Annotated in this window: 41 protein-coding genes (1 of these 41 running past the window's edge); 16 read left to right on the forward strand and 25 right to left on the reverse strand. The window is 74.2% G+C overall.

The features are described 5' to 3' along the window. Positions 1–132 (forward strand): transposase (locus GGD88_RS07495; protein ID WP_184433627.1); only part of this gene is annotated, 132 nt, incomplete at its 5' end. Between the two features lie 64 nt (positions 133–196). On the opposite strand, the gene scpA is transcribed toward GGD88_RS07495, so the two are convergent. The 9 genes from scpA to fabD form a co-directional block, all read right to left on the reverse strand. Continuing rightward, positions 197–2392 (reverse strand): methylmalonyl-CoA mutase, encoded by a 2196-nt coding sequence (scpA, locus tag GGD88_RS07500; RefSeq protein WP_184433630.1) that lies wholly within the window; start codon positions 2390–2392, stop codon positions 197–199. Then, positions 2389–4512: a methylmalonyl-CoA mutase family protein gene (locus GGD88_RS07505; RefSeq protein WP_184433633.1), complete on the reverse strand. Its 2124-nt coding sequence runs from the start codon at positions 4510–4512 to the stop codon at positions 2389–2391. Before GGD88_RS07505 ends, scpA begins: the two co-directional genes overlap by 4 nt. 188 nt (positions 4513–4700) lie before the next feature. Then, complete coding sequence (locus GGD88_RS07510) at positions 4701–5057, reverse strand: TraR/DksA family transcriptional regulator (protein WP_246423642.1); 357 nt, start codon at positions 5055–5057, stop codon at positions 4701–4703. A gap of 170 nt (positions 5058–5227) precedes the next feature. Next, entirely contained in the window at positions 5228–6394 is a 1167-nt protein-coding gene (locus tag GGD88_RS07515; protein ID WP_184433640.1) for a glycosyltransferase, read from the reverse strand. A gap of 28 nt (positions 6395–6422) precedes the next feature. Continuing rightward, positions 6423–7415, reverse strand: a complete 993-nt coding sequence (gene mltG / locus GGD88_RS07520) for an endolytic transglycosylase MltG (RefSeq protein WP_184433643.1) — start codon at positions 7413–7415, stop codon at positions 6423–6425. Positions 7416–7506: 91 nt separating this feature from the next. Next, complete coding sequence (fabF, locus tag GGD88_RS07525) at positions 7507–8766, reverse strand: beta-ketoacyl-ACP synthase II (protein WP_184433645.1); 1260 nt, start codon at positions 8764–8766, stop codon at positions 7507–7509. 230 nt (positions 8767–8996) lie between these two features. After that, positions 8997–9233: an acyl carrier protein gene (locus GGD88_RS07530; RefSeq protein ID WP_184433648.1), complete on the reverse strand. Its 237-nt coding sequence runs from the start codon at positions 9231–9233 to the stop codon at positions 8997–8999. A 277-nt stretch (positions 9234–9510) separates the two neighbouring features. Beyond that, on the reverse strand, positions 9511–10251 hold the full coding sequence (gene fabG / locus GGD88_RS07535; RefSeq protein WP_184433651.1) for a 3-oxoacyl-[acyl-carrier-protein] reductase: 741 nt from the start codon (positions 10249–10251) through the stop codon (positions 9511–9513). Between the two features lie 77 nt (positions 10252–10328). Beyond that, positions 10329–11285 (reverse strand): ACP S-malonyltransferase, encoded by a 957-nt coding sequence (gene fabD / locus GGD88_RS07540; protein ID WP_184433653.1) that lies wholly within the window; start codon positions 11283–11285, stop codon positions 10329–10331. 502 nt (positions 11286–11787) lie between these two features. On the opposite strand from fabD, the gene rpsF reads away from it, so the two are divergent. The 4 genes from rpsF (at position 11788) to rplI (ending at position 14213) form a co-directional block, all read left to right on the forward strand. Beyond that, positions 11788–12279, forward strand: a complete 492-nt coding sequence (rpsF, locus tag GGD88_RS07545; RefSeq protein ID WP_184433656.1) for a 30S ribosomal protein S6 — start codon at positions 11788–11790, stop codon at positions 12277–12279. A 3-nt stretch (positions 12280–12282) separates the two neighbouring features. Beyond that, complete coding sequence (rpsR, locus tag GGD88_RS07550; RefSeq protein ID WP_092784960.1) at positions 12283–12513, forward strand: 30S ribosomal protein S18; 231 nt, start codon at positions 12283–12285, stop codon at positions 12511–12513. A gap of 102 nt (positions 12514–12615) precedes the next feature. After that, on the forward strand, positions 12616–13599 hold the full coding sequence (locus GGD88_RS07555; protein WP_184433658.1) for a DUF2232 domain-containing protein: 984 nt from the start codon (positions 12616–12618) through the stop codon (positions 13597–13599). After that, positions 13599–14213: a 50S ribosomal protein L9 gene (gene rplI, locus GGD88_RS07560; protein WP_184433962.1), complete on the forward strand. Its 615-nt coding sequence runs from the start codon at positions 13599–13601 to the stop codon at positions 14211–14213. Before GGD88_RS07555 ends, rplI begins: the two co-directional genes overlap by 1 nt. A 157-nt stretch (positions 14214–14370) precedes the next feature. Here the strand turns inward: rplI and ygfZ are convergent, their stop codons facing one another. Continuing rightward, a complete protein-coding gene (gene ygfZ / locus GGD88_RS07565; RefSeq protein ID WP_184433661.1) occupies positions 14371–15333 on the reverse strand; it encodes a CAF17-like 4Fe-4S cluster assembly/insertion protein YgfZ in 963 nt (320 codons plus the stop codon). A gap of 96 nt (positions 15334–15429) precedes the next feature. Between ygfZ and GGD88_RS07570 the strand changes: the two genes are divergently transcribed. The 5 genes from GGD88_RS07570 (at position 15430) to cimA (ending at position 21932) form a co-directional block, all read left to right on the forward strand. Continuing rightward, positions 15430–16488, forward strand: a complete 1059-nt coding sequence (locus tag GGD88_RS07570; RefSeq protein ID WP_184433664.1) for a glycosyltransferase — start codon at positions 15430–15432, stop codon at positions 16486–16488. Between the two features lie 59 nt (positions 16489–16547). Beyond that, the gene (locus tag GGD88_RS07575) at positions 16548–17519 is read left to right on the forward strand and encodes a glycosyltransferase family 9 protein (RefSeq protein ID WP_184433667.1); all 972 of its coding nucleotides are present in this window, start codon (positions 16548–16550) and stop codon (positions 17517–17519) included. 220 nt (positions 17520–17739) lie between these two features. Further along, positions 17740–18771, forward strand: coding sequence for a glycosyltransferase (locus tag GGD88_RS07580; protein ID WP_184433669.1), 1032 nt, complete (start codon positions 17740–17742; stop codon positions 18769–18771). A gap of 86 nt (positions 18772–18857) precedes the next feature. Beyond that, on the forward strand, positions 18858–20192 hold the full coding sequence (locus tag GGD88_RS07585) for a dihydroorotase (RefSeq protein ID WP_343056306.1): 1335 nt from the start codon (positions 18858–18860) through the stop codon (positions 20190–20192). A 111-nt stretch (positions 20193–20303) separates the two neighbouring features. Continuing rightward, positions 20304–21932, forward strand: a complete 1629-nt coding sequence (cimA, locus tag GGD88_RS07590; protein ID WP_184433675.1) for a citramalate synthase — start codon at positions 20304–20306, stop codon at positions 21930–21932. Between the two features lie 56 nt (positions 21933–21988). Here the strand turns inward: cimA and GGD88_RS07595 are convergent, their stop codons facing one another. The 6 genes from GGD88_RS07595 to GGD88_RS07620 all read right to left on the reverse strand — a co-directional run bounded on the left by GGD88_RS07595 (position 21989) and on the right by GGD88_RS07620 (position 34393). After that, positions 21989–22396, reverse strand: coding sequence for a hypothetical protein (locus GGD88_RS07595; protein ID WP_184433678.1), 408 nt, complete (start codon positions 22394–22396; stop codon positions 21989–21991). Beyond that, complete coding sequence (locus GGD88_RS07600; protein ID WP_184433681.1) at positions 22393–23841, reverse strand: efflux transporter outer membrane subunit; 1449 nt, start codon at positions 23839–23841, stop codon at positions 22393–22395. Before GGD88_RS07600 ends, GGD88_RS07595 begins: the two co-directional genes overlap by 4 nt. After that, the gene (locus tag GGD88_RS07605; RefSeq protein ID WP_184433684.1) at positions 23838–26966 is read right to left on the reverse strand and encodes an efflux RND transporter permease subunit; all 3129 of its coding nucleotides are present in this window, start codon (positions 26964–26966) and stop codon (positions 23838–23840) included. Before GGD88_RS07605 ends, GGD88_RS07600 begins: the two co-directional genes overlap by 4 nt. Positions 26967–26982: 16 nt before the next feature. Then, positions 26983–28080 carry an efflux RND transporter periplasmic adaptor subunit gene (locus tag GGD88_RS07610; protein WP_184433687.1) on the reverse strand — a complete coding sequence of 366 codons (1098 nt, stop codon included), beginning with the start codon at positions 28078–28080 and terminating at the stop codon, positions 26983–26985. A gap of 178 nt (positions 28081–28258) precedes the next feature. Further along, positions 28259–32572, reverse strand: a complete 4314-nt coding sequence (locus GGD88_RS07615; RefSeq protein ID WP_184433690.1) for a translocation/assembly module TamB domain-containing protein — start codon at positions 32570–32572, stop codon at positions 28259–28261. Between the two features lie 3 nt (positions 32573–32575). Next, a complete protein-coding gene (locus GGD88_RS07620) occupies positions 32576–34393 on the reverse strand; it encodes a BamA/TamA family outer membrane protein (protein ID WP_184433693.1) in 1818 nt (605 codons plus the stop codon). Positions 34394–34735: 342 nt separating this feature from the next. On the opposite strand from GGD88_RS07620, the gene GGD88_RS07625 reads away from it, so the two are divergent. Then, positions 34736–35551 carry an RNA methyltransferase gene (locus GGD88_RS07625; protein WP_184433696.1) on the forward strand — a complete coding sequence of 272 codons (816 nt, stop codon included), beginning with the start codon at positions 34736–34738 and terminating at the stop codon, positions 35549–35551. Positions 35552–35703: 152 nt separating this feature from the next. After that, positions 35704–37452 (forward strand): SulP family inorganic anion transporter, encoded by a 1749-nt coding sequence (locus GGD88_RS07630; RefSeq protein WP_246423643.1) that lies wholly within the window; start codon positions 35704–35706, stop codon positions 37450–37452. 84 nt (positions 37453–37536) lie between these two features. On the opposite strand, the gene GGD88_RS07635 is transcribed toward GGD88_RS07630, so the two are convergent. Further along, complete coding sequence (locus GGD88_RS07635) at positions 37537–38331, reverse strand: hypothetical protein (RefSeq protein ID WP_184433699.1); 795 nt, start codon at positions 38329–38331, stop codon at positions 37537–37539. Further along, the gene (locus GGD88_RS07640; RefSeq protein WP_184433701.1) at positions 38331–39572 is read right to left on the reverse strand and encodes a hypothetical protein; all 1242 of its coding nucleotides are present in this window, start codon (positions 39570–39572) and stop codon (positions 38331–38333) included. Before GGD88_RS07640 ends, GGD88_RS07635 begins: the two co-directional genes overlap by 1 nt. Before the next feature lie 90 nt (positions 39573–39662). Between GGD88_RS07640 and GGD88_RS07645 the strand changes: the two genes are divergently transcribed. Together GGD88_RS07645 and GGD88_RS07650 are read left to right on the forward strand one after the other, a co-directional pair. Further along, the gene (locus GGD88_RS07645; RefSeq protein WP_184433704.1) at positions 39663–39893 is read left to right on the forward strand and encodes a hypothetical protein; all 231 of its coding nucleotides are present in this window, start codon (positions 39663–39665) and stop codon (positions 39891–39893) included. Positions 39894–40655: 762 nt separating this feature from the next. Then, positions 40656–41093, forward strand: coding sequence for a helix-turn-helix domain-containing protein (locus tag GGD88_RS07650; protein ID WP_343056307.1), 438 nt, complete (start codon positions 40656–40658; stop codon positions 41091–41093). A 224-nt stretch (positions 41094–41317) separates the two neighbouring features. On the opposite strand, the gene GGD88_RS07655 is transcribed toward GGD88_RS07650, so the two are convergent. Beyond that, positions 41318–43009 carry an NAD+ synthase gene (locus GGD88_RS07655; RefSeq protein ID WP_184433707.1) on the reverse strand — a complete coding sequence of 564 codons (1692 nt, stop codon included), beginning with the start codon at positions 43007–43009 and terminating at the stop codon, positions 41318–41320. A gap of 118 nt (positions 43010–43127) precedes the next feature. Further along, the gene (locus tag GGD88_RS07660; protein WP_184433710.1) at positions 43128–44141 is read right to left on the reverse strand and encodes a hypothetical protein; all 1014 of its coding nucleotides are present in this window, start codon (positions 44139–44141) and stop codon (positions 43128–43130) included. 115 nt (positions 44142–44256) lie between these two features. On the opposite strand from GGD88_RS07660, the gene GGD88_RS07665 reads away from it, so the two are divergent. Continuing rightward, positions 44257–45615 carry an O-antigen ligase family protein gene (locus GGD88_RS07665; protein ID WP_184433713.1) on the forward strand — a complete coding sequence of 453 codons (1359 nt, stop codon included), beginning with the start codon at positions 44257–44259 and terminating at the stop codon, positions 45613–45615. Here the strand turns inward: GGD88_RS07665 and GGD88_RS07670 are convergent. The 5 genes from GGD88_RS07670 to GGD88_RS07690 are packed head-to-tail and all read right to left on the reverse strand — an operon-like array spanning position 45512 to position 55416. Next, on the reverse strand, positions 45512–45886 hold the full coding sequence (locus GGD88_RS07670) for a hypothetical protein (protein WP_184433716.1): 375 nt from the start codon (positions 45884–45886) through the stop codon (positions 45512–45514). The genes GGD88_RS07665 and GGD88_RS07670 overlap by 104 nt on opposite strands. Further along, entirely contained in the window at positions 45883–48696 is a 2814-nt protein-coding gene (locus GGD88_RS07675) for a glycosyltransferase (RefSeq protein WP_184433719.1), read from the reverse strand. Before GGD88_RS07675 ends, GGD88_RS07670 begins: the two co-directional genes overlap by 4 nt. Then, entirely contained in the window at positions 48693–49709 is a 1017-nt protein-coding gene (locus tag GGD88_RS07680) for a glycosyltransferase family 2 protein (protein ID WP_184433722.1), read from the reverse strand. The genes GGD88_RS07675 and GGD88_RS07680 overlap by 4 nt, the downstream gene beginning before the upstream one ends. Continuing rightward, on the reverse strand, positions 49706–50599 hold the full coding sequence (locus GGD88_RS07685; RefSeq protein ID WP_184433725.1) for a radical SAM family protein: 894 nt from the start codon (positions 50597–50599) through the stop codon (positions 49706–49708). The genes GGD88_RS07680 and GGD88_RS07685 overlap by 4 nt, the downstream gene beginning before the upstream one ends. After that, entirely contained in the window at positions 50596–55416 is a 4821-nt protein-coding gene (locus tag GGD88_RS07690) for an FkbM family methyltransferase (RefSeq protein ID WP_184433728.1), read from the reverse strand. The genes GGD88_RS07685 and GGD88_RS07690 overlap by 4 nt, the downstream gene beginning before the upstream one ends. A 174-nt stretch (positions 55417–55590) precedes the next feature. On the opposite strand from GGD88_RS07690, the gene GGD88_RS07695 reads away from it, so the two are divergent. Beyond that, positions 55591–57671, forward strand: partial view of an SEL1-like repeat protein gene (locus GGD88_RS07695; protein WP_184433731.1) — the 5' portion only. 46 nt of this gene lie beyond the right edge of the window; the window shows 2081 of its 2127 coding nt (coding positions 1–2081); the start codon lies at positions 55591–55593; its stop codon lies off the right edge, out of view.

Raw genomic sequence — 57671 nt, forward strand, 5'->3', positions numbered from 1 at the left:
TGGCGCCTCAACACCAGCGTCCTCGAAGGCATCAACAACCGCATCAAGGTCATCAAGCGGATGGCCTACGGCTTCCGCGATGACGCCTACTTCTTTCTCAAGATCCGCGCCGCCTTCCCCGGAATTCCGTGATGAACCAAAAAACGGGGGGCGCCGGTCGCAACCCCCCGATCAGGTGATGGATAGCGTATCGGGCTCACGCGGCCTTGGAGGTGTACCCCAGGGCCTCGTTCAGCTTGGCAAGCAGGTCGATCGCCGCCTCGGGGATCGAGGTGCCGGGCGGGAAGATCGCCTTGGCGCCGGCGGCATGCAGCGCGTCGAAGTCCTGCGGCGGGATCACGCCACCGACCACGATCAGGATGTCGTCGCGCCCTTCCTTGTCCAGCGCCGCGCGCAGTTCCGGGACCAGCGTCAGGTGACCGGCGGCCAGCGACGAGGCGCCGACGATGTGCACGTCGTTCTCGACCGCTTGGCGGGCGGCCTCCGCCGGGGTCTGGAACAGCGGGCCGATGTCGACGTCGAAGCCCAGGTCGGCGAAGGCGGTGGCGATCACCTTCTGGCCCCGGTCGTGGCCGTCCTGGCCCATCTTGGCGATGAGAATGCGCGGCCGGCGGCCGTCGTTGGCCTCGAAGTCCTCGACCATGCCCTTGACCCGGGTCACCACGTCCGACACGGCGGCCACCTCCCGTCCGTAGACGCCCGAGATGGCGCGGATGTCCGCCTTGTGGCGCCCCCACACCTTCTCCAGGGCGTCCGAAATCTCGCCCACGCTGGCCTGGGCCCGGGCGGCGTTCACGGCCAGCTCCAGCAGGTTGCCCTCGCCGGTCTCGGCCGCCTTGGTCAGGGCCTCCAGGTGCGGCCGCAGCGCCTCGGGATCGCGCTCGGCGCGCAGGCGCTCCAGCTTCTCGATCTGCTCGCGGCGCACGGCCGCGTTCTCGACCTTCAGGACCTCGATGTTGTCCTTGCCGGTGGCGCGGTACTTGTTCACCCCCACGACGGTTTGCAGGCCGCTGTCGATGCGGGCCTGAGTGCGGGCGGAGGCCTCCTCGATGCGCATCTTGGGGATGCCGGCCTCGATCGCCTTGGCCATGCCGCCCTCGGCCTCGACCTCCTGGATATGGCTCCAGGCGCGGCGGGCCAGGTCGTGGGTCAGGCGTTCGACGTAGTAGCTGCCGCCCCAGGGGTCGATGACGCGGTTGGTGCCCGCCTCCTCCTGGAGGAAGAGCTGGGTCTGGCGCGCGATCCGGGCCGAGAAGTCGGTGGGCAGGGCCAGCGCCTCGTCCAGCGCATTGGTGTGCAGCGACTGGGTGTGGCCCTGGGTGGCGGCCATGGCCTCGACGCAGGTGCGCACCACGTTGTTGAACACGTCCTGGGCGGTCAGGGACCAACCCGAGGTCTGGCAGTGGGTGCGCAGCGACAGCGACTTGTCGCTCTTGGGCTCGAATTGCTTGATGAGCTTGGCCCACAGCAGCCGGGCCGCGCGCATCTTGGCCACTTCCATGTAGAAGTTCATGCCGATGGCCCAGAAGAACGACAGCCGGGGCGCGAAGGCGTCGATCGTGAGCCCGGCGGCCATGCCGGCGCGGGCGTACTCGATGCCGTCGGCCAGGGTGTAGGCCATCTCCAGGTCGGCGGTCGCCCCCGCCTCCTGCATGTGGTAGCCGGAAATGGAGATCGAATTGTATTTCGGCATGTTCCGGGAGGTGTACCCGAAGATGTCCGAGATGATCCGCATCGACGGCATGGGCGGATAGATGTAGGTGTTGCGGACCATGAACTCCTTCAGAATGTCATTCTGAATGGTTCCGGCCAGTTGCTCCGGCTTCACCCCCTGTTCTTCCGCGGCCACGATGTACAGCGCCAGCACCGGCAGCACCGCGCCGTTCATGGTCATCGACACGCTCATCTTGTCGAGCGGGATACCGTCGAACAACTGGCGCATGTCGAGGATGGAATCGATCGCCACGCCGGCCATGCCGACGTCGCCGGCCACGCGCGGATGATCGCTGTCGTAGCCCCGGTGGGTCGCCAGATCGAAGGCCACCGACAGGCCCTTCTGTCCGGCCGCCAGATTGCGGCGGTAGAAGGCATTGGAGTCCTTGGCCGTCGAGAAGCCGGCGTACTGGCGGATGGTCCAGGGCCGCTGCACGTACATGGTCGGATAGGGGCCACGCAGGTACGGCGGCTTGCCCGGCACGGTGTCGAGGAAGTCCAGCCCCTCCAGGTCCGCGCTGGTGTACAGCGGCTTGACCGCGATCTTCTCGGGCGTCTCCCACAGCAGGTGGTCGAGATGCATGTCGGCGGCGGCATCGGCCGCGGCGCGCCAGGCGGCGGCGTCGCCGTGACCCCGGGGGTCCAGGGCAACGCCGGTGAAGTCGGGGATCGCACTCATCGGCTGGTCACTCCCAGATCGGCGTGCAGGCCGCGCAACGTGCCCAGCACGTCGCACCCCACGTAGATGAACCCGTCGATGCCGGCGGCCTCGTAGTCCGCCTTCTTCTCACCCGGTCGGCCGGCCAGCAGCAGGCGCGTACAGCCGGCGGCCTTCAGGGCCTCGGCCATGGCCACCGCGTGCGCCCCGTAGACCGCGTCGGACGAGCACAGCACGGCCGCCGTGGTGCCGCTGTCCCGGAAGCCGGCCGCGCAGGCCTCGGGATCGGTGAAGCCGGCACCGGGCACCGCCTCGATACCCCCGGCCTCGACAAAGTTGCGGGTGTAGGTGGCGCGCGCCGTGTGCTGGGCGAGCGGCCCTAGGGTGGCGAGGAACACCCGCGGCCGCGCCCCGTGGGCCGCCTGGTGGGCGTCGGCGGCATCGCGCAGGGCCTCGAAGTCCTCGGCCAGCCGGTGCGACGGCAGCGGCACGCTCTCGGCCCCGCCGCCGGCGGCCACGGCGCCGTCGAGCCCACCCAGGGTAGCGCCCTTGATGGCGGCGGTGGCGATCGCCGTCGGCAGGTCGGCGACGGCCGGGGCCCCCGAGACCGCGCCGAGATCGGCCGTGGCCTCGGCGCGCACGCGGGCCAGCGCCGTGCCGGCGGCGTCGCGCAATGCCCCCAGGTCGGGATGGGCCAGATCCGGGCTCGGTTCGCCCAGATTGGGGAACTCCGAAATGCCGGTGATCGGCGCCTTGCGCTTGCCGATGTCGGCCCGGCGCGCCTCGCGCACGGTCGCGATCTGCTCGGCGATACGGCCGGAGGTCAGGGCCGCGGCCATGCCGCCGCCCTTCTCGATGTCCTGGAACAGCGCCCAGGCCGAGCCCGCCAACTCCTCGGTCAGGCGTTCCAGCGCCCAGGAGCCGCCGGCCGGGTCGATCACCCGGTTGAGCTGGCTCTCCTCCTGGAGGATGAGCTGGGTGTTGCGGGCAATGCGCCGCGACGCCGCCGTCGGCTGACCGAGCGCGGCGTCGTGCGGCAGCACGGTGATGGCGTTGGCGCCGCCCACCGCAGCCGAGAAACAGGCCATGGTGGAGCGCAGCAGGTTGACCCAGGGATCGCGCCGGGTCAGGACGCGCGCCGCCGTGATGGCGTGGAGGCGCGCCGCCCGCGCCGGCTCCGACGCGCCGCAGGCCTCGGCGATGCGCGCCCACATCAGGCGCGCCGCCCGCAGCTTGGCGATGGACAGGTACTGATCGGTGCCCAGAGACAGGGAAAACTGGATCTGGCGGCAGGCGTCGTCGAGGCTCATCCCCGCCGCTTCCATGGCGCGCAGGTAGGCCACGCCGGTGGCCATGGCGCAGGCCAGGTCCTGGGCCTCGCTGGCGCCGGCGTCGTAGTACGCGGCCGAGTCCACCGAGACGGCCACCACCGCCCCGGTCGGGAAGGTACGGGCCGCGTTATGCGCCACCGCCGCCATCAGGGACAGGGCGTCGTCGACCCCGGTCGGCAGCCGCCCGGTCTCGGCCAGGGCGCCCAGCGGGTCGATATGGAAGGCGCCGCGCGCCTGCTCTTCCTTGACGCCGCGCTGGCACCACAGCGCGGTCAGCATGGCCGCCGCCAACGGCGCCCGCGCACCGGCCTGCACCGCGATCGGCACCCGGGTCAGGTCGACGTCGGCCAGCAGCGCGTCCCAGTCCGCCACGCTCGACAGCGACAGGCCGTCACGCCCGAACAGATCCGCCGCCGCGTCCGCGTCGGCGTCCAGGCCGGCCCGCCCCGCGCGGTCGAGCCGCAGCAGCAGCGAGGTCACGCCGTTCTCCAGATCCTCCGCGATGGCCGACCGCGTGGCCGCCGGATCGGGATTGGCATGACACTGGCGGATGTCCCACCCGCTCTGCGCCTGCCCCAATGGACGCGCCGCGCGGGTGAACGGCATGGCCCCGGGCATGCCGGAGGGGTCGCCCTCGGCCGGCCAGTGCTCGCGCGTATAGAGCGGCTGGACGGCCAGCCCGTCCAGGGTGCGGGCCACCAGCTTCTTGTCGAACGGCGCGCCATCCAGCGCCTTCTCGACCATGGCCATCCAGTCGGCATGCGTCGCCGGGGGGAAATCCCCCGCCAGGCGCAGCGGATCATCCGTCATCGCGAGGAGCCCTTGCTGTCACTATGGGCGGCCACCTTACCAGAGGACCGCGCGGCCTATCAACGCGACCCGCCGGGTCGTGCGGGATGGCGGACCGCCGCGCCGTCCGGATTGGTCCGCCCCCTGACGTTACGCGGGCGATCCGAAAACGCAAGAGCCCTGTGCCCCCACAAAACCAGGAAAATGTCTCAGGATTTGGCCGCGCTCGCGCAGGTGATGCACAGCGGCGCGGCCGGATCGAAGTCCAGCCGCTTGGGCGCCACCTCGCCGCCACAGTGGACGCAATAGCCGTACTCGCCCGCCTCCATGCGGTGCAGCGCGGTGTCGATGCGCTTCAGTTCCACCTGGCGCCGGCGCTCGGTCTCCTGGGCCATGGCCTGCTGCTGCAACGCGTCCATGCGCGACAGCCGCCCCATGGCGGTATCGCCGGCATCGACGGTGGCGCGGGCCTCCGCGGTGCTGGCCTCGTCCGCCAGCAACTCCTCCCGATGGGCCAGAAGCTTCGCCCGCAGGGTCGCGATGTCCAGGTCGGTCCGCTCGGTCAAGATACTCTCCCCTGCCACGCCACGGGCGCAAACCATGGACTGGGCGCGCCACGGCCGGAGTCGCCCCCACGGCGGCTCCGTTGTGCCATGACCAAAGCATGACACGATGCACCGCAACGGCAAAGGGAATCCGGCCCGAATCCGGCGGTCGCCGGCGGTCGCCGGCCGTCTCAGCGGCGCGGCCCGGACCCGGCGGGACGCAGCCGGTCCGGCTCCAGGTCAAGGTCGAGATCCAGCTCCAGGTCGAGGTCCAGATGCATATCGAACGCCACGTCCCGGCGCGCCAGGGCGGCGTCCCGGGCCGGCACGGTCGCGGCCCGCGGGATCGGCGCCAGCGCCTCCAGGAACTGCCCCGCCACGGCGTCCCAGCCGTGCCGGCGCGCGAACGCCCGGCAGTCCCCACGGTCGAGCCGCAGCGCCGCCAGCGCCGCCGCCCGCAGGTCCTCGTCCAGGACCCCGACGGGACGCTCCGCATCCTGCCCGGCCAGCACGTCGCGCGGCCCGGCCACGGGAAACGCGGCCACCGGAAGTCCGCAGGCCAGCGCCTCCAGCAGCACCAGGCCGAAGGTGTCGGTGCGGCTGGGGAACACCAGGGCGTCGGCGCCCGCGTAGCACTGGGCGATGGCCGTATCGTCCGGCGGGCTGGTGAAGAAGACCCCGGGATAGCGCCGCCGCAGCCCCTCCAGCGCCGGTCCGACCCCGGCCACCACCTTGGAGCCGGGCAGATCCAGGTTCAGGAACGCCGGCAGGTTCTTCTCCACCGCGATGCGCCCCAGGAACAGGAAGATCGGCCGCGGCAGATGGGCGAACGGTGCCGCCGCGCGGTCCATGGGCCGGAACACGGCGGTATCGACGCCGTGCGACCACACGTGAAGGCCGCGCAGCCCGCGCCGGTCCAGCGCGGCGCAGGTCGACGCCGCCGGCACCAGGACGCGCGCGGCCGGCCGGTGCACATGGCGCATCCAGGCGTACATCCACGCCAGCGGCACCCGGAACCGGGTGTGCATGTATTCGGGAAAGCGGGTGTGGTAGGCGGTGGTGAACGGCCAGTCACGGCGCAGGCAGGCGGCCCGCGCGGCCAGGCCCAGCGGCCCCTCGGTGGCGATGTGCACGGCGTCGGGCCGGAACCCGTCGAGCAGCCGGCGCACCTTCGGCCCCGGCCGCAGGGCGAGCCGGATCTCCGGATAGGTGGGCATCGGCACGGTGCGGAAGGCCCCGGGTTCGATCACGCCGACCGTATGGCCGGCCGCCTCCAGCGCGGCGCGCACCGCCTCGACCACGCGCACCACGCCGTTGATCTGCGGTCGCCAGGCATCGGTCACGATACAGATGCGCACGCTCTCGGTCCTCGCTCCGGGTGGCGGCTCACTCCTGCTGCTGGCGTTGCTCGCGCAGGAACCGGCGCCACTTGGCCACGTTGCGGTTGTGCTCCTGGAGCGTCCGCGCGAAGGCATGCCCCCCGCTGCCGTCGGCCACGAAAAACAGGTCCTCGGTCTCTTTCGGGTTCAGCACGGCGGCGATGGCGTCGCGGCCCGGATTGCAGATCGGACCGGGCGGCAGCCCGTCGATGACATATGTGTTGTAGGCGGTGGCCCTGTCCAGGTCCGAGCGCCGCAGCGGCCGGCCGAGCGCGCCGGTCGGCTCGATGCCGTAAATGACGGTCGGATCCGACTGCAACCGCATGCCCCGGTTCAGGCGGTTGATGAACACGCCGGCCACGTGGGCGCGCTCCTCGGGCAGGCCGGTCTCCTTCTCCACGATCGAGGCCAGGATCACCGCCTCCTCCGGCGTCTCCAGCGGCAGCCCCTCGGCGCGCGTGGGCCACAGCTCGGCCAGGGTGGCGTCCATCGCCGCCATCATGCGCCGCAGGATGTCGTCGCGGGTATCGCCCAGGGTGAAGTGGTAGGTTTCGGGCAGCAGCGTGCCCTCGTCGGGGCTGAGCGTGATCTCGCCCACCAGCCCCTCGGCCTCGCGCACGATCTCCAGCACGCGCGGCGTGGTCAGGCCCTCGGCCACCGTGACCCGGCGGGCCACCACGTCGCCGCGGGTCAGGATGTCGAGGGCGCCGCGCGGGGTCACCGCGACGTCGAAGCGGTATTCGCCGGCCTTCAGGTCGCGCGCCCGCTGCGCCAGCCGCGCCCCGGCCTCGAACACCAGCGGGTCGCGGACGACCCCGGCATCGGCCAGCCGGGCCGCGATGTCGGCCAGCCCGGCGCCCTGCGGCACCACCACCGTGACCGGCTCCGTCAGCGGTCCCGGCGCGGCGAAATGGTCCTCGACGTAGCGGTAGCCGGCATAGGCCGCGACCACGGCCAGACCGGCCACCACCATCAGCAGCGTGACGACCGCGCGGATCATCGGGCTCCCCCGCCGATCAAGTCGATCCTGGGGCCGTGGCGGTGACCGGCGGCGGCGCGGCCCCCACGGCTCGAACGGCCCACCGGCCGGTTCAGGACGGCTGCCCCACGATCAGGCACGCGTTGGTGCCACCGAACCCGAAGCTGTTGGACAGCACGTTGCGCAAGGGGCGCTCCTTGGCCTCCTTGGGCACCAGGTCCATGTCGCACCCGTCCGAGGGGTTCTCCAGGTTGAGCGTCGGCGGCAGCACGCCGTCGCGCAGGGCCAGGACCGAATAGATCGCCTCGACGCTGCCGGCGGCGCCGAGCAGGTGGCCGACGGCCGACTTGGTCGAGGACATGGACAGCCGGTCCGCCGCCGCACCGAACAGCCGCCTGACGGCGTCGTGCTCGATCTGATCGCCGAGCGGGGTCGAGGTCCCGTGCGCGTTGATGTAGTCGATGTCGTCCGGATTGAGCTGGGCATTGCGCAGCGCCGCCTTCATGGCGCGGTAGCCGCCGTTGCCGTCCTCTGCCGGTGCCGTGATGTGGTAGGCATCACCCGACAGGCCGTAGCCCTTGATCTCGGCATAGATGGTGGCGCCGCGCTTCTTGGCGTGCTCGTACTCCTCCAGCACGACCACACCAGCACCCTCGCCCATGACGAAGCCGTCGCGGTCGCGGTCCCAGGGGCGCGACGCCTCTGTCGGCCGGTCGTTGTAGCGGGTCGACAGCGCCTTGGCGGAGCAGAACCCGGCCAGACCCAGGCGGCAGACCGCCGATTCCGCGCCGCCCGCCACCATCACGTCGGCGTCGCCGAACACGATCAGGCGGCTGGCGTCGCCGATGGCGTGCGCGCCGGTCGAGCAGGCCGTCACCACGGCATGGTTCGGCCCCTTGAAGCCGTGCCGGATGGAGACGTTGCCGGAGACCAGGTTGATGAGGTTGGCCGGGATGAAGAACGGGCTGATGCGGCGCGGCCCGTGCTTGTCCAGCGTCAGCGCGCCCTCGGCGATGCCCTGGAGGCCCCCGATGCCGGACCCGATGATGACACCGGTGCGCTCGCGCTCCTCCTCGGTCTGCGGCACCCAGCCGGAGTCCACCACCGCCTCCTCGGCCGCCTTGAGGCCGAAGACGATGAACTCGTCCATGCGCCGGCGTTCCTTGGCGCTGGCGACCGTGTCGGGATCGAACGCGCCCGGCTCATCCCCGCGCGGCACCAGCCCGGCCACGCGGGAGGTCAGGTCCGATACCTCGAAGTGCTCGATCGCCCGAAGGCCGGAAGCCCCATTCAGAATGCGGTCCCAGTTGTGCGCAACGCCCACGCCCAACGGGGTCACCATGCCCAGTCCGGTGACGACGACTCGTCTCATTGCACCTGCCATATCTGGTCTGCCCCGCGCGGTTCACCCGACCGGGGCCAAGAGGCCGACCCGCGCCCAGGCCCACCCCGTCAAGCCCCGGGGCCGGCACCCCGCCTCACGGCACACCGGGTGCCGGTCGCGGGCCTGGTCCTGCGGCGCAGGTCACCCGTCCGGCGCGGCTCTCCGGATCCCGCCCGCGGGCGGGGTCGGGGCGCCGCCGAGCCGGGCGGGTCGACGCCCTACTTGGTGTGTTCGTTGATGAAGTCGATGGCGTCCTTGACGGTCAGAATCTTCTCCGCCGCGTCGTCCGGAATCTCGCACTGGAACTCTTCTTCGAAGGCCATGACCAGTTCGACGGTGTCCAGGCTGTCGGCGCCCAGATCGTCGATGAAGCTGGCGTTCTCCGTAACCTTGGACTCCTCGACGCCCAGGTGCTCGACCACGATCTTCTTCACGCGCTCGGCGACATCGCTCATCTTGCTTCGTCCTTGAATTGGTTCCTTGGGGAATGGATGCTCGGGAGGACCCCGGCGTTGCGTCCAGACAGCAGGCGGCCCGTGGACCCGGATCGCAGGGCCCGGCCCCCGCCCGACGGCGATACAGGGGGCGGCGAGCCAAGGGGCAGCGACGCGACAGGCGCCGGTGGCCGGACGCCCCCGACAACGCCGCAGGGGACCCCGGCCGACAGAGAGGCGGTTCCTATCATATTCACCCCCGCTTGACCAGCACCGCCGGGCCGCTGCGCCGGCCGTCTCAGATCATCGCCATGCCGCCGTTGACGTGCAGCGTCTGGCCGGTGACGTAGCCGGCCTCGGCGCTGGCCAGGTAGACCACGGCGGCGGCCACATCGGCCCCACTGCCCATGGTCCCGGCCGGGATGGCGCCCAGCAGGCGGCTCTTCTGGTCGTCGGACAGGGCATCGGTCATCGCCGAGGTGATGAACCCGGGCGCGACACAGTTCACGGTGATGCCGCGCGGCGCCACCTCGCCGGCCAGGGACTTGCTCATCCCGATCAGCCCGGCCTTGGAGGCGGCGTAGTTCGCCTGCCCGGGGTTGCCGGTGACGCCGACGATGGAGGTGATGGAAATGATGCGGCCCCAGCGCCGCTTCATCATGCCCTTGAGGGCCGCGCGCGACAGCCGGAACGCGGCCGTCAGGTTGACGTCCAGGACGGTCTCCCAGTCGGCGTCCTTCATGCGCATCGCCAGCCCGTCCCGGGTCAGGCCGGCGTTGTTGACCAGGATGTCGAGGCCGGTGCCGGCGGCGGCCTCGGCGGCCTCCACCAGGCCGGCGACGGCGTCGGGGTCCGACAGGTCGCAGGGCACCACATGCGCCCGCCCCCCCAGATCGGCGGCCGTCGCCTCCAGCGCCTCGCGCCGGGTCCCGGACAGCGCCACGGTCGCCCCCTGGTCGTGCAGCGCGCGCGCGATGGCGCCGCCGATGCCGCCGGAGGCGCCGGTCACCAGCGCCGTCTTGCCGGTCAGATCGAACATACGCGGATCATCCTCGTTCGGAGTATGCCATCGGATAAGGCGGGCGGCCCCCAACACGGACCGCCCGGCCGGGATCGTCACTGGGCCTTCAGGAAGGCCTCGATGTCGACCGGCGTCTGTACCGCCACGCCCCGCAGACCGCGGTCGATGCGCCGCGCCAGCCCGGACAGCACCTTGCCGGCCCCCAGTTCGACCAGGGTATCAACCCCCTGATCCTTCATGTAGAGCACGCTCTCGCGCCAGCGGACCGCGCCAGTGACCTGATCCACCAGACGGGCCCGGATCTCGGCCGGATCGGTGATCGCGCTGGCCAGCACGTTGGCCACCAGCGGCGGCGCCGGCGGCCCCATCTCGACCTCGGCCAGCGCCTCGGCCATGGCCTCGGCCGCCGGGGCCATCAGCGCGCAATGGAACGGGGCGCTCACCGGCAGCATGACCGCCCGCGTCGCCCCCCGGTCCGCGGCCAGATCCACCGCCAGCTTGACGGCCTCGGCGTGCCCGGAGACGACCACCTGGCCGGGCGCGTTGTCGTTGGCGGCGGTACAGACCCGATCGCCCGCCACCTCGGCCGCGATGGCCCGTGCCGCGTCGACGTCGAGGCCCAACAGCGCCGCCATCGCGCCCTGCCCGACCGGCACGGCGCGCTGCATGGCGCGGCCGCGCGTCTTCAGCAGTCGCGCCGTGTCCGCGAGCGAGAACGTTCCCGCCGCCGCCAGGGCCGAGTACTCCCCGAGCGAATGGCCGGCCACGAAGCGTGCCGCCTCGCCCAGGTTCAGACCCCCTTCGCGCTCCAGAACGCGCACCACGGCCATGGACACCGCCATCAGGGCCGGCTGGGCATTCTCGGTCAGGGTGAGGGTCTCGATCGGCCCGTCCCTCATGAGCCGCCACAGCGGTTGCGACAGGGCGTCGTCGACCTCCTCGAACACTTCGCGGGCAACCGCGAACGTCTCGGCCAGGGCCTGTCCCATGCCCACCGCCTGGGACCCTTGACCCGGAAAGACGAAGGCCCGCGCCTGGCTCGCCTGCGTCATCGGTGATCCGTCTCCTGTTGCGGCCCGTTGCGACCGCGCCGCCACATGGGGCGGTCCTCCGGGCGGGACCGTGCGGTCGCGACTCCGGCCGGCCGGGGACCGCACGACCCCGCCCGGCGACGGACCGCCGCGACCGTTGAGCCGCTCCCGTCCGCCCCCCTCTGCCGTGCCGGAAAGCCCCTGTGTTTTCAGATCGCTGTGGCATGGCCGCGGGCCCCTGCGCAGGCCCGGCGGGCGGCACAGTGTGAAACCCTGTAACACTTGTCAAGCGCGGCTTGCACCAGGGCCAAGGATGTGTATAGTGCCGGCTCTTTCCGGCCCGCCGGCGTCGTCGGCGGGCGGGTCGTGTTTTGGCCGATGCCATCCCGCATGCCGCGTCCCGCGGTCTCGCGGACGGCGCGGCCACCCTTGCCGGCAGCGGCCGGCTATGCCCGACGACCGGACGAGGCCACAGCCTCCCGCAGCGGCCGGGCTGAGACAAGCCAAAAGGGATCTCCAGACCATGGGATTGTACGAGACCGTGGTGATCGCACGGCAGGATCTGTCCGCCAACCAGGTTGACCAGGTGGCGGAGCAGACCACGCAGGTGATCACCGAGATGGGTGGCAAGGTCACCAAGAAGGAATACTGGGGGCTCCGCGGCCTCGCGTTCCGCATGAAGAAGAACCGCAAGGGCCACTACTTCATGCTCAACGTCGATGCTCCGCCGGCCGCCCTGCATGAGGCCGAGCGCCGCCTGCGCCTCAATGAAGACATCCTGCGCTTCATGAGCATCCGCGTCGAGGCTCTGGATGACAATCCCTCGATCATGATGCAGAAGAACGAGCGCGGCGACCGACCCGAGCGCGGCGGGCGCCGCGATCGCGGTGACCGGGGCGACCGCGGCGGCCGTGGGGATCGCGGCGACCGGGGCGACCGGGGCGAGCGCGGGGATCGAGGCGAGCGCGAGGACCGCGGTCGTCGTCAGGAAGGCCGTCAGGAAGCAGGAGCGTAGACCATGGCGCGACGTCCGTTTTTCCGTCGGCGCAAGACCTGCCCGTTCTCGGGGGCCAACGCGCCGAAGATCGACTACAAGGACATCCGGCTGCTGTCGCGGTACGTGTCCGAGCGCGGCAAGATCGTGCCGAGCCGCATCACGGCGGTGTCGGCGAAGAAGCAGCGCGAGTTGGCGCGCGCCATCAAGCGGGCGCGGTTCCTCGGCCTGCTGCCCTACGTCATCCGGCAGTAGCCACGGCGCGCCGCGCCGGTGGTGCGCGCGGTTCGGGTCGCCCCGCGGCTCGGGCGTGCGTCACTCGCGCGAGCGCGACGCGCTCGACAGGACGGCCTCACCATGCCCCAGACCGTGCTGATCGCCCTGGCCGCCGGCATCGCCGGCGCGCTGCTTTATGCGGCGATGCTGGCCCTGGGGCCGGTGGCCGGCGCCATCCCTTGGTTCCTATCGCCGGTGCCGCTGCTGCTGGCCGGGTTCACCCTCGGCCGGGCCGGCGGCTTCGTCGCCTGCGGCGTCGGCGCCCTGGCCTTCGGTCTGGTCAGCCTGTCGGGCGGGGCCGGGACACTGTACCTGCTGTCGGACGCCCTTCCGGCCGCCCTGGTGGTGGCCTGGGCGCTGCGGCCGGCCCCCGGCCTGACCAACCCGGCCCCGGCGCGGTCCCGGGCCTGGATGCCGGCGGGGACGATCCTGGCCCGGCTGGCCCTGTTGCCGCCGCTGGGGATGGTCGTCCTGGCCCTGCTGGCCCCGTCCCACGCGGACGGCCTTCAGGGCCTGCTGCGCGAGCAGATCGGTGCCGGGCTGGACCGCATGCTGGCCGAGGCCGGGTCGGGGGCGATGCCGGCGCTGGACGGGGCCACCCGCGGCGCGGTGCTGGACAGCGCGGTCCAGTTCCTGCCCGGCGGCATGGCGATGTCCTGGCTGTTCCGGATCGTCGTCGCCGCCGTCCTGGCGCAGGCGCTGGCGCAGCGGCTGGGACGGGCGGTGCGGCCGTCGCCGGCCTATGGCGCGCTCGAACTGCCGGCCTGGTATGGCGCGGTCTTCGCCGCCGTCGTGCTGGCGTCGGTGGTGCTGGCGGGCGATGCCGGCTACGTGGCATGGTCGGCCGCGCTCGGCCTGTCGCTGCCGTTCCTGCTGTTGGGTTTCAAGCTGGTCCACCAGGTGGCCCGGCGCACGCCCCAGCCCACCCTGGTGCTGGTCGTGTTCTACATCGTGTTTCTGTCCGTGTCGGCCGTGGCCATCGTCGCCATGGTGCTGGCCGGACTGGTTGAGTATGCGGCCACGCTGCGCAGGCGTGCGGCCGGCCGGGCATCGGAGGAGGAATGATGGACGTCATTCTGCTGGAACGTATCGAAAACCTGGGCTTCATGGGCGACGTGGTGAAGGTGCGCCCGGGCTACGCCCGCAACTACCTGCTGCCGCAGCGCAAGGCCCTGCGCAAGACCGACGCCAACATGCGCTACTTCGAGGCGCAGAAGGCCGAGATCGAGGCCCGCAACCTGAAGCGCAAGGAGGAGGCCGAACAGGCCGCCGAGCGCATGGCCGGGGTCTCCCTGGTGCTGGTGCGCCAGGCCGCCGAGGGCGGTCAGCTCTACGGCTCCGTGACCGCCCGCGACATCGCGGACGAACTCAAGGAGCAGGGCTACACCGTCGGCCGCTCGCAGGTGCAGCTCAACACCCCGATCAAGGTGCTGGGCACCACCGAGGTGCGGCTGTCCCTGCACTCGGAGGTGAGCGTCACCGTGCCGGTCACGGTGGCCCGCAGCCTGGAGGAGGCCGAGCGCGCCGCCGAGGCGGAAGCGGAGGCGGCCGAGGCCCGGGCGCTCGCCGAGGCGGATGAGGCCGAGAGCGAGGAAGCCGAGGCGCTGGGCGACATGGGCCTGGAGCCGGACGAGGTGCTGCCCGCCGACGGCGACATCGACGCGGCCCCGACCCCCTGAGCCACACCGCCTGACCCAAGGCGGCTCGGCTCAGCGGGGGAGCCCCCGCCGTCCTCCCGTGATCCGGCCGAAGCCCGGCGCCCGGCGTCCCCCTAGGGACCGCCGGGGCCGGGCTTTTCGGCGTGGGCGCTCCCGATTCGCGAACGGCCGGCGGCGGCTATCCCGCCCCGGCCGGCTCCGGCAGAACCATCCAGTCCGGCACCCGCGGCGTCAGGCGGCTGTCGCCGCACACCAGCGGTGCCCCCGTGGCCAGCGCCTCCAGCCGGACCACGGCCAGGCCCAGGCCCTGGGTACCGTCCAGGGTCAGACCGGAGCGCATCTCGCCGGCGTCCTTGCCGGCCTCGGTGCGCAGCGGTGTGCCGGGCTCGGGCACCGGTCCCTCGACCGCAACCGGCATCAGCCGCCGCTTGAGCAGGCCGCGGTACTTGGTGCGCGCGGTCAGCTCCTGCCCCATGTAGCAGCCCTTCTTGAAGTCGACGCCCGCCAACTCCTCCAGGCCCACTTCCAGGGCCGTGCTCTTCTCGACGATCATGTCGCGCGAGCCGTCCGGCAACCCCAGCGGCAAGCGGTGGCGGTCGTAGGCGTCCGGCTCGACCAGACGCGCCCCCAGGCCGTCCAGGATCGCCCCGGCACGCTCCGCCGGGAGATACAGGCGGGCCCCTCCGGCCGCCAGACGTGGATCCACCATCGCCAGACCGTCACCGTCGCCGTCGCCGTTCCCCAGCCGGCGGACCGCCCCGGCCGTGGCGGGCAGGCCAAGGGCCGCCAGGGCGCCCGCACCCCACGCCGCCGCCACGGTCCAGCCCTCGGCCACCACCAGGGTGATCTTCGAGCGCAGACGGAACTTCCACAACCGCGCCCGCAGGTCCTCCAGCCGCGCCGCCTCGCTTTCGATCAGCCAGGCGTCGCCATGGGCCGCCAGGAACAGATCGAACAGGACCTTGCCCTGCGGCGTCAGCAAGGCGGCATGCACGGCGCGGTCGGGCGCCAGCCGCGTCACGTCATTGGTCACCAGGCCCTGAAGGAAGGGCGCCCGGTCCTCTCCGCTCAGGGACAGCAGGCCCCGGGTCTCCAGAATGGTGGCGTCGAACGCGGACGGCGCGGCGGCGGCGGCGGTCATGGCGGGCGCTCCTTTCGGCACGCGGCGGGTCTGCGGGAGACGTAGGCCGCCGGCGCGGCTTGGCAAGGTCCCGGACGCGGGCGTATAAGGCGGCGCATGCGCATCCTGTTTGCCGACGATGGCGTGGCCTACGATGGGCGGACGCCGGCCGAGGAGCCCCTGGGCGGTGGCGAGCGCGCCGTCGTGGGGCTGGCGCGGGCGCTGGCGGCGCGCGGCCATGTGGTGTCCGTCGCGACCCCGATCATCGACCCGGTGCGCGTCGACGGCGTGGCGTGGCTGCCGCTCCCGATGGACGAGGGCGACCGCTCGCTGCCCGACGAGGTCGACGTACTGGTCGCGGTGCGCCGGCCGTCGCTGCTGTCGCTGCCGGTGCGGCCGGGACGCCGGGTGCTGTGGGTACTGGGCCGGCCGGACTATCTGATCCGGCCGTCGGTGCGCGCGCGCCTCGCCAACCGCCATCCCGATCTGCTCTACATCAGCGAAAGCCAACGCGCCGCCGGCCCCGACAGCGCCGGCATGGGGGTCAGTGTGCTGGCGCCGGGCGTGGCGCCGGCCTTCCTCGACCGTGCGGCGCCGGCCCCCGCCGAGCCGCCGGTGGCGGTCGCCACCGTCCACCCCGTCCACGGCGACCTGGGATGGCTGCTGGATCGCTGGGAACACGGCATCGGCCCGGCGGTGCCCGCGGCCCGGCTGCACCTGTACTCCGCGCTGCTGTCCGCCGGGCTGGCCGGCGAGCCGGTGCCGGAGGCGCTGACGCCCACGGTGGCGCGGGTGCGCGCCCTGGCGGGGCACGGCGTCGAGGTGCGCGAGCCGCAACCCGAGGCCGCCCTGGCCGACGCCTGGCGCACGGCGCGCGTGTTCCTGCATCCGGGGGCGCCCTGGGACCATGCCTGTTGGCCGTTGGCCGAGGCCCAGGCGCTCGGCCTGCCGGCGGTGGCACGTCCGCTGGGCGGGGCCTCCGAACGCATATCCAACGGCGACAGCGGCATGCTGGTGCCGGATGACGACGCCTTCGTCAACGTGACGATTCAGATTCTGACCGACGACGGCCTGCACGCCGGCATGGTGGAGGAGGCCCGCGCCTCGACCCGGCGGCGCGGCTGGGGCACGGTCGCCGACGAGTTGGAGGCGCACTGGTTCCGGTTCGGCCGCTGACCCGACCCGACCGGATCCGACCCGACGCCGGCCGGCACACGCCCCATCACCCGAGGACCATGAGACTGCTGTTCATCACCAACAGCCGCATCGGCGATGCCGTGCTGTCGACCGGATTGCTGGACCACCTGATCCGGACCCATCCGGGGGTTCGGGTCACGGTGGCCTGCGGCCGGGTGGCGGCGCCGCTGTTCGAAGGCGTACCGGGGCTGGAGCGCCTGCACGTGCTGGACAAGCGCCCGCGCGCCGGGCACTGGCGGGCGCTCTGGGCGGCCACCGTGGGCACGCGCTGGGACATCGTCGCCGACCTGCGCGGCTCGCCCGTGCCGTGGCTGCTGCGCGCCGGCCGCCGGTTGCGCCCGCGCGGCGATAGCGCGGCGCCCGTGCACCGGGTGCGCCGCATCGGCGCGGCGCTGGGGCCGGCGGGCCGTGCCGATCCGCCGGCGCCGCGGCTGTGGACCCGGCCGGCCGACGAGGCGGCGGCGGCCGCCGCCCTCGCCCCCGCCGGGGACGCGCCCGTTCTGGCGCTGGCCCCGGCGGCCAACTGGATCGCCAAGACCTGGCCGGCCGACCGCTTCGTCGCCCTGGCGCGGCGCCTGACCGCGCCGGACGGCGCCCTGCCCGGCGCCGCCGTCGCGGTGTTCGGCGGCCCGCAGGACCGCGACGCCGCCCGTCCGGTGCTGGACGCGCTGGCCGGCCCGCGCCTGTTGGATCTGGTCGGCGGGCTGCCGCTGCTCGGCGTCCACGCGGCGCTGGCCCGCTGCACGCTGTTCGTTGGCAACGATTCCGGCCTGATGCACATGGCTGCCGCCGCCGGCGTGCCGACGGTCGGTCTGTTCGGCCCGTCGCGCGACGACCATTATGCGCCCTGGGGACCCCGCAGCCGTGTCGTGCGCACCGACGAGCCCTATGCGGCGCTGTTCCCGCCCGACCTCGACCCGGCCACCGTGACCGAAAGCCGGATGACGTCGCTACCCGTCGGGCGGGTCGCGGCGGCCGCCGCCGCGGTGTTGCGAGAGACCGCCGCCTGACGCCCCCACGCCCGGGCCGGACATTGACCGGCCGGCGCTTTTGGCCTGTGATGGGGGCGGCTCGCGGGACCCGGTGCGGGCGCCACCATCTCGCCACCGTCGGCCGTATGCTGGCCCCAGGTCCTGGGGTCCCAGGTCCTGGGGTCCGGTGCGTCCGGCCCGGGGCAGCCGCCCGCCGTCCACCGTCCCCTGACCCGCTGCCGCAAGGGAGCCCCGTTTCATGGATCCGCGAGTCCTGCAGGCCATCACCGGTGACGCCATCGGCGGCACCGAGCGGTTCTTCGAACGCCTCGTGCTGGCCCTGCATCGCGACGGCATCCAGCAACTGGTGATGCTGCGGGACGTCCCCGACCGGGTGGCGCGGCTGCGCGAGGCCGGCCTGCATCCGGTGACGATGAAGTACGAAGGCCTGGAGTTCCTGGTGCGGCGGCGCATCAAGGGCTACCTGCGCAGCTTCCAGCCCGGCCTGGCGGTGGCCTGGACGCCCGACACGGTGCCCCACCTGACCGGCATGGGGGTGCCGGTGCTGGGGCGCTGGGGGGTGGGCAAGCCTCTGGAGGCCTATCGCCACTGCCAGCACCTGCTGGTGCACAGCGGCGCCGAGCAGGACACCCTGCTGGCCCGCGGCTGGCCGCGCGAGCGGGTGCACCTGCTGCCGCCGCTGGTCGACCAGACGCCGCTGCCCCCGGTGGCGCGCAAGACGCTGTTCACGCCCGAACAGGCGCCGCTGCTGTTCACCGCCGGGCAGATGACCGACCGGCGCGACATCGCCACCATTCTGCGCGTCATGCAGCGGCTGCCCGAGGTCTATCTGTGGATCGCCGGCGATGGCCCCGAGCGCGACACCCTGGAGCACATCGCCTATGAGCTGGGAATCAAGCCGCGCGTGCGCTTCCTGGGCTGGCGCGAGGATCTGGGCGCGCTCTATGCCGCCAGCGACGTGGTGGTGTGCACCGGCCGCGACAGCGTGCCCGATCACGCCGCCCTGGAGGCCTGGGCGCATGGCAAGCCCGTGGTCGCGGTCGGCCGGCTGGATCCGCAAACGGTGATGCGCCCGAACGAGAACACCCTGCTGCTGCCCGCCGATGACCTGGTCACCGTCACCCAGGGCCTGAAATGGCTGCTGATGGAGCCGGGGGCACTGGACATTCTGATCCAGGCCGGGCAGGAGACGTTCGGACACGGGCATATGGTCTCGCAGGTGCTGGCGCGCTATCGCGGGCTGTTCTCCCAGGTGGCGAACCTGGACTAGACTGCACGGCAGCGGGGAGAGCGAGCCCGCCCCGAACGCAACACGATGAGATGAGACGACACGAGACGAGACGGGGGAGAGAGGGCGTGGACACAACGCGGTCTTACGATCTTCTGTTGCGGGGCGGCACGGTGCTGACGCCATCGGGACCGCAGGCGACGACGGTCGCGGTCCAGGGCGGGCGGATCGCCGCGCTGGGCGTTCCGGCGACGACCCCGGCGCGCGAGGTGCTGGACCTGACCGGGCTGCACGTGCTGCCGGGCGTGATCGACAGTCAGGTGCACTTCCGCGAACCCGGCCTGGAGCACAAGGAGACCCTGGAGAGCGGCACCCGCGCCGCCGTCCTGGGCGGGGTCACGGCGATCTTCGAGATGCCCAACACCAGCCCCAACACCGACAGCCCGGCGGCGCTGGCCGACAAGCTGGCGCGGTCCGAGGGCCGGGCCTGGTGCGATCATGCCTTCTTCCTGGGCGCCACCGACGCCAACGCCGACAGCCTGGGCGAGTGGGAGACCCTGCCCGGCTGCGCCGGCGTCAAGGTGTTCATGGGCTCGTCGACCGGCTCGCTGCTGGTGGAGGATGACACCGCCCTGCGCCGGGTGCTGGCCAGCGGCCGCCGCCGGGTGGCGGTGCACGCCGAGGATGAGGCGCGGCTGCGCGAGCGCAAGGCGATCGCGGAGGAGCGCGCCGACCCGGCCGCCCACCCCGACTGGCGCGACGTCGAGACCGCGGTGCGGGCCACGCGGCGGCTGCTGGCGCTGGCGCGCGAGACCGGCCGGCGGGTGCACGTGCTTCATGTCACGACCGCCGATGAAATGGAGATGCTGGCCGAGGCCCGTGACCTCGCCACCGTCGAGGTCACGCCCCAGCACCTGACCCTGGCCGCACCCGACTGCTACGAGGGCCTGGGCAGCTTCGCCCAGATGAACCCGCCGATCCGCAACGCCTATCACCGCGCCGCGCTGTGGCGGGCGGTGACCGACGGACTGGTCGACGTCATCGGCTCCGACCATGCCCCGCACACGCGCGAGGAGAAGTCCCTGCCCTACCCGCAGTGCCCGTCCGGCATGCCGGGGGTACAGACGCTGGTGCCGGTGATGCTGGCGCACGTCCATGTCGGACGGCTCAGCCTGGCGCGGTTCGTCGACCTGACCAGCGCCGGCCCGGCGCGGCTGTACAACATCGCCGGCAAGGGGCGGATCGCGCGCGGCTATGACGCCGACTTCACCATCGTCGACCTGAACGCGGACCACACCATCGACAACGCCTGGATCGCCAGCCTGTGCGGCTGGACCCCCTACCACCGCATGCCGGTGACCGGCTGGCCGGTGATGACGGTGATCCGCGGCCGGGTGGTGATGCGCGATGGCGCCGTGCTCGGCACCCCCCAGGGCCGGCCGGTGCGCTTCCAGGGGGTGTAGAGCGCGCTGCCCGTCGGCGTTGCGCCCGTCATGGCCCTGGTGCACAGTGCGCCGTTCGGGATCCGCGCCGCGCGCGCGCCGCCCACCGATGACAGCAGAGCGACCCCGGCCATGAGCGACACCCGCGTTTATCTGTTCGACAGCACCCTGCGCGACGGCGCGCAGACCCATGGCGTCGACTTCTCGGCCCCCGACAAGGCGGCCATCGCGCAGGCGCTCGATGTTCTGGGGATCGACTACATCGAGGGCGGCTGGCCGGGGGCGAACCCCACCGACGACGCCCTGTTCGCCGACCCGCCGCCCCTGAAGCGGTCACGCCTGTGCGCCTTCGGCATGACCCGGCGGTCCGGCCGCAGCGCCGACAACGATCCCGGCCTGCGCGCCCTGGTGCAGGCCGAAGCCCCCGTGGCCGTGCTGGTCGGCAAGAGCTGGGACTTTCAGTGCCGGGTGGCCCTGGGGGTCGAACCCGACGAGAACCGCCGCATGATCGCCGAGAGCCTGGCCTTCATGGCCCGCGAGAAGGCCGAGGTGATGTACGACGCCGAACACTTCTTCGACGGCTACAAGGCCAACCCCGCCTACGCCACCGCCTGTGTCGCGGCGGCGCTGGAGGCCGGCGCGCGCTGGGCGGTGCTGTGCGACACCAACGGCGGCGCCCTGCCGCACGAGGTGGGCGAGATCGTGGCCGCCCTGGTGGCGCAGGGCATCCCGGGCGACCGTCTGGGCATCCACTGCCACAACGACACCGACAACGCGGTCGCCAGTTCGCTGGCCGCCGTGCGCGCCGGCTGCCGCCAGGTGCAGGGCACCATCAACGGCCTGGGCGAACGCTGCGGCAATGCCAACCTGATTTCGGTGATTCCCAACCTGGTCCTCAAGATGGGCTACGACGTCGGCCTGAAGCCGGACGGGCTGGCCCAGCTCACCGAGGTCTCCCGCACCCTGGACGAGCGCCTGAACCGCGCGCCCAACCCCCATGCGCCCTACGTCGGCGAGTCGGCCTTCGCCCACAAGGGCGGCCTGCACGTCTCGGCGGTGGAGAAGGACCCGCGCTGCTACGAGCACATCGACCCCGCGCTGGTGGGCAACCGGCGCCAGATCCTGGTCTCGGATCAGGCCGGGCGCTCCAACGTGCTGGCACGGCTGCGCGAAATCGGGCTCGACGTCGATCCGAACGCGCCCCAGGTGGCCCGGGTCGTGGACGAGGTCAAGCTGCGCGAGTTCAAGGGCTACGCTTACGACGGCGCCGGCGCCTCGTTCGAGCTGCTGGCCCGGCGGCTGCTGCACCGGGTGCCGGACTACTTCCGCCTGACCAGCTTCCGCGTCATCGACGAACGGCGCTGGAACGCCCGTGGCGAACTCATCACCCTGTCCGAGGCCACCATCAAGGCGGTGATCGGCGACGAGCACCACATGACGGTCGCGGAGGGCAACGGCCCCGTCAACGCGCTCGATGCGGCCCTGCGCAAGGTGCTGCTGCCGGTCTACCCGCAGCTCGCCGACCTGCGGCTGGTGGACTACAAGGTGCGCATCCTGACCCCGGAGGCCGCCACCGCCGCCGTCACGCGGGTGATGATCGAAAGCGCCGACAGCGCCGGCAACCGCTGGACCACGGTCGGCGTGTCGCCGAACGTGATCGACGCGTCCTATAACGCGCTGCACGACTCGATCACCTACAAGCTGTTCTCGGCCGGCGTGGCGGCCGCGACACACGGCGCCGACGCGACAGCGGCGGAATAGGCCGCCGCGCCCCGGCGGATGGGCCGACTGACGCGGGCCGACTCCGGCCTGCGGGGCTACGTGGTCTGAGATTCGATCGACTGCGTCCGGGTCAGCCAGGCGACGAACGCGCGGATGTCCGCCTCGCGATAGCCCAGCAGCCGGCCCAGTTCGGTACACGCCTCCTCGCCCGGCACAGCGCGCAGGGCATGGGCCCTGTCGATGCGCCACTCCTCCCCGGGCAGCGCGTAGTACAGCCACCGCACGGTATGGCGCCCATCCGGCGTCGGCTCCCGATACTCCCACATCACCAGCCGTCCGGTGGCAACGTGCGGAGCGAAGCGGTCGTCGGGCCACACGTACGGCGACGGCACGATGTCGCAGAACAGGGCCAGCGGCTTCTCGCCGGCCAGCATGAGGGCCAGCTCGCGCCCCTCGTGGGGTCCGACGCCCGCAGGCGGATCAGGCTCAGGCCCGGATGTCATGATCGCCGCCCCTCGGTTCGTCTGGACACCCCGTCGGCGCCCGGCCCAGGGACGGGCGCCCCCGCCGCCGCGTACAGATCGGCGATGGCCCGGGCCACGTCGGCCCGGGCGGTCACCAGCGCCTGGCGATTGTCGAGCCGCGTGCGTTCCGCGTCCAGCACATCCAGGAACCCCACCAGCCCCTGGGCGTATAGTCCGCGCGCCTGCCCCACGGCGGTCTCACTGGCGGTCACGGCCTCGGCCAGATCGTCGGCGCGGGTCCGCGCCGCGGCCAGCGCCCCCAAGGCGGTCTCGACCTCGGCCACCGCCTGCACCAGCGTCGCGCGATAGGCCAGCAGGGCCTCGCGCGCCCGCGCCTCGGCGGCCGCGATCCGACCCCGGCGCGCCCCGCCGTCGAGCAGCGGGATGTCCAGACTCGCCGCCAGCGTCGCCACCAGCGACCGCACCACGTCGGCCGTGCCCAGCCCGGTGCTCGACAGCGTGAGGGTTCCCGGGAGGGTCAGACGCGGGTACAGGGCCGCCTCGGCGACCCCGATCTCCGCCGTCGCGCGCGCCAGGTCGGCCTCCGCCGCGCGCACGTCGGGGCGCGCCCGCAGCAGGTCGCGCGGCAGCCCGATGTCCGGACCCCCGGCATAGGCCGGCACCGCCCCGGGCACCGGCGGATCGTCCGCCCCGTCGCCCCCGACCAGCACCGCCAGCGCGGCCTCCGACTCGGCCAGGCCGGTCCGCAGCGGCCCGCGCCGCGCCCGGGTGGCGGCCACCTGGGCCTCGGCGCGACTGACGTCCAGGGCGGCCGCCAGACCGGCCCGGAAGCGACGGCGCACCAGACCCAGGGTCTGGCGCTGCACCTCCAGCGAGGCGTCGATCAGATCCAGCCCGGCGCGGTCGCGGGCGATGTCCAGGTAGCGGCGCACCACGTCCGCCGCCACCTCGCGGCGCAGGTCGTCGCGCAACAACGCGCGGCGGCGCGCCTCGGCCGCGGCCGCCTCGACCGCGCGGCGCTGGCCGCCGAACAGGTCCGGCCCCCAGGAGAAGGCCAGACCCGCCCGGGCGGTCCCCGTCACGGTCTCCTGGTCGCGCGGCGGATCGCGAAGCAGGCGGGCGTCGGCATCGGCCCCGCCGGTGCCGTCGAGCGTGGGGCCGTCGGCCGCCGCCGCCACGCCCACCAGCGCCCGCGCTTCCGCCAGACGGGCACGCGCGGCGGCGATCTCCAGATTGCCCGCCAGCGCCCGCGCCACCAGGGCGTTCAGCCGCGCGTCCCCGAAGCCCCGCCACCAGGCGGCGTGGGCCGCCGCGCCCTCCGGCAGCCGCCCCCCGGCGTCCGCCCCGCCGCGATAGGCCGCCGGCGTCTCCAGGTCCGGCGGGGCGTAGTCCGGCCCCACGGTCGCCAGGCAGCCCGACAACAGCAGCCCGACCCCGGCCACGAGCATGCGCGCGCGCGTCATTCCGCCGGGGCCTCCTCGCCGCGGTCGGGGATGGTGGCGGCGTGCGCCAGTTCGCGCTCCAGGCGCGCGCCCTCGGCGGCGCGCGGCCGCACCAGTCGTGCCAGCCCCAGATAGGCCAGCGGGGTGAGATAGAGCGTGATCAGCGCCGCCAGCCCGAGCCCGCCGAACACCACCCAGCCGATCGCCGCGCGGGCCTCGGCGCCCGGTCCGGTGCTCAGAATCAGCGGCAACCCGCCCAGCACGGTGGAGACCATGGTCATGACGATGGGCCGCAGCCGCACGGAGGCGGCCGTGGTCACCGCCGCGCGCACAGACAGGCCACGGTCGCGCAATTGATCGGCGAACTCCACCAGCAGGATGCCGTTCTTCGCCATCAGCCCGATCAGCATCACGAACCCGATCTGGGAATAGATGTTGAGCGAGGTCCCGGTCAGGTGCAGGGCCATCACCCCGGCAGCCAGGCCGAAGGGGACGGTGGTCATCACCACCAGGGCCGAGACCAGGCTTTCGAACTGCGCCGTCAGCACCAGGAACACCACCACCAGAGCCAGGGCATAGGTCAGGGCCATGTCGCGCCCGGTCTCCTCCAGCGCCTCGGCCTCGCCCAGCGGGATCATCTCGACGTCGGCCGGCAGCACCGCGGCGGCCAGCGCGCGCAGCTCCGCCAGCGCCTCGGCCAGCGGCACGCCGGGCGCGATCTCGGCGTCGATGTCGATGGCCCGGCGCTGCTCGCGGCGGTCCAGCTCGGCCGGGACCCCCGCCTCTTCCAGCGCGATCAGCCCGGACAGTGGCACCAGCGCCCCGCCCTCGGCGCGGACGTAGAGGTTGGCGAGGTCGCCCGGATCGTCGATGGCACCGCCGCGCGACTCCAGCACGATCGGGATCGCTTCGTCGTCCAGGCTCAGGTCGGCGATGTCGTCGCCGTCGATCATGGCGCGCAGGGTGGCGGCCAGCGCATCGAGGGAGATACCCAGGTCGGCGGCGGCGCGCCGGTCGAGCCGCACCGACAGCTCCGGCTGGGTGGGCTGATAGGCGATGTCGGGATCGCTCAGCGTGGTGGCGCGATCCTCGATGGCCCGGGCCAGGGCCTTGGCGGCCTCGAACAGGCGGCCGTAGTCGTTGCCGATCAGGGCGAGTTCCATGCCGCCGCCCTGACCACGCAGGCCGAGCGAGTTCGACCCGAACACGCCGGCCCGCACCCCGGGCAGCGCCGCCAGCGGTCCACGCAGGTCGTTCATGATCTGCTGCTGGTTGCGCGCCCGCTCCGACCAGGGGGCCAGCGGCGCGATCACGAACACCCGGTTGGGATCCCAGCGCCCGACGATGGTCAGCGCCCGTTCGATCTCGCCCGACTCGATGAGCGGCGCCAGCAGGGCCTCGATGTGGTCGGCCTGACGCGCCGCGTAGGTCAGATTGGCACCGTCCGGGCCGCTGGCGGAGACGAACAGAACCCCCCGGTCTTCCGGCGGCAGCAGCTCGCGGTCGAGGTCCCGGTACAGCCCCCAGCCCAGCCCGCCGAACACGATCGCCCCCGCCAGAACCACCAGCGGCGCCGCCAGCACGGCGGCCAGCGAGCGATCATAGAGCCGGGCCAGGGCACGCCCCGCCACACCCAAGGGGCCGCGCCGCCCGCCGGGCGCGCCCGCCGGCAGCCGCGCGGCCAGCGCCGGCACCAGCGACAGCGCGACGAACGAGGAGATGGTCACCGCGATGGCCAGGACGACGCCGAACTCCTCGAACAGCCGGCCGGTCATGCCGGGCAGCAGCGAGATCGGCACGAACACCGACACCAGGGTCGCCGTCGTCGCCACCACCGCGAAGAACACCTGGCGGGTGCCCAGCACCGCGGCCGCGCGGCTGCCCAGGCCCTGGGCCTTGCGCCGCTGCACGTTCTCCAGCACGACGATGGAATCGTCTACGATCATGCCGGTCGCCAGCACCAGCGCCAGCAGGGTCAGGATGTTGATAGAGAAACCCAGCAGCCAGATGGCAGACACCGTACCGACCAGGGCGATCGGGATGCTGACCGTCGGAATCAGGGTCGGCCGCAGCGCCCCGATGAACACCCACAGGGTCACCACCACGATGACCACGGCCAGCACCAGCGTGGTCAGCACCTCCCGCACCGACCCCTTGATGAACACCGCGTCGTTCGAGGTCACCAGGATCTCGACGTCCCCCAGGCGGGCGTTCAGGCGCGCGACGGCGGCGGTGACGCCATCGGCGATCGCGATCGTGTTGGAGCGCGCCTGGCGGATGATGCCGAGACCGATGACCCGGCGGCCGTCGAGCCGGAAGACGCTGGTGGCGTCTTCCGGGCCGAACCAGACCTCGGCCACGTCGCCGACGCGGACCGTCTCGCGGATCACCAGGGCCTCGATGTCGGCGGGCGTGACCACGCGGGCATCGGCGCGCACGATCAGGTCCATGTCCCGGGATTCGAAGCTGCCGGCCGGCACATCCAGCGGCGCCGTCCGCAGCACCGCCGCCACATCGCTGACCGACAGCCCGTGCGCCGCCAGCCGCAGCGGGTCCACGACCACGCGGAGCTGGCGCTCGCGGTCGCCATAGACCGAGACGTCGGCCACCCCCGGCACCGAGACCAGGGCCGGGACCACATCGGTCTCGACCACCCGGGTCAGGGCCGCTTCGTCCAGGGTCTCGCCGGACACGGCCAGCCGCAGGATCGGCTGGGCGTCGGCATCCGCCTTGACGACGGTCAGTTGTTCCACACCGTCGGGCAACTGGCGCTCGATCCGGCTGACGGCCTCGCGCACGTCGGCGGCGGCGGCCTCCAGATCGGCGCCGGGGTGGAACTCGGCGCGGATGCGGAAGTTGTTCTCCTCGCTGGCGGACCGCAGGCTGCGCAGCCCGGAGACGCGCGCCACCGCGGCCTCGACCACCGACGTGACCTCGGCGTCCATGGTCTCCGGCGCGGCACCGGGGAACTCGCCGCGGACCGAGACGATGGGCCGGTCGACGTCGGGCAGTTCGCGCACCTCCACCCCCAGGATGGCGGCGATCCCGGCCAGCGCGATCAGCAGGTTCAGCACCAGCACCAGCAGCGGCCGGCGGATCGCCAGCGAGGGCAGGTCGGCGCGCGCGGCCACAGGCTCATCGGACACGGCGGGCTCCTCCGCGCTAGCTGCCGGCCGTGGCGGCGGCGCTGGGCACCGGCTCGGTCAGGGTCACCGCGATGCCCGGGCGCATGCGCTGGATGCCCTCCACCACCACCGGCTCGCCGTCCTCCAGGGCGCCCTCGACCAGCGCGACACCCGCCCGGCGCTGGACGATGCGCACCGCCTCGCGCTCGGCCTGACCGCCGCGCACCACCCACAGGAACGGGCCGTCGGCCCCCCATTGCACGGCGATCTCCGGCACCAGCGGGTGGCGCGGACCGGTCAGATCGACCCCCACAACGAAGCTCATGCCGGGGCGCAGCGTATCAGCGGGGTTGTCGACCCGGGCGCGCAGGGTGACGGTGCGGGTCTGCGGGTCCACGCGGCTGCCGATGTCGACCACCCGGCCGGACACCGGGGCCTCCCGGTCGCCCCAGGGGGCCACGTCCACGCTGTCGCCGACGCCGATGCGGCCGAGCGCGGTCTCCGGCAGCTCGAACCGCACCCGCAGCGCGCTGCGATCGTCCAGGGTCGTGACGGCCTGATCGGGCGTGACCCGATCGCCGACGTCGATGTCCGTCAGCCCGACGCGACCGGCGAACGGGGCCGTGAGGGTGCGGTCCTCCAGCGCCACCTCGGCCTGGCGGCGGGCGATGCGCGCGGCCTCCAGGGTGGTGCGGGCCTCATCCACGGTGGAGGCCGGCACCGCCCCGCGCCCGGCGCTCTCGTAGCGCGCCAGCAGGCGCTCGGCCTCGGCCACCCGGGCCTCGGCCAACTCCAGGGCCAGCGTCTCGCGGCGCGCATCCAGCGCCAGCAGCACGTCGCCCGCCGCCACGCGCTGGTCGGCGGTGAAGCGCACCGCCACCACCTCGCCGGCGGCCGCGGGATGCAGGGTGGCCGAGCGGATCGCCTCGCCGGTGCCGACGGCCTCCAGACGGGTGGTCTCGGGCCGCAGCACCACCGGCTCGACCACCACCCGGGGGCCGGCGCGCTCGGCCGTGGCGCCGGCCGGAGCGCCGCCGTCGCCGCCGGCGGCCAGCAACGGCCCGCCGTACTGGTAGGCGAGCGCGGCGCCGCCCAGGATCGCGGCGGCCACCAGGCCCTGATGGATCATCTTCATGGCTGTCCCCTGACGCCCGGTCCGGGTCCGCCGGCGCGGACCCGGGTGGGTCATGGCACGCCGGCGCGCACAGCGCGAACCGTTGCGTCGCCGTGGCAGGATACGGCGTCGTCCGGGGCGGGTCGAGGCATCATCCCGCCGGCTCCCGGACCCGCCGGCGCGGATCACCGCTGCCGGATCAGTAGTCCATCTCCCACATCACGCCGACCTCGCCCTGGCCCGAGCGGGCCGCCTTGCTCTCCACCTTGAAGCCGGCGCCCAGGTCGACCTCCACGGTGACCCCGCCGCTGCCCGCTTCGATTCCCTGTTCGACGCCGACATAGATGTCGTCGCCCAGATAGGTGCCGGCCTCCAGGCCTTCGCCGCCCACGCTCAGCACGTCGAGCCCGGTCGCGCGGCGCAGGCTGTCGACCACATTGAGCCCGTCGCCGTCGGTGGCGCCGCTGAGCGACGCCAGCACCCGCGCCACCTGCACCGTCTCGACCGTGGTCAGGGCACCGCTGCGCTTGCCGAACAGAATGCGCGAAATCACCTCGTCGCGCGGCAACGGCGGCTGGGACTCCAGCACCAACGCCGGGTCGCGGGCCGGACCGCGCAGGCCCACCCGGGCCTCCAGGCCTGTGGTCTCGTAGACCGCGATCACCTCCAGCAGCGGATTGACCGGGGTGCCACCGGCGAACCGCACCTCGCCGGTCTCGACGGTGAAGGTCTTGCCGACCGCGTCCAGGGTGCCGCGGCGGACGGCGATGGTGCCGGTGATGCGCGGCGCCGCCGCCGTGCCGCCGACCGACAGGTCGCCGGCCCACTCCGACTCCAGCCCCTGGCCCGAGACATAGACCCGGTTGGGCATGCGCACGGCGATGTCGAGGCGAACGGGAAAGCCGGTGTCGGCCGGCCCGCCGCTTACCCCGGCGCCCGTCTCCTCCTCCGCCGTCGCCTCGGCCGCCGATGCATCCTCCAGCGCGGCCAGGGCGGACCGGCCGGCGTCGTCGATCTCGACCACCTCCAGGGTCTGTACGGACCCTCCGCCCCCACCGATCAGCCGCACCCGCACCTCCTCGGTCTCGACCGTCCCGGTCAGCGCGGCCCCGGTGCCCTCCAGGTCGAACGCCAGGTCGGCATCGGCCCGCGCCGTCACGTCGTCGCGGCGCAGCAGCACCATGTCGTCGAGCGTGGCGGTGACCCGCCCGGTGGGGCCGTCGCCGGCCAGACGCACGTCGCCCTCGGCGGACAGGCGCCCGGCCCCGCCGTCCCCACCCGTCAGCGACACGGTCACCCGGTCCGACCCGGCGGCGGTGGCGGACAGCGACAGGTCGTCCAGCAGCGTGCCCAGGGTCAGGTGTTCGTAACGGCCGCCGGCGAGGCGCACCTCGGCATCCACGGCCGGCGCCGCCAGCGACCCGGAGACCGCCGCGTGCAGGGTCAAGTCCCCGGCCAGCCGGTGCTCGACCAGGGGCAGCATCTCCCACACCCGGGCCACCGGCCCCTCCCAGTCCACGCGCGCCGACAGCGGGGCGGTCTCGGGCATCGCCGCCCCGCCGCCGAGCCGCAGCGGCAGATCCGCCGACAGCCGGGCGGGGGTGTCGGCGAACCCGCGCACCGTGGCCTCGGCGCCCAGGCGACCGTCCCGCAGGGTGCCCGAGACGTCGGCCGCCAGGGGCGGCGCCGCCTCGGCGCGGGCCAGGGCAACCTCGCGGGCGGTCAGCGACAGGGTGCCGCGCGGCGTCGGCAGCCGGCCCCGCAGGCTGGCCGACAGGTCCAGGCGGCCGCCCAGGCCGAGATCGGGCACCGCCAGATCGGCGAGACCGAGCGGCAGGTCCGCGCCGGTCACGGCCAGATCGAGCCCGCCGTCGGGCGCCAGGCCGCCCTCGACCGTCAGGGTGCCGTCATCGAGAGCCAGCGCCAGCCGGTCCACGCGCGCCGGGCCGTCCAGCGCCACCGTCGCCGGCCCGCGCAGCGCCACCCGGTGCCCGGCGCTGTCCAGCGCCAGCCGCTCCAGCACCACGCGGGCCGTCGCGGCCAGGCCCGGCGGCTGCACCCGGGCCGCCGTTTCCAGCGCCAGCGTGCCGGTCGGCCCCGCGCCCGCCAGTTCGGCCGTCACCGCAAGGTCGGCCAGTGGCCCGGCCGCTGTCGCGGTCAGCCGGTCCCAGGTCACCCCGCCGGCGGTGCCGTCGCGGGCCTGCACGCGGGCATCCAGACGCGGGGTGTCGAGGGCATCGGTGAGCGTGGCCTCCAGGTCCACCGCCCCGAGGGCACCGTCGGCGTCGGCGAGTCCGAGCGCCGGCGCCCGGGCCGTCACCTCGACCCGCTGGCGCCCCTCCGGAGCGGCCAGGGCCACGCGGGCGTCGAGCGACCCCGACAGCGGCGGCAGCCCCCAGCCGGCCAGCGCGCCGGGTTCCGAGACCGCCAGCGCCAGATCCCCGGTCGTCAGCAGGGTCGCGAAATCGGTCTCGGTGCCGCCGCTCAGGCGCGCCCCCGGCACCGTCAGCACCAGGTCGGAAACACGGACCCGGGCATAGCCCGGCAGGGCGAACGCGGTCTCCAGATCGAGCCGGCCGCCCGGCCCGGTGCCGTTCAAACGGGCGCTGCCGGTGGCCCCCGACGCCAGGCCGGCGGCGGCGGCTTCCAGCGTCACGTCGTCCCAGGCCATGCCGGCGAGGGTCGCGGCGGGCAGGCGCGCCGTGGCGGTGACGGCCGGGTCCGCGAGCGGTCCGGACAGGGCGGCATCGACGGTGACCGCGCCCCCCGCGGCCCCGTCCGTCACCCGGCCCAGGTCGTCGAGGGTCACGGTCGCGTCCGCGTCCAGGTGGGCAAACGCCGCGTCGATCGCCAGCGTGCCGGTCAACCCGGCGTGCGCGCCCTGCAGCGCCAGGTCCGCCACCCGCAGCCCGTCGGCCGGATCATAGGTCACGCGGCCGGACAGGTCCGGCGCCGCGCCCAGCACGGCGTCGGCCGGGGCCACACCCAGCGCGGCGTCGGACAAGGCCAGCCGGACCATACCGGTCACCGGCGCGTCCGCCGTCACGGTCACCCCGGAGAGGGTCAGCACGCCGCCGCCGGTGGGGGAAAGGCCGCCCAGCACCGGGGCCAGACGGCCCAGATCCGCCACCTCCAGGCGGGCCGCCGCCGTCGCGTCGAGCGCGGGGGCGGTCGTCACGGTGCCGTCCGCGGTCAGCATCAGGCCCCGGTCGTCGGCCAGCCTGAGGCGACCGATCTCGGCCCGCCCGTCCGCGAGCGCATAGGTCGCCGCCGCCGTCAGGTCGAGCGGACGCGACAGCAGCCCGGTCACGGCCGGGGGCCCGCGCAGCCCCGCGACCCGCGCGCTCAGGTCGAGGGCCACCACGGGCGTGGGACCGTCCAGCGGACCGTCCGGCGTGGCGCTGGCGGTCAGGGTCAGGCTCGCAGCCCCGAAGGCGGCCGTGCCGCCCTCGCGCAGAGTGGCCTCGGCCGTCACCGTGGGCGCCGCCAGCGGCCCCTCGGCCCGCGCCGCCAGCGTCAGGCGCTCGCCCAGCACCGCCTGCCACATCGCCGGCGCCCCGGCGCCCGGCGTCGCGGCGAGGTCCAGCGTCAGCGACGGCGCCTCCGGATCGGCCAGGCCCAGGCCCACCGCGCCCGCCACCGACGCCAGTCCCTCGGCCGACGCCTCCAGCCGGCCGGTCCAGTCGGACAGCGGGCCGTCGCCGTCCAGGGTCATCGTCCAGCCGGCGGCCCCCGGCAGGCCGGCCAGGGCGGACAGCAGGCCGCCCTGCTCCTCCCCGGCCTCCAGCGTCACCGCCACGCGGTCCAGGGCGGGACCGTGCAGGCGGCCCTCCAGCGCCACCCGGCCGGGCCGGCCGTCGATCCGGCGGGCCTCCAGCCGCGCCGTCACGGCGGTCGGCGCGCCCGCATCGCCGGCGCTGTCCACCCCGCCGGTCACATCAAGCAGCACCGACTGGCCCACCAGACCGGCGCCCAGGTGCGTGCCCTCCAGCGCCACGCGGTCGATCCGCAGCGCCCCCAGCAGGCGCGGATCCAGGCCCCCGCCGGTGTCCGGGTCGGCGGGCGCCCCGCCAGCAGACGGCAGCACCGGCGGGCGATCCACGGCCAGCGCCGACGCCGTGACCGCGGTGATGTGCAGCCGCCGCGACAGCAGCGCCAGCGGATCCCACGCCAGCCCGATGCTGTCGGCGCTCAGCCAGACCCCCTCGGCGTCGGCCACCGTCAGGTCGACCAGCCGCACCGAGACCGGCAGATCACCCTCCAGGGCGCCGAGCCGGACGGTGATCCCGTCGATGCCGTTGACCAGCTCGAGAACGGTGGCGGTCAGCCACGCCCGCCCCGGATCCGTCCGCACCACCCACACGGCCGCGCCGGCCAGGGCCAGGACCAGCACCAGGACGGCCAGCAGCCCGCGCGCCAGCCACCGCCGCAACCGGCGGCGGCGCGGACGGGGCGGCGGTGGCGACGGCGGCGGGGCGGCCGGCGCGGCGATGCGGTCGGAAGACTCCGCCATGGCTCAGAACGCCTGTCCCAGACTGATGTAGACCTGAAACCGGTCGTCGGCGTCGCGCGGGTTCAGGGGCACGCCGATATCGACGCGAAGTGGGCCGAAATCGGTGTAGTAGCGCGCCCCCAGGCCGGCCGCCCACAGCACATCGCCGCCCAGATCGGGGACCGCCTCGTCGCCGACCAGACCCGCGTCCACGAACGGGACCAGCCCGATGCTGTCCGTCACCTTGATCCGCGCCTCCAGCCCCAGCTCCAGCGCCGAGCGCCCGCCGCGCGGGTCGCCGTCGTCGTCCAGCGGCCCCACCATCTGGTGACCGTAGCCGCGCACCGAGCCGCCGCCGCCGGCGTAGAGCCGGCGATGCGGCGGCACCGCGTCGGTCTCGGCGCCGACCAGGCTGGCAAGGCGTCCGCGTGCCGCCAGCACCAGGCCGTCGTCCTCCAGCGGCGTCCAGTAGGCCGACCCGGAGAGGTCGGCGACCGCGAAGCCGAGCGCGGCCCCCTCGCCCCGACCCGCGAACGGGGTCAGGGACAGCGACAGCCGGGTGCCGGCGGTCGGATCGAGCACATCGTCCACGGTCTCGCGCGCGACCCCGAGCGGCACCCCCACCAGATAGCTGCTGTCGGTGCCGTCCTCGTCCTTCAGCCGGGCCAGGTCCAGCGACACCCCGCCCGACAGGCGCCACACGTCGTTCAGCCGGCGTTCGACCCCGGCGCCGGCCCGCGCGGTCAGGCCGGTATAGGCCTCGCGCTCGACCCGCTCCAGATCGCCGGACAGTCGCAGCGACTGGTCCGGATGCAGGAACCAGGGCTTTTCGAACACCAAGCCGGCGGTCTGGCTCACCGGTGCCAGATCCACGGTACCGCGCAGCCGCTCGGCCCGGCCGAGAAGATTGCGGTGCGTCCAGTACAGCCGCACCCCCGGGCCGTCGTCGGTCGAATAGCGCAGGCCGCCGCCGACCGAGCGGGGCGGCGCCTCGGTGACCGCGACCACGACCGGTAGCCGTCCATCCGCCTCCGCGGCCTCCGCCGGGCGCACCGTCACGGAGGAGAACAGCCGCGTCTCCAGGATACGGTTGCGGTAGGCGTCGAGCTGGCGGGTATCGAAGACGGTGCCCGGCGTCCACGGCGCCAGATCGCGCAGCACATCCGCCTTGAGCCGCTCCAGGCCCTCGATGCGGACGCCGCCGAAGCTGGCCGCCGGGCCGGGATCGACGCGTAGCCGCACCGCCATGGCGCGGCGGGCATGGTTGACGGCCACCCGGCGGTCGACGACCTCGGCGAACGGCCGTCCCTCGGCCCGCAGCCGGTCGATCAGCGCGCGTTCCGCCGCCAGCACGGCGTCCGACGTCGCCGGCTGTCCGGGGGCCAGGCCGACGCCGGCCAGGCTGGCGGGAAGGCTGGCGGGGCCACCGCTGGCGCCGGCGCCGGTGTAGGCGCCGGTGTACGCGACGGCGGTCTCGGCCACCGTGTAGCGCGGCCCCGGGGTCACCGACACCACCACCTGGACCTCGCGCGGCCCGTCCTCGATACGGCCGTCCACGTGGCCGGCGTAGAAGCCCTCGGCCCGCAGCACGTCACGGACGGTGGCCAGGTCGGACTCCAGGCGGCGGCGCAGCCCGAACCGGGTGGCCGGCGGCTCCCCCTCCAGCGCGCGCAGGGTCGACGCGCCCTCGACCGCGTCCATCAGGTCGACCGCCGCCGGCGGATCGGTCACACGCACCTCGACCGTGTACGGCACGCGCGGATCCGCCGGCTCGTCCTCCTCGGCCAGGCTCGCGTGGGGCACGGCCAGGACGAGGGCGGCGGCGAGCAGGGCGCGGGCCACGACCGCGCCGCCCCGCTGGGCGAGGGTGCGCGAGAGGGGCCGGGTGTGACGGCATGGTCGCACGGGCAGAAACACCGATCCCGGGGTGGGGTGTGTCCAATGCCGCCGAGCCTACCCTCGCCCCGGCGGGCCTGTCACGTGGCAGCACCGCGACCCGCCAGCCCGCGCCGGGGACTGTCGCGGACCGCCGAACGGCCTCGGAAAAAGGCGTGCGCGCGCGGGGCACGGCCGGTACAAGGGCCGTCACGCCCGGGACGACACCCCCGGCGGCGCCGGCCCCGCGTCGACAGGATACCCGACAGGGCCGGCCGGCCGGTCTCACCACGAGTCTCACCGCGGATCATGCAGGATACCACGTCACCCCCGGACCCCACCCCCGCCCCCGTCGTCGTGCTGGTGCGCCCGCAACTGGCCGAGAACGTCGGAACCGCCGCGCGTGCCATGATGAACTGCGCGCTGCCCGAACTGCGCCTGGTGGCGCCGCGCGAGGACTGGCTGTCGGAGAAGGCCATCGCCGCCGCCTCCGGCGCCGACGTCCTCCTGCGCCACGCCCGGGCGTACGACTCGACCGAGGCGGCGCTGGCCGACTGCCACCGCGTCTACGCCACCACCGCGCGCCGGCGCGACCTCATCAAGCCGCTGATGACGCCGCGCCACGCCGCCGGCGTGATGCGCGCGGCCGCCGATGCCGGCCAGCGCTGCGCGGTGCTGTTCGGACCGGAGCGCACCGGGCTGGCGAACGACGACGTGGCGCTGGCCGACGCCATCGTCGAGGTGCCCCTCAATCCGGTCCACTGCTCGCTGAACCTGGCCCAGGCGGTGCTCCTGGTCGGCTACGAGTGGTTCCAGGCCGGGGTGGACCGACCGCCGGTGGAGCTGATCACCAACGGCGCCGACCTGGCCGACCGCGCCATGCTGATGAGCTTCTTCCGCCACCTGGAGGCGGAACTGGATGCCTGCGGGTTCCTGCGCAACGAGGAGAAGCGCCCCGGCATGATCCGCAACCTGCGCAGCCTGTTCGAGCGGGCCGAACTGACCGTGCCCGAGGTGCGCACCCTGCACGGCGTGGTCAAGGAACTGCGCTGGGGCCGCCGGCCCGACCGGCCCAGACGCACCCAGGGGGGCGTACCGGCGGACTGGGCCGAGCCACGCAGTTAAAGCATGGCTCGGCGCCCCTCTCACGGGGCGCCGGGGACAGAGCCATGCGTCTGGTGCATTGGTCGACCGTCCCCATCTGGCGTATGGTTTCGGTTCCGGTCCCGGTTCCCATCGGCGACCGCCCCTGTCCCACCGCCGAGAGACCGAGACCCTTGCCCACGTCCCCCCTGCGGGCCGACGCCAGACCCGGTGTTGCCGCCCTGTACACCCCCAAGCTCGTCACCGTCCTGCGCGAGGGCTACGGCCTGGCGCAGCTCCGGGCCGACGCCATCGCCGGCCTCACCGTCGCCATCGTCGCCCTGCCGCTGTCGATGGCCATCGCCATCGCCTCCGGCGTCTCGCCCGACCGCGGCCTGTACACCGCCATCGTCGGCGGCTTCCTGGTGTCGCTGCTGGGCGGCAGCCGGTTCCAGATCGGCGGCCCGGCCGGCGCCTTCATCGTGCTGGTGGCCACCACCGTGCAGGTGCACGGGATCGACGGCCTGCTGGTCGCCACCCTGTTGTCGGGCCTGATCCTGCTGGCCATCGGGGCTTTGCGGCTCGGCACCTACATCCAGTTCATCCCCTACCCCGTCACCGTCGGCTTCACCGCCGGTATCGGCGTCATCATCGCCGCCAGCCAGATCAAGGACCTGCTCGGCCTGACCCTGGGCCGGCCGGAGCCGGCGCCGCTGCTGGACAAGATCCCGGTGCTGTGGAACAGCCTGCCCACGGTGACGCCCGAGGCGGTGGCGGTGGCGCTCGGCACCATCGCGGTCATCGCCGCGCTGAAGCGCTGGGCGCCGGCGTGGCCCAGCCTGCTCATTGCCGTCACCGGCGCCGCGGTCGTCGTGGTCGCCGCCGGCCTGCCCGTCGCCACCATCGGCAGCCACTTCGGCGGCATCCCGCAGGGCCTGCCGCTGCCGAGCCTGCCGACGCTGGACCTCGACCTGGTGCAGGCGGTGCTGCCCAACGCCATTGGCTTCGCGCTGCTCGGCTCCATTGAATCCCTGCTGTCGGCCGTGGTCGCCGACGGCATGACCGGCCGCCGGCACCGCTCCAACTGCGAGCTGGTGGCCCAGGGCGCGGCCAACATCGGCTCCGCCCTGTTCGGCGGCCTGTGTGTCACCGGCGCCATCGCGCGCACCGCCACCAACATCCGCGCCGGTGCGCATGGCCCGGTGGCCGGCATGCTTCATGCCCTGTTCCTGCTGGCCTTCGTGCTGGTGGCGGCCCCGCTGGCGTCGTACATCCCGCTGGCCGCGCTGGCCGGGGTGCTGACCGTGGTGGCCTGGAACATGGTGGAGAAGGACGCCATTGTCGCCCTGCTGCGCAGCTCGCGCGGGGATACCGCGGTGTTGCTGGTCACCTTCCTGCTGACCGTGTTCCGCGACCTGACCGAGGCCATCCTGGTCGGCTTCGCCCTGGGCGCGGTGCTGTTCATCCACCGCATGTCGCAGGCGATCTCGATCGAGACCCACACCCCCTACGTGGCCGAGGACCGCGCCGACGGCGCGCCGGACGAGCGCACGCCGTACCACGCCGAGGACGCCAGCGACCCCTCCGTGGTGGTCTACCGCCTCAGCGGCGCGTTCTTCTTCGGGGCGGCGTCCACCCTGGGCTCGGTGCTGGACCGTATCGCCGACGCCCGGCGCGCCTTCGTGCTGGACCTCTCGCAGGTGCCGTTCATCGACTCGTCGGCGGCGAACACCCTGGCCGGGCTGGCCCGCAAGGCCCACCGCCAGGGGGTGGCGATGGTCATCTCCGGCACCACGGCGGGGGTGCGGCGCGAACTGTTGCTGCACGGCGTCCGGCGGCCGCTGGTCAGCTACGCGCGCACCATCGAGGATGCCATGGACCTCGCCCATGAGCCGCGCCCGGCCCCGGAGCGGTCGGAGCGGTCGGAGCCGTCGCAGCCCTGATCCGGATCGGCCACCGCCCCAGCGGCGGAGGATGGCGGGCCGCCCGACGGCGGCCCGCCATCGGCCTCACGGCCGCGCCGGCACTCAGGCCCCTGGCGCCACCGTCGGCCCCGCGCCGGGCGACACCGCCCGCACCGCGCTCAGCCCCTCAAGGCCCAGGCGCTGCTCCCGGAAGTCGCGCCGGCTGGTGGTCAACAGGCACGCCGGCTCCTCCATGCGGAACAGCGGCGCGCTCAGCGTGAAGCCTAGTTCGGCCGTGCTGTGCCAGTACTTGTGGAAGGCGAAGCGGCGCAGCATGTCGATCACGCTGAAACCGACCAGATAGTCCGGGTCCCACAGCCCCACGCCGATCAGCTTGGTGAGCTGGGAGACCGTCTCGGCGAGGCCCTGGCCGGCCTCGGACTTCGCGGTCCAGACCGCGACCGAGCACAGGATCAGGCCCGAGATGGTGCGCGCCGACGGGGCGTCCATGCGACACCAGGTGTCCGGCGGGATGCGCGCCGGATCGTCGAAGAAGAACCGCAGGCTCTCCATCTCCTCGCGCAGGCTGGTGGGCACGTGGCGGAGCCGGACCGCCGTGGTCGCCACCAGGGTGTCGCCGCGCCAGCAGCCGACCCAGAAGGCCGTCCCGTCGCCCAGGTGCGACTGGTACGCCGGGTTGACCAGCGGCATGCGCATGGTGGTCTCGCCCACGCTGGCCGGCGCCTCCATGAGGGGTCGGAAATCGCGGCTGACGCCGACGCTGAGGCCCAGGTCCTGGAGCCGGGCGGCGCGCCGGACGATCTCGATGGACAGGCGGCGCTGGATCTCGCGCTCCTGGGACAGGCCGGCCTGCAGGAAGTCCAGAACGGGGATATTCGCGGTGGCTGGATTCGTCATCACGTACTCTCCGTGTTGCGAGCGTCGGAAAAGCCGATCACGGCGACGACTTTCCGACCCCGATGATCGAAGACGGGAAAGCTCACGCGCCGGTATGACCTTTGGCTCGTGACACGGACGAGATGTACCACCGGGGCCCGTTCATGGGCCGCCAATGCGAAATGGGCCGCAAGCATCGCGCCGTATCCGCGCGACGCCTGGACTTCGAGCACGTCGAGCCCGGTGACCCGCTCGCGCGTCACCCCCACGGGCAGACGCAGCTTCGGGCCGACGTAGGCGACTCGGAAATGATGGTCCTGGATCCCGTAGACACCTCCCAGATCGAACAGATCCGAACTCTCGATCCTGTGGATCAGGGCGGCGTCGATCACGCCACCGGTCTGCTCCCACAGGCGCAAAAAAGCGCCGCCGCTGGGCGGTGCTTCCATGAGGGCGCGACGCTCCGAGGTCGGCGTGCCGGCGGGCTCGGGGGCGAGCCCGACGCGGGCGTCGTCGACCGCGTGCCGGCGCATCTGGCGCACCCGCTGCAATTCCGCAGCGAGCTGGTAGAGCGTGGCGCAGGGCATCGCCACCCAATCGGTGATGAAGACGCGTAGTTCGGCGCCCTGGCGCGGCATCTCCTGCTCCAGAAGATCGACCAAGGCGTTGCAGGCGGCGTCGGCCACCCAGAGGCCGTAACAGTGCACCACGGCCGGCTGGTCCGCCGCCTCCTCCAGCAGGATCCAGCCCATGTTGCGCATGACATAGTCCGCGGTGGCGCCCTCGGTCACCTTCATCCCCAGCATGACGCGCGCCCCCTCCTCGGGGCAGTCCAGGGATTGCGTGACCGTGCCCTCGTCGGTCACGTAGCGGTACGAGCGCACAGGCCCGGCCATCACCCGCAGCACCTCGGTGGGCGTGTCCGCCAGGCCCGCGCGGCAGACCGCGAGCGCCATTTCCGCGCTGCCCATGCGGCGGCGCTGGAGCGCAACGCCCAGTTCGCGGGCCCACGGCTCGTCGCCGCACACGTCGACAATAAAGGCGCTGGGATCCTCGGCGGCCCGGGCCACCAAACAAAGGTTGGCGATAGTCGGATGCCCACCCTTTCGGATCCAGGACTTCACCGTGGCAGGATTGAGTCCGCAGGCTGACAATTTATGCGCGGCAACGTTTCCCGTGCCGAACTCGCGCTTCAGCGCCGCCTGCCAGCGGGCGGTGAAAGTTTTATCCCAATCGGATATATCTTTACCCGGATCCGGCATTTACAGTTTCGACATGGCGTGTGGAGACACGAGGACGAGGGACGCTTGGGCGGTGGAGTGATTCACCTGATGGAGCGCCAGGGGGAGCCAATGTCGAACGACACCGATGCTATTCGCGAACTCGGAACCCGAATCGTCGATTTGTTGTTCGAGGCGGTTCGTCTTCAGGCCGTAGCGCGAGAGTCCGGCGATTCTGCCGCCGTCGAACGCATCGCCGCGTTCATCGCCGGGGTCTCGGCGGCGGAGAGCGCCTGCCTGCGGACCGACGAGAGCGCGGGCGCGTTTCTGCTGTCTCGGCTCGACGAACACCGCGTGCACTGAACCTTTCCCCTGCTGCGCCCTGTCGCGGACCCTTCAGCGCCTGAACGGTCGCGCCCGGGATCCGGCGGTCATCGGTCGCGTCCGCGACCCCCGGCCCGTCCGCACACCATCGGTCCGCACACCATCGGTCCGCACACCATCGGATGGTCGAGGGCCGGGCATGTGTCGGCCGGCCCCGCCGCCGGTCCCGGATGCCGCCCTCCCGCGGCACCGCCGCCCTCCCGCGGCACCGTCGCCCGGCGGCTCAAGGGCCAGGGCGCGACGGCCCGGGTCGGAGGGCGGAACGACCGCCAGACTGTGGCATACCATATCACGGACCGGAGCCCGGCCGTGCCATGGAATCTACACAGGGCTGATGCCCCGTCGCCGTGCACGCGGGCCGACCCCGCCACCGCCGGAACGCCAGAGAGCGTGAAGTGACGCGGAGACCGACTCACGGTGGGAGCGGTGCGGCGCCGCGGCGCCCTGAACAAATCTCTAAGCCCAACTTACATATTTATATACAGAGCCTTGCGGTCTCGTGCTGAAGTCGTTAGCATGCTGACTATTGAGGGTAAGAGCAAAGCCAGACCGCGGCACGTGGACTCACGACGGTGAACTCGCGTCGGTGGACACAGGACGGTGAACACACCAAGGTGCACACACCAAGGTGCACACACCAAGGTGCACATACGATGGTGCACACACCAAGGTGCACACACGACGCGGGAGAGACCGGCGCGCACGGGAAAGGCTCTTGTCAAACGAAGGAGGACCGGCATCGTGGCAAGGGGAGAAGGGCCCGATCCCGTCGACGTGCACGTCGGCGAACGCATTCGGTTGAGACGCGCCGTGCTGCGGTTAACACAGCAGGATCTGGCGCGGTCCATCGGTATTTCGTTCCAGCAGCTTCAGAAATACGAACGCGGGGCCAACCGCGTCTCGGCCTCGCGCCTGTTCGACATCGCGAGCCATCTCGATGTGCCGATCTCGTTTTTCTTCCAGGACATCGACGAGGACATGCTGCGCAGCCGCGGCCTGCCCGGGCACCACACCGAAATTGATCCCGGGCTCACCAGCGAGGCACTCCGGCTGATGGCCGTCTTCAACCGGCTGCCGAACGACACCGTGCGCCAGAAGATCCTGGAGTTCCTGACCGCGGCGGCCACCCCCGCGGCCAAGGGCGATGACGAGCAGCGCGGCGACGGCGCCCTGAACTAAGGCGGATCGCGATCAATCGGAACCACCAATCGGAACCACGACGTGGTTCGGATTGATCGCGTGACTGCGCGCAACCTATATGATTCTCAGCCGATTTTTGCGTCAAACAGAAATCGCGCCGCGAGTCCGGTTTGTCGCAATCGGCGCTAAGCACGCCGGCGGTGGGCTCGTGGCGGGACCACTTCACGGCCCGGCCGGGCACCCCACGCCACGACCGGGCACGCTCACCCCCGGAAGCGGTTGGTGATGGGATAGCGGCGGTCGCGACCGAACGCTCGCAGGGTGATCTTGACCCCGGGCGGGGCCTGTCGCCGCTTGTACTCCGCCACGTTCAGCAACCGCCAGACCTTTTGCACCATGGCGGCGTCGTGGCCCGCGGCGATCATGTCGGACACCCCGTGCTCGCCCTCGATCAGGCCGTTGAGGATGGCATCCAGCTCCGGATAGGGGGGCAGGCTGTCCTGGTCGGTCTGGTCCGGACGCAGTTCGGCGCTGGGCGGCTTGGTGATGACGCGCTCCGGCATCACCGGTCCGTCCGGCCCCAGCATGCCGGCCGGCCGGTGGTGGTTGCGCCAGCGGCTGACATGCTCGACCGAGGTCTTGTAGACATCCTTGAGCACCGAGAAGCCGCCGGCCATGTCGCCGTACAGGGTGGCATAGCCGACGCTCATCTCCGACTTGTTGCCGGTCGACAGCACCATCGGCCCGAACTTGTTCGACAGCGCCATCAGGATGGTGCCGCGGATGCGGGCCTGAATGTTCTCCTCGGTCACGTCGGCCGGGCGGTCCGCGAACAGCCCGCCCAGGGTCTGCTCGAACGCCCCCATGACCGGACCGATCGGCACGGTGTCGTAGCGCACCCCCAGCAGACGGGCGACGCCTTCGGCATCCTCCAGACTGTCGGGGGAGGTATAGGGCGACGGCATCATCACGCACCACACCCGGTCCCGGCCCAGGGCGTCGACCGCCACCGCGGCCGACAGGGCGCTGTCGATGCCGCCGGACAGACCGATGATGACGCCGGGAAAGCCGTTCTTGTCGACGTAATCCGACAGCCCCAGGACCAGCGCGCGGTAGATGCTCTCCGCCTGCCCATAGCCCGGCGTCATCGTGGCATCGCGGCAGCGCCACGCCGCATCGGCCCCGGGCGCGCGGGTCCAGGTGGTCGGCACCACCGTCTCGGCGAACGACGGCAGGCGGCCGATCAGCGCGCCGTCGGCGTCCAGGATGAAGGACTCCCCGTCGAACACCAGTTCGTCCTGGCCGCCGACCTGATTGACGTAGACCAGCGGCAGGCCGGTCTCCCGCACCCGCGGCCGGGCCTGCTCCAGACGCTGGCCGTGCTTGTCCAGCTCGAACGGGGAGCCGTTGACGATCAGCAGCAGCTCGGCGCCCTGGTTGGCCAGATGACGCGCCACCTGCGGCCCCCACATGTCCTCGCACACCAGGATGCCCAGGCGGGCACCGCGCAGCGAGACCACGTCCGGCAGCGGGCCGCGCGCGAACACCCGGACCTCGTCAAACACCCCGTAGTTCGGCAGCAGATACTTGAAGCCGACGAACCGCACCTCGCCGCCATCCAGCAGCACCGCGGCGTTGCCCAGCTTGCGGGTGTTGTCGTCGGGATCGGTGAAGCGCCAGGGCGCACCGATCAGGACCGCCGGACCGCCGTCACCGGTCTCCGCCGCCAGCGCCAGCACCGCCGCCTGGACGGTGTCGACGAAGGCGTTGCGGAACACGAGGTCCTCGGGCGGATAGCCGGTGATCACCAGCTCGGGGAACACGACCAGGTCGGCCCGGTCCCGCGCCGCGTCCGCCCGCACCGCGCGGATGTGGTCGGCGTTGCCGGCGATGTCGCCGACGGTCGGATTGATCTGGGCCAGGGCGATGACGAGACGGTCTTCGCGGTCGGGCATGCTGGGTCTCCGCGCCGGTCAGGACGGCCCGGCGCCGGCAGCCGGGCCTTCCACTCATACGGCAGGCGGTTCGGGTCCGACCAGAGGCGATTTCGCGACGGCCCCCCGCCCGCGGCCGTCAGGAGCCGCTGGCGGCGGTCGTGGGGGCCGGCCGCACGGCGCCGGGCGGCAGGTCCATGACCGAGGGATCGACCGCCGGCGTGCCCGGCACCGGCTGCCCGGGGCCGATCCAGGGGGTCGCCGGCGGCGCGGGGGCGGCGGGCGCCGGCGCCCGATAGGCCGGCGCAGGATAGCCGGGGGGCGGGTAGCCGGGTGCGGGCGCCGCGAAGCCGGGCGGCGCAGGGCCGGGTGATGGCGGAGCGGCATACCCTGGAGCCGGAGCGGCATACCCTGGAGGCGGCGCGACACCGGGCGACGGACCGTAGGGCGGCGCGTAGCCGGAAGGCGGCGCGTAGCCGGGGGGTGCCGGATAGGGCGACGGGGCCGCGGCCAGCCTGGGCGGTGGCGCCGGCTGGTCCGGCGCCGGCAACTCGCGGGTCAGCGCCGGTACACGGGGCGCCGCCCGGGGGAGCGGCGGTTCCGCCGTCCACGCGGGCGACACCGCCGGTGCGGGTGGCGCGGGTGGTGGTGGCGCCGCCGGCGTCATGCCGAACACCGGAACCGGCGGGGTGGACGGCGCCAATGGCGGTGCAGGTGGCGGCGCCTGAGGCGCCGGCGGCGCGCCCCCGCCGACACCAGCGGCCCGGCTGACCGATGTCAGCAGCACATCGCGCCGCCCCGGATCGAGCCGCCCGGCCCCGACCAGTTCGTTCAACGCCGCGCGCACGCCGCCCACGATCGCCGCCCGGCCGGACGCATCGGGGCGCGCGGCCCCCGCCACGCTGCCGAGGGAGACCACCGCCCCCGGCTCCGTCTGGGCGCGCTCCAGCGTCAGGGAGCGCGCCGCCGCCCCGAGGGCCGCCGGCTCCGCCGTCATCACCGCCTGCCCGGCCGGCAAGCGCGCCGTCAGCGCCGCGATCACATTGGCGAACGAGGCCGCCTCGTCGGCCTGCGCCGCCGCCGTGCACAGCAGTACGCCCAGCACCAGCCCCCGCCCGGCGCGGGTCATCATCCAACGCCCGACCGGCCCCATGCCCGCCTCCCGTGTCCAGCCTGGGTGAAACGCCCCAAGGGGTCACAGTCTAGATCGAATCCGTGATACTTGAAAAGCGTGTCTCGCGCGCGTCCCTGCACGTATCCTGGAACCCATGGCCCCGCCCCGGATCCGTCTCCCCGTCCTTCGTGCCGACCGGCCCCCTGGTCCGCCGCGGCTGGTTCCGCTGGCGGCGATCCTGGTGTGGGCGCCGCTGCCGCTGGCCAGCAACCGGCCCTGGTCGACGGCGCTGCTTCTGCTGCTGCTGTTCGCGCTGGCGGCCTGGAGCGCCATGCGGGGGGATCGTCCGCCCCCCACCCGAGCGGGTGCGTGTGCGTTCACCCTGGCGGGGATTGCGGTCACCTGGGCGCTGGTGCAGGCCGCGCCGGGCCTGGGGACCGCGCTGCCGCACTGGCAGGACCTGGCCGCCCTGACCGGCCGGCCGCCCTGGGGCGCGCTGTCGCTGACGCCCGTTTCCACGGTCGAAGGCACCCTGCGGCTGATCGGTTACGGCACGGCAGCGTGGCTGGGCGCGGCCGTGCTCGGCCCGCCGGCCGCGCGCCTGGGTCTGATGCGGGTGCTGGCGGCCGGAACGGCCGGGCTGGCCATCTACGCGCTGGCCGACCTGCTCAGCGGCAGCCACCGCATCGGCTGGATCGACAAGTGGATCTACCAGGACGTCGCCACCGCCACCTTCGTGAACCGCAACGCCTGGTGCGTCTACGCCGGCCTCGGCGCGGCGGCGGCCCTGGTCGCGGCCGGCGCGGCGGTCACACGGCAGCGCCGCCGGCTCTGGCAGGCCGCCGCCGCACTGACGCTGGTGGCGGCGTTGCTGTCGGAGTCGCGCTGGGGTCTGGTCAGCGTCGCCGCCGGTCTGGGCACGCTCGCCCTGCTGCGCCCGGGCCGGCCGCCGTGGCGGGCGCTCGCGGCCGGCGGCACCGCCCTGCTCGCAGCGCCGCTGGGGTTGGCCGCCCTGGGCTGGGACCGGCTGCTGGCGCGGCTGGACCCGGTCCTGGTGCTTGGCGATCTGCGCTGGGACCTGTACCGCGTGACCCTGGAGGCCATCGCCGCCGCCCCCTGGACCGGCCACGGCCTGGGCAGCTACCCGGTGCTCTACCACCACATCCGCGACGCCGCGCTGGCCGAGGCCCTGGTGCTGGAGGCGCATTCCGTGCCGCTGGAGCTGCTGGCCGAGCTCGGGATCCCGGCGGCGCTGGCGCTGATGGGCGCCTACGTCGTGCTGGTGGCGGCCGCCGTCCGGCGGGCGCGGCGGCACGGCGACCCGGTGGCGCGGCTGGCGGCGGCGGCCGGAGTGATGGCGGGCCTGCACGGGCTGCTCGACTTCTCGATGCAGACGCCGGCGCTGGCGGTCACGGTGCTGGTGCTGCTGGGGGCGGGCGCGACGCCGTCCACGCCGCCCGGGCCCGCGCGATCTCCGGCACCTGCGGCGCCAGCGCCGCCGCCCGGTCCATGAGACGGTCGACATAGGGCGCAGGCGCGCCGCGCGCGGCCTCCGTCCACGCCAGTCCGGTCCAGGCGAAGGGATCGGCGGGGGAGAGGGCCAGCGCATCCCGCCAGGCGTTCGCCGCATCGTGCCAGCGCGCCGGGCGGCCCTGGCCCAGGGCCTCGACGACGGCGGCCTCGGCCCGATCGGCCGGCGCCCCGCGCCCAAGGGCGTGCGCCAGCCACGCCGCCGCCAGCAGCGACAGCCCCAGGAAAGCGACCCCGCGCGCCGCCCGCCTCATGCCTGTCCCGCCAGGACGCGCAGCACCGCCGTGTAGGAGTCCAGCAGTGCGCCGTAGCGCGCGCCATCGTCGCCCGCCGGCGCGGCGGGTCGCGGCGCCCGCAGTGCCGCCGCCAGCCCCCGGGCCAGCGCCGGCGGGTCGGCCGGCGGCACCAGCCAGGTGGCGGGCCAGCGCGCCGCCTGTTCCGGGATGCCGCCGACCGCGGTCGCCACCACGGGCAGACCGGCGCGGGCTGCCTCCAGCACCACCCGGGGCGCGGCCTCGGCCCGGCTGGGGCACACGGCCACGTCCGCCGCCGCCCACAGCGCGGCCATGTCGGCCCGCTCCCCCAGCAACACGACCCGCCGCGGCCAGGGATCGGGCAGGCGCGCCACGGCGGCGCGCACGCGGCGGCCGTAGCCCTCGGCGTCGCGGCCGGCCCACAGCAGCCGCACCCGGCCGTGCAGGGCGTCGGGCAGCAGCGGGAGCGCGGCGATCAGGTCCAGCGGCCCCTTGCGCGGATCCAGCGCCCCGGCGGCCAGCAGGACCCGGTCCTCCCGGTCCCCCCCGGCGCCGGACGACATCCGGGACGGCGCCCCCTCCGCCCGCGGCGGCAGGGCGTTGGGGATCACCGTGGCGCGATCCGGCGCCACCCAGGCGGCCCAGGCCCGCGCCGTCGTATGGGAAACGAACACCACCCGGTCGGCCTCGGCCAGCGCCGCCAGCGCCCGCGCCTGCACCGAAACCGACAGGTCGGCCAGCGCCTCCGGTCCCGGCTCCCGGATCACCCATAGGGCGGGGCGTCCCAGCGTGCGGGCCGCGATCGCGCCGGCGAAGGCGCGCAGGCCGTTGACCAGCACCACCCCCGCCCCGCTGTCGGCCAGGGCCTGCGCCACGCGCGCGGCCAGCCGGTCCAGGTCCCGCACCCCCAGAAGCCGGCCCGGGGCGATGCGGGTCACGGGCCAGCCCGCCGCCGCCCACAGCGCACCGAGCGGACCGTCGTGCAGCACCAGCGACAGGGCCGGGGTCACCGCGCCCCGCCCCACGAGGCCGCTCGCCAGTTCCCACAGGCTGAGCGGGGCGCCATCACGCCTCCAGGTCTCGCCGACGCAGGCGAGCCGGAGCGGACCCTCCCCCGCCGGGGCGACCGGCAGCGGGCGGTGCCCTTCGAGGGACGGCGACAGCCGCGGCGGCTGCGCCGGCCGTGGCGGAGGCATCGCGGGCATGGGAGCGGGCCGCCCGCGCAGCCCCGCCACCCGGCGCGCGATCTCCCGCCCCTCGCCCCGCAGCCCCAGCCGCGCCAGCGTGCCCAGGCTGCGCGCCAGACCGGCCGGACGGAGCCGTACCGCCCGGGCGTGGCGCCGGGTCTCGTCGCCCGGACACGGCGGGGTGTCGTACAGGCGCTCGTGACGGGCCACCAGGGCCGCCGGCGTCAGCCGCGCCATGTGTGCCCGCCCGGCCGCGGCCAGCCGCGCGCACGCCCCCGTATCGTTCAGCAGATCCACGACCCGCGCCGCCACCGCCGCCGGTGTCGGCGGCGCGACCGGCAGCCCGGCCAGCGCCTCCGCCACCCCACCGGCCGGGGCCGCCACCACCGGCACGCCGGCGGCCTGGGCCTCCAGGATGGCGTTGGGCAGGCCCTCGGCAGCGGAGACGTGCAGCAGCACGGCGGCCTCGGCCAGGTGTGGCCCGACCTCCGGCACCCAGCCGGGCGCCTCCACCGCCACCCCCAGGGCGGCGGCCCGCGCCGCCACCGCACCCCGCAGCGGCCCGTCCCCGAGCAGGCGGAACCGTACGTCCGGCCGCGCCGCCGCCACCCGCGCCGCCACATCCAGCCACAGCAGCGGCCGCTTGTGCGCCACCAGCCGGAACACCCCCAGGACCAGTGGCGCCAGCCCGGCCGGGGGTGGTCCCGACGCGGGGACGGCGACGCCGTTCGGGATCACCAGCGGCGCCGCGATGCCGGCCCAGCGCGCATGATCGGCCGCCACCGCCGCCGCGTTGCCGGTCACCGTCACCGCCGGATGGCGCGCCAGCGCCGCCAGCCCTGGCCGCAGCGCCCCGGCCAGCGGGTGGCCATGGCGGTCCGGCGCCCGGTTGCGCAGGCCCACCACCACCGCCGGCACCCCCAGTGCCGCCGCCACACCCGCCACCACGGCGGTGCCGTCGAGCCAGCCATGCACCGCCCGCGGCCGCCACGCCGCCAGCCAGCCGGCCACCGCCAGCAGGTCTCCGGCCAGGGCGTCGGGCAGGCCGGCCGCCGCCCGCTCCAGCCGCGCCAGCCCCGGGGTGTCATGGGGCGGCGGATCGGTCCACACCGCCACCGGGATCCCGGCCGCCGCCAGCCCCGGCGCGAGCGCCGCCGCCCCCGGCCGATCCCGCAGGTGCCGGACCAGCACCCGCACCGGCCAGCCCCGCGCCGCCAGCCCGCCCGCCAGCATCGCCATCTGCCGCTGGGCGCCGTCGCCGGCCAGCGAGGGAACCACCATCACCACCGGCCCCTCGGCCCGTCCGCACACCGGCCGATCGCAGGCCAGCACCCGTGCCCAGGCCAGCGCCGCCGCCCCCGGTCCCATCGCCCGCAACCGCCGCCCCGCCCGCCCGGCCAGCAGGGCGGCCGGCGTGGTCTCGCGCCAGACGCCGCCGGCGTCGCGGACCGCGACCACCGGCACGCGCTGGCGCCAGGCCGCCCACAGCACGGACGCGGTCAGCGACCGCACACCGCCCGGCGCCACCAGCCGGTCGCACGGCGGCAGCACCAGCCGCCAGTCCCGCGCGTCACCGGGCTGGTGCGTCACGTCGGGGCCCACGACCACCGTCCGGCCGCTCATGGGGGCCGCACCCGTCCCGGGGCCGGCGCCCGCGCCAGCCGCCGGCGCGGATCCCAGGTCAGGACGCCGGCGATCGTCCACCACGGCACCATGCGAGCGCGCTGGATCACCCGGCGCTGGCGCCACACCGCCGGCAGGGCCCGCAGCCCGTCCCGCACGCCGCGGGCGTCCACCGCCAGCCGGCCACGCCAGGCGGCCCGCCCCAGCAGCAGCAGGACCAGCCCCGCGAACCCCGGCAGCAGGGGCCAGAACAGCGGCCCGGGGGTGCAGCGCACGAACAGCCAGATCCGGTTGCGGCTGGTGTGGTAGCGGATGAAGTCGCTGTCGATCCCGTTGGTGGCCGAGCCCACGTGCGCCACGCGGGCCGTCGGCACGCACACCACGGCACCGCCGCGCAGCCTCAGGCGGTAGGCCAGGTCGGTGTCGTCGCAGTAACAGAAGAAGGCATCGGGAAACCCGCGGGCCGCATCCCAGGCGGCGCGCCGGTACAGCGCAGCCGCGGCGCAGGCGGAAAAGCACGGTCCCTCGACCAGCCGATGCGACGGCGGCAGCGGCCGCCCCTGACCGCCGCGCCAGGCCAGCGCCAGGGGCATCATCTCGTCGCCCAGGCCGTCGCACTGGGTGGGATCGGCGGCGTCGGAGAGCAGGCTGGCAAACGCGGTGACGCGCGGATGGCGCCGGCTCGCCGCCCGCAGCGCCGCCAGCCAGTCCGGATCCGGAAACGCGTCCGGGTTGAGGAGGGCCACGAACGGCGCCGGCGGCGCGCCGGTGTCGTGGGTCGCGCCCACGGTGTTGGCGCGGGAATAGCCGATGTTGTCCGGCAGACGGACCACATGGATCCGCGCATCGTCGGGCAGCGCCGCAGCCAGCGCAGCGGGATCGCTGCCGTTGGCGACCACCACCGCCTCGAAGCCCGGATCGGTCTGCGCACACAGCGCCGCCAGGCAGCGCGCCAGCAGCGGTCCCTCGTTCAGGGTCACCACCACCACCCGCACCCACGGCCGCGCCGTCATGCCCCCACGGCCTCCGCCCCAGTCTCCGCCCCAGTCTCCGCCCCACCCAGCGGCTGCCGGCGCGTGAAGGTGCGGTCGCAGGCCTCGGTACAGGCGGTATCACAGCGGTGATCGCCCGTCCGCCAGGCGAACGAGCCGTCGAACAGGTTGCCCAGTTCCAGCCGGTCGCGGGAGCACCGCCGCGCCGTCCCGAACGGGTCGATGTGGCAATAGGCCGTGCCCGCATCGCACAGCCGGGAGCCGGTCGACGGATACGCCTCCTGCCCCGGCCCGTCGCTGCTCATCGGTACGCCCGACGCCCGCAGCCGGGCCAGCGCGGCCGGGCTGTAGGTCGGCGTGGGATCACCCACCGGCCGGTTCAGATACTGGCCGCGCGCCGCCAGCCCCAGCGCCCGCAAGCGGGCGATCCAGCCGGGCAGCGCGTCGATCCAGCGCGGATCGGCCACGATCGTGCAGGTCAGGCGCGGCCGCAGCGCCGGGCGGCGGTCGAACAGGCCGTGCAGGGCGGCGGCGCGGGCAACGAAGGCGTCGAAGCCGGTGAAGTCGGGATGGAACGACAGCGTGACGTACTCGAACCGCTCCCAGAACCCCGGTGGCCAGGCGGTGGGATCGCGCCACAGGTTGGTGGTCATGCGCAGCGGTGCCGGATATCCCAGCACGAAAGCCGCGAACCCCTTCAGCACCGTGGGCTCACCGCCCGCCACATGCACCAGCGGCGCGCCGATGCCGATCAGGGCCGCGCTCCAGTCCGACAGCGCATGCTCGCCCGGCTGGCGGCGCTTGCTCTTGATGCGGCAATACGGGCAGTCGTAGTTGCACAACAGCGACGGCAGGATCACCGCCAGCCGCCGCCCGCCCGGCCCGCCGATGGGTTCGACCGGGCGGCTCACGGCACGGCCTCCCGGCGCAGCACGGCCGTCTCCCAATCCGTGCCCAGCAGGCGAACGCCGGGCGTCGTGGCGGCCACCTCGCGCACGAACGGCGCCACGTCCGGCCACGCGGCGGCGCCCACGTCGTCGATCAGCGCCAGCCCACCGGGCCGCAGCAGCGGCGCGAACCGGGCCCAGTCGGCGGCGAGCCCGGCGCGGTCGTGGCGCCCGTCCAGCACCAGCAGCCCCAGACCATCGGGCCGCGCCCAGGCCCGCACCCGCGCCAGCGCCACCGGGTCGTCGCTGCGCCGGCGCACCAGGGTGACGCCATGGCGCGGCAGCCCGGCCCGCGCCAGCACGGCGCGCACCATGGGCGCGGTGACCGGCGCGCCGGTGACCGGGTCGGCGGCGGCGCCGTAGCTGCCACCGTCCAGGGGATCGAGGCCAAGCAGCCGCAGCCGCCGCCCCTGCCCCTCCACCCCGGCGGCCAGGACGGCGAGGCCGAGGCCGAACAGCACCCCCACCTCCAGGGCGCGCAGGTCCGGCCCCGGGCTGGCCCGCGCCGCCAGCGCCCGCAGCAGGGCCGCCGGCAGCGCACAGGCGAGGCGGCCGCCGCCGGCCCGTTCGCGGGCCAGCAGACGCTCCGCGAGGTAGCCAAGGGCGCGCGGCGTCATGTCGGGCAGGCCCAGGGCCGGCAGCCAGACGGTGCGCAGGCGCGCGACGTCGGTGTCCGACAGGCCGCGCGGGAAGGGCTGGAAGCGGGCCGCCCCCAGCGCCCCGGCATGCTCCAGGTCGCAGCGCAGGGCCGCCAGGCGCGGCGCCAGAGACTGCTCCTCCAGGCGGCCGCGCAGCCCGGCCAGGGCAGCCCCGGTGCGCTGGCGGTCATCGGCCAGCGCCCCGGTCAAGCTCGCGGCCACGGCACGGTCGCCCCGGGCGGCGGCGCGCTCGGCCTCGGTCACCGCCGCCTGCCAGGCCGCATCGCGGGCCGCGCCTTCGCGCGCCAGATCCGCCCGCATCCCGGACACCGTCTCGGCCAGCCCGCGCCGGTCCCGGGCCTGGCGCGCGTCCAGCGCCGTCAGGTGGTTGGACAGCGACCCGGTCGCGGCCTCCAGATCCCGGGCCGACGCCGTCGCGGCCAGGGCCTCGCCCGCCTCCACAAGGGCGCGGTCCACGAACCGAACGGCAGCGGCGAGGTCCGCCGCCTGGGCGGCGAGACCGTCGGCGACCCGCCCGGCCAGCCGTCCGACCTCTTGCTCCCCGGCGCCAAGTCGGTCCTCGGCGGCCGCGAGGCGATCCTCGGCGGCGGCCAGCGCCGCGGCCAGCGCGTCGCGCACCCGCCCCAGGTGGCGCGTCAGGGCGGCCTCGACATGGCGATCGGCGTCCTCGCGCGCCCGGCGCTCGGCGTCGCGCGCGGTCGCCAGATCGGCCGCCAGGGTCGCGGCCGGGCCGGCGCGGGCCGCCCCCTCCGCCGCAAGCCGGCCCTCCAGCCCGGCGAGGTCATCGCGCAGCCAGCCCACGTGGCGCTTCAGCTTGGTTTCCTGCGCCCGCGCCGCCGCGTGCCGGTCGAGCCGCTCCAGGCGGCGCCCGCGCACATGACCATAGGCCGCGAAGCCCAGCGCCCCGCTCATCGCCAGCGCGGCCAGCAGCGAGGACCCCGGCCACGGCACCAGCGGCGCGGCCCCGGCCGCCACCACCAGCCCCCCGGCCAGCGGCGCCCGCCAGCCGCCCAGGACCGCCGCCATCTCCCCGGCCAGCCCCCGCCCGCGCCGCCACCAGGGATCGGGGGGCGGCAGCGGGGACGGAGCCGGCGCGGCGGGCGGCGCGGCGAGTGGCGTGGTGTCGGGCGCCGGCGTCGGCGCGGCGGCCGGATCACCGGGCCGCGTCTCCAGCGGGGCCACGGGGTCGGTGTCCTGCACCGGCTCCGGTCGCGGATCGAGGGTCAGCGCCGCCCGCACCATGCCGGCCAGGGCGTCGTCGTTGGGCAGGCCGGCGTCCGGACACACGGCGATCACGTTGCCCCAGCCGTCAGGGTCGGGCAACGGGTCGGCATCTCCCGGCGGCCAGGGGATCAGGCGGCGCCAGTCGTGGCGCGCGCCGTAACGGACCACCGGGTGCCATTCGCTCACGAACACCCGGTAGCCGCGCCCCTCCAGCAGCGCCACCAGGTCCCCCAGCGACCAGCCCAGGCGCAGGGTCTTGCGGTTCTCGAACTCGGCCATGACCACGCGCGGGCGCCAGCGCGCCCAGTCCAGGCCCAGCAGCACCCGCAGATCCCAGCCCTCGGCGTCCACCTTGAGCACGTCCACGGCATCCATGCCGTGACGCTCCAGGAGGGTGGTCAGCGTCTCCACCGGCACCCGCGCGGTCTCGCGGTGGCCGTCCAGGAACGGCGCCAGGGTGGCCACCCCGGTGCTGTCCGGCGCGGTGTAGAGCGGCGCCGCCGCGGCGGGCGCATCGGACAGCGCCACCGGCTCGACCGTGACGGCCGCCGCGTCGGCCACGCGCGCCCGCAGCGCGGCGCGGTTGTCCGGCTCCGGCTCCACTGCCACCCCCGACCAGCCGGCCTCCAGGAACCGGGTCAGGAATCCGCCCCGGTGCGCGCCCACATCCACCAACAGGCCCGGCGCCGTGGTCTGGAACCGGGCCAGGCCGAGCAGCAGCGCGGTCTCGTCCAGTCGGGCGCCGTCCAGGCGCGGGTGGTCGGCGGACAGCACCCGCCGGCCGGCCCCGGCCGCGGCCCCGCGCACCAGCGTCCGCAAGCGGTCGCGGCGCGGCGCCAGGGCATAGGCCTCGCAGGCATGGGCGCGCCCCGCCGCCCCCAGGCGCGCCGCCAACGCCGGGTCCGACACCAGCCCCGACAGCGCCGCGCGCAGGGCGGCGGGATCGCGCTCCGTCACCCGCACCGCCGCCCCCGACTCGGCCAGGGCTGCCAGGGTGGCCTGCTCCGCCGGGCCGTAGCCGAACACCGCCGCCCCCGACGCCAGCGCCTCCGGCAGGGTATTGGCCAGGGAATGGCGGGTGTAGAGCCGGCTGTCCTCGTCGAACGCATAGGCGATCAGCACGCCGTCGGCCGCGCACAGGCGGGCGCGGTACGGGGCCGGGTCGGGATCGTCCGCCACCGTGGCGACAACCCCGGACCGGTCCGCCGCCAGCGCCCGCGCCGGCGCGATCCAGGGCGGCAGAACGCGCAGCTCCAGCCGCACCAGCGGCCGGCCGGCGGCACGATTGAGAGCGTCCACCGCGTCCGCCACATCGCGCACGGCGGCGCGGTTCATGTCCTCGGCCAACGCCCCAGCGTAGAGCAGGTCGAACGGCCGGTCCGGACAGCCCGCCCCCGGCGACCGGTCGCGCGCCGGCCAGTCCGCCGGGTCGATGCCGTTGGCCAGCGCCTCCCACGTGCCGCCGCCGTACCGGTCGCGGAACGCCACGACCATCGACGCGCCGATGCCGAGCCGCACGGCCGCTCGTCCGGCCAGCCACGCCAGGTCCTGCGCCCAGACCTGATGCACCAGGGGATCGGTGCGCGCCAGCAGCGCCGGCCAATCGTCCATCAGGTGCAGGATCAGGGGCGCCCCCAGGCCCTCGACCAGATCCAGGGCCAGCGGATGCAGATGGCCGCGCGTCGGCTGCGGCCGGTAGTACAGGGCCTCAGGCGCGAAGGCGCGCGCCCGCGCCGCCGCCGTGCCGGCGTCCACGCCGGCCTCGGCGCGACCGTCCGGGTGGTGCACGGTGAAGCGATCGGGCGCGCCATCGGGCGTGATCGCCAGCAGCCGCCCGCCGCACCACGGCGCCATCAGGGCGGCCTTCACCTGCCCGGTCGCCGACAGCCCGCCCACCGGCGTCAGATCCAGCACCAGCAGGCGCGGCGCGGGCGCGGTGCTGTCGGCCAGCACCCGGTCCAGCGGTACCCGTGGCACCAGGTCCATGCGCCCGCCCGGTGTGCCGTTGATCAGCCGCGCCCCCAGGCCCGCGAGCGCGTCGCGGGCGGCGGCGAAGGCCCGGCCCATGTTCTCCACCTGGGGATCGTGCCAGCGCTTGCCCTTGCCGAAGTAGTCGGGGTGGAAGTGGTTGGGGTCGTCGCTGGCCATGTCCAGCACCCCGGGGCCGGCCCCCGCGCCGCCCGCCGTGCGGGTGGCGTCCGCCGGGATGGCGTAGTCGAGATCGACCCCCAGCAGCACCACCTCGCGCGCGCCCAGGAAGACGGCAAGCTGCACCGCGGTAAAGGCCACCGTGCAGCCGGCATAGGTGCAGCTCAGCGCGTCCAGCGAGACGTCGAAGCGGTCCGGATAGCCGGGCCGCGGGCGGTGGTCGAACCAGACCACGTCCGGCCCTTCGTCGAGCGCATAGGCCAGGGTGATCGGGAACAGGCGCGTGAGGCCGGCCGGCAGCCCGTTGAGCGCAGCGGCCCGATCCTCGGCCACCAGGTGGTCCTCGACCAGGTAGTAGGTCGGCCGGAACCGGGTCTGCGGGAAGGCCAGGAACAGCCCGTTGACGCCGATGGTGACCTGATCGGCCAGGCTGTCCAGGTCGATCCGCCCCAGGCTGGGCCCGTTGCCCAGCACGAACACCCGCCGGCCCTTGTGGCGGTCGCGCAGCGCCGCCAGGCGCGGCCGGTGCGCGGCGGCCCAACGGCCGTCGTACAGGTCCACCACCCGGCGCAGGCCGGCGACCCGCGCCGCCGGCGTCAGGCGCGCGGTCGGCAGGAAGATCGGGGCGCGCAGGGAGGACGGCAGGCGGGCCACCAAAGCGGCCTCCTCGCGCGCCAGAGCCGCCGCCTCCGCTTCAGGGCTCTGTTCCGCTTGGGACAGTCCGACCGCCACCGGCATCCTCGTATGCATCTGGCCTCGACCCGCATTCCGTGATACACGGTACTTTGCGTGTATACGCTCGGTCAACGCAAGCATTGTTATTGCCTGATGCTCGGCGTCTTCTGCTTCGGTACCGCTGCCCGGATGCGACCCAGACCGTCGGCGCGCGGAGGCCCGCCGGGCCGGGCCGTTCTGCTCGCGGCCGTGCTGTCCCTTCCGGGCCTGCTGGCCGGATGCGGCACCGCGTCGGACGGCTTCCTCGCGCGTGGCGTCGCCGGGCATCACTACATCGAAGGGGCACGGCGCAACCTGGAAGGACAGGTTGAGGCCGCCCGCGACGCCTGGACCCGCGCCGCCGAGGCCGGCCACGCCAAGGCCCAGTTCCAGCTCGCCCACCTGTACGGGTCCGACGTGCTGGGGCCGCGCGACCAGGCCCGGGCGCTGGCCTATGCCCGCCGCGCGGCCAAGGACGGCTTCGCCCCCGCCGCGCACTACGTCGGCATGACGCTGCTGTACGGCTGGGGCGGACTGGACAAGGACCCGGCGGCGGCGGAACCGTTCCTGCGCCGCGCCGTCGACGCCGACATCGACCGCGCTCGCGCCGACCTGGGCACCCTGCTGCTGGACCGCGCCGGCGACGGCCGGGACGCGGCGGCGGCGGCGGACCGCGCCGAGGGTTTGGCGCTGCTGACGGCCGCCGTGGACGCCGGGGAACCGACCGCCGGGCTGCACCTGGGCGAGGCGCTGATGGCCGGCACGCACACGGCCCGCGACCCGGGACGGGCGGCCGACCTGCTGACCGCGGCGGTCGAGGCCGGGGAGTACCGCGCCGCCCTGCCCCTGGCCCGCCTGCACCGGCTGGGCGACGGCGTGCCCGAGAATCCCGCCGCCGCGCTGGCGCTGCTGGATCGGGTCGAGGCCGAGGCCCCCGCCTACGTCCGCGTGCGCCTTGGGCGCGCCCTCCTCGACCCGGACGATCCCTTGCCCCTGGACCCGGCGCGGGCCCGCAGGGTGCTGCAACGGGCCGCCGACGAGGGCCGCGTCTCTGCCCATGTGGTTCTCGGCAAGCTGCTGGCGGAGGGCGCCCCGGGCCTGCCCCCCGACCCGGCCGCGGCCCTGGCCCACCTGCGCACCGCGGCCGAGGCCGGCAACGGCGAGGCCACCCGCTACATGGGGCGCCTGCTCCAGGACCAGGGGCGCGCCGACGACGCCATCCGGTGGTTCCTGGAGGCGGCGGACCGGGGCCACGACCACGCGGCCGTGGAAGCGGCGCGCCTGCTGCTCAAGCGCGGCGATGCGGCGGCGGCGCGTCAGGCGGTGGCGCTGCTGGGCGGGGTGGCGCCGCGCCACACACCGGCGGCGATCCAGCTCGCGCGGGTGGCCCGGGACGGCGTGGACGGGGTGCTGCCGCCGGATCCGGTGATGGCCCGACGCTGGCTCCAGCACGTGCGGGAAACAGGATCCGCCAAGGCGGCGGCGCAGGCCACCAACGACCTCGCCCGGCTGGTGTTGCGTGGCCAGGGCGGCCCGCCCGCGCCGCAGCAGGCGGCGGCGTTGTTCCGGGAGGCGGCGCGCGGCGGCCACGCCTGGGCGGCCCTGGAGTTGGGCCGCCTCTTCGAGGACGGGGCCGGCCCGCTGCCAGCGGATCCGCAGGCGGCCTGGGCCTGGTACACCGAGGCGGCGGCGCGCGGGGTGGCCCAGGCGCACACCGCGTTGGCGCGGATCCTGGTCCGCGACGGACGCGGTCCGGACACCCTGCGCCAGGCGTTCGCCCATTTCGCCAAGGCCGCCGAGGGCGGCCACGACTGGGCGCTGTACGAGGCCGGCAAGGCGGCGGAGCGCGGCGCTGCGGGCCTGCCCGCCGACCCGGCGATGGCCCGCGCCTGGTACGAGCAGGCCGCCGCGCAGGGTGTCGACGCGGCGCCCGGCGCCCTCGCCAGCCTGTACGAGCGCGGCCTGGGCGTGCCCCGCGACGACGGCCGCGCGCTCGCCCTGTACCAGCTCGGCGCCCGGGCCGGCAACGCCTGGGCCACCTACAAGGTCGGCCTCCTGCTGGCGGAGGGGCGCGGCGCCGCCGCCGATCCCATGGCAGCGCGGGCGTGGCTGCACACGGCCGCCGCCGCGGGCGTCGATCAGGCCACCGCCGCCCTGGCGCGCCTGGACGGGAACGGGGACGACACCGGCCGCACGGCCGCCGCCGGGCCGGACGCGGGAACCGCGGGCGACGGCCCCCGGGGCAGCCCCAGCGACGATCACACCGGCACGCCGGGTCCGGAGCCGACGGG

It is taken from the genome of Roseospira goensis (assembly GCF_014197795.1).
Taxonomy (GTDB): Bacteria; Pseudomonadota; Alphaproteobacteria; order Rhodospirillales; family Rhodospirillaceae; genus Rhodospira; species Rhodospira goensis.

Excerpts from the sequence above, each read along its gene's own strand:
- scpA (WP_184433630.1), bottom strand. The coding sequence starts at position 2,392 with ATGAGTGCGATCCCCGACTTCACCGGCGTTGCCCTGGACCCCCGGGGT.
- GGD88_RS07505 (WP_184433633.1), bottom strand. The coding sequence starts at position 4,512 with ATGACGGATGATCCGCTGCGCCTGGCGGGGGATTTCCCCCCGGCGACG.
- mltG (WP_184433643.1), bottom strand. The coding sequence starts at position 7,415 with ATGATCCGCGCGGTCGTCACGCTGCTGATGGTGGTGGCCGGTCTGGCC.
- fabF (WP_184433645.1), bottom strand. The coding sequence starts at position 8,766 with ATGAGACGAGTCGTCGTCACCGGACTGGGCATGGTGACCCCGTTGGGC.
- GGD88_RS07530 (WP_184433648.1), bottom strand. The coding sequence starts at position 9,233 with ATGAGCGATGTCGCCGAGCGCGTGAAGAAGATCGTGGTCGAGCACCTG.
- fabG (WP_184433651.1), bottom strand. The coding sequence starts at position 10,251 with ATGTTCGATCTGACCGGCAAGACGGCGCTGGTGACCGGCGCCTCCGGC.
- fabD (WP_184433653.1), bottom strand. The coding sequence starts at position 11,285 with ATGACGCAGGCGAGCCAGGCGCGGGCCTTCGTCTTTCCGGGTCAAGGG.
- rpsF (WP_184433656.1), top strand. The coding sequence starts at position 11,788 with ATGGGATTGTACGAGACCGTGGTGATCGCACGGCAGGATCTGTCCGCC.
- rpsR (WP_092784960.1), top strand. The coding sequence starts at position 12,283 with ATGGCGCGACGTCCGTTTTTCCGTCGGCGCAAGACCTGCCCGTTCTCG.
- GGD88_RS07555 (WP_184433658.1), top strand. The coding sequence starts at position 12,616 with ATGCCCCAGACCGTGCTGATCGCCCTGGCCGCCGGCATCGCCGGCGCG.
- rplI (WP_184433962.1), top strand. The coding sequence starts at position 13,599 with ATGGACGTCATTCTGCTGGAACGTATCGAAAACCTGGGCTTCATGGGC.
- ygfZ (WP_184433661.1), bottom strand. The coding sequence starts at position 15,333 with ATGACCGCCGCCGCCGCCGCGCCGTCCGCGTTCGACGCCACCATTCTG.
- GGD88_RS07570 (WP_184433664.1), top strand. The coding sequence starts at position 15,430 with ATGCGCATCCTGTTTGCCGACGATGGCGTGGCCTACGATGGGCGGACG.
- GGD88_RS07575 (WP_184433667.1), top strand. The coding sequence starts at position 16,548 with ATGAGACTGCTGTTCATCACCAACAGCCGCATCGGCGATGCCGTGCTG.
- GGD88_RS07580 (WP_184433669.1), top strand. The coding sequence starts at position 17,740 with ATGGATCCGCGAGTCCTGCAGGCCATCACCGGTGACGCCATCGGCGGC.
- cimA (WP_184433675.1), top strand. The coding sequence starts at position 20,304 with ATGAGCGACACCCGCGTTTATCTGTTCGACAGCACCCTGCGCGACGGC.
- GGD88_RS07595 (WP_184433678.1), bottom strand. The coding sequence starts at position 22,396 with ATGACATCCGGGCCTGAGCCTGATCCGCCTGCGGGCGTCGGACCCCAC.
- GGD88_RS07600 (WP_184433681.1), bottom strand. The coding sequence starts at position 23,841 with ATGACGCGCGCGCGCATGCTCGTGGCCGGGGTCGGGCTGCTGTTGTCG.
- GGD88_RS07610 (WP_184433687.1), bottom strand. The coding sequence starts at position 28,080 with ATGAAGATGATCCATCAGGGCCTGGTGGCCGCCGCGATCCTGGGCGGC.
- GGD88_RS07615 (WP_184433690.1), bottom strand. The coding sequence starts at position 32,572 with ATGGCGGAGTCTTCCGACCGCATCGCCGCGCCGGCCGCCCCGCCGCCG.
- GGD88_RS07625 (WP_184433696.1), top strand. The coding sequence starts at position 34,736 with ATGCAGGATACCACGTCACCCCCGGACCCCACCCCCGCCCCCGTCGTC.
- GGD88_RS07635 (WP_184433699.1), bottom strand. The coding sequence starts at position 38,331 with ATGACGAATCCAGCCACCGCGAATATCCCCGTTCTGGACTTCCTGCAG.
- GGD88_RS07640 (WP_184433701.1), bottom strand. The coding sequence starts at position 39,572 with ATGCCGGATCCGGGTAAAGATATATCCGATTGGGATAAAACTTTCACC.
- GGD88_RS07645 (WP_184433704.1), top strand. The coding sequence starts at position 39,663 with ATGTCGAACGACACCGATGCTATTCGCGAACTCGGAACCCGAATCGTC.
- GGD88_RS07655 (WP_184433707.1), bottom strand. The coding sequence starts at position 43,009 with ATGCCCGACCGCGAAGACCGTCTCGTCATCGCCCTGGCCCAGATCAAT.
- GGD88_RS07660 (WP_184433710.1), bottom strand. The coding sequence starts at position 44,141 with ATGGGGCCGGTCGGGCGTTGGATGATGACCCGCGCCGGGCGGGGGCTG.
- GGD88_RS07665 (WP_184433713.1), top strand. The coding sequence starts at position 44,257 with ATGGCCCCGCCCCGGATCCGTCTCCCCGTCCTTCGTGCCGACCGGCCC.
- GGD88_RS07670 (WP_184433716.1), bottom strand. The coding sequence starts at position 45,886 with ATGAGGCGGGCGGCGCGCGGGGTCGCTTTCCTGGGGCTGTCGCTGCTG.
- GGD88_RS07675 (WP_184433719.1), bottom strand. The coding sequence starts at position 48,696 with ATGAGCGGCCGGACGGTGGTCGTGGGCCCCGACGTGACGCACCAGCCC.
- GGD88_RS07680 (WP_184433722.1), bottom strand. The coding sequence starts at position 49,709 with ATGACGGCGCGGCCGTGGGTGCGGGTGGTGGTGGTGACCCTGAACGAG.
- GGD88_RS07690 (WP_184433728.1), bottom strand. The coding sequence starts at position 55,416 with ATGCATACGAGGATGCCGGTGGCGGTCGGACTGTCCCAAGCGGAACAG.